At 49.2% G+C, this 57671-nt stretch carries 38 protein-coding genes and 1 pseudogene (1 of these 39 running past the window's edge); 22 read left to right on the top strand and 17 right to left on the bottom strand.

Annotated elements, in window-relative coordinates; translation table 11 throughout:
• A protein-coding gene (locus BUB94_RS09800; RefSeq protein ID WP_249269339.1) for a nucleotidyltransferase family protein crosses the window boundary here: on the bottom strand, positions 1–804 show its 5' portion. 45 nt of this gene lie to the left of the window's left edge; 804 of the gene's 849 nt are visible here — the first part of the coding sequence; it begins with the start codon at positions 802–804; its stop codon lies beyond the left edge, outside the window.
• A 72-nt stretch (positions 805–876) separates the two neighbouring features.
• Here BUB94_RS09800 and BUB94_RS09795 point away from each other — a divergent pair, with 72 nt between their 5' ends.
• From BUB94_RS09795 to BUB94_RS09785, 3 genes are all read left to right on the top strand, one after another.
• Positions 877–2394, top strand: coding sequence for a GGDEF domain-containing protein (locus BUB94_RS09795; RefSeq protein WP_073236569.1), 1518 nt, complete (start codon positions 877–879; stop codon positions 2392–2394).
• A 41-nt stretch (positions 2395–2435) separates the two neighbouring features.
• Positions 2436–4295 (top strand): DNA helicase RecQ, encoded by a 1860-nt coding sequence (gene recQ, locus BUB94_RS09790; RefSeq protein ID WP_073160415.1) that lies wholly within the window; start codon positions 2436–2438, stop codon positions 4293–4295.
• Positions 4296–4360: 65 nt separating this feature from the next.
• Entirely contained in the window at positions 4361–6745 is a 2385-nt protein-coding gene (locus BUB94_RS09785; protein WP_073236565.1) for a DUF748 domain-containing protein, read from the top strand.
• 123 nt (positions 6746–6868) lie between these two features.
• On the opposite strand, the gene BUB94_RS09780 is transcribed toward BUB94_RS09785, so the two are convergent.
• The 4 genes from BUB94_RS09780 to BUB94_RS09765 all read right to left on the bottom strand — a co-directional run bounded on the left by BUB94_RS09780 (position 6869) and on the right by BUB94_RS09765 (position 23617).
• Positions 6869–8470, bottom strand: coding sequence for an ABC-F family ATP-binding cassette domain-containing protein (locus tag BUB94_RS09780; protein WP_073160517.1), 1602 nt, complete (start codon positions 8468–8470; stop codon positions 6869–6871).
• A 135-nt stretch (positions 8471–8605) separates the two neighbouring features.
• A complete protein-coding gene (locus BUB94_RS09775; RefSeq protein ID WP_073160411.1) occupies positions 8606–13060 on the bottom strand; it encodes an acyl-CoA dehydratase activase in 4455 nt (1484 codons plus the stop codon).
• Positions 13061–13232: 172 nt separating this feature from the next.
• Entirely contained in the window at positions 13233–16043 is a 2811-nt protein-coding gene (locus BUB94_RS09770) for a T9SS type A sorting domain-containing protein (RefSeq protein ID WP_170932288.1), read from the bottom strand.
• Between the two features lie 254 nt (positions 16044–16297).
• Entirely contained in the window at positions 16298–23617 is a 7320-nt protein-coding gene (locus tag BUB94_RS09765) for a tandem-95 repeat protein (protein WP_073236559.1), read from the bottom strand.
• A 446-nt stretch (positions 23618–24063) separates the two neighbouring features.
• Between BUB94_RS09765 and BUB94_RS09760 the strand changes: the two genes are divergently transcribed.
• The 7 genes from BUB94_RS09760 (at position 24064) to BUB94_RS09730 (ending at position 30889) form a co-directional block, all read left to right on the top strand.
• On the top strand, positions 24064–24474 hold the full coding sequence (locus BUB94_RS09760; protein ID WP_073160405.1) for a hypothetical protein: 411 nt from the start codon (positions 24064–24066) through the stop codon (positions 24472–24474).
• A gap of 12 nt (positions 24475–24486) precedes the next feature.
• Positions 24487–25941, top strand: a complete 1455-nt coding sequence (locus tag BUB94_RS09755; RefSeq protein ID WP_073236556.1) for a M23 family metallopeptidase — start codon at positions 24487–24489, stop codon at positions 25939–25941.
• A 249-nt stretch (positions 25942–26190) separates the two neighbouring features.
• Positions 26191–26640, top strand: coding sequence for a hypothetical protein (locus BUB94_RS09750; protein WP_073160401.1), 450 nt, complete (start codon positions 26191–26193; stop codon positions 26638–26640).
• Positions 26641–26775: 135 nt separating this feature from the next.
• The gene (gene leuC / locus BUB94_RS09745; RefSeq protein WP_073236553.1) at positions 26776–28185 is read left to right on the top strand and encodes a 3-isopropylmalate dehydratase large subunit; all 1410 of its coding nucleotides are present in this window, start codon (positions 26776–26778) and stop codon (positions 28183–28185) included.
• Between the two features lie 21 nt (positions 28186–28206).
• Positions 28207–28809: a 3-isopropylmalate dehydratase small subunit gene (locus BUB94_RS09740; protein WP_073236550.1), complete on the top strand. Its 603-nt coding sequence runs from the start codon at positions 28207–28209 to the stop codon at positions 28807–28809.
• 322 nt (positions 28810–29131) lie between these two features.
• Positions 29132–29554, top strand: coding sequence for a helix-turn-helix domain-containing protein (locus BUB94_RS09735; protein ID WP_073236547.1), 423 nt, complete (start codon positions 29132–29134; stop codon positions 29552–29554).
• 18 nt (positions 29555–29572) lie between these two features.
• On the top strand, positions 29573–30889 hold the full coding sequence (locus BUB94_RS09730; RefSeq protein WP_073236545.1) for a type II toxin-antitoxin system HipA family toxin: 1317 nt from the start codon (positions 29573–29575) through the stop codon (positions 30887–30889).
• A 222-nt stretch (positions 30890–31111) separates the two neighbouring features.
• Here BUB94_RS09730 and BUB94_RS09725 read toward each other — a convergent pair whose 3' ends face one another.
• The 5 genes from BUB94_RS09725 to BUB94_RS09705 all read right to left on the bottom strand — a co-directional run bounded on the left by BUB94_RS09725 (position 31112) and on the right by BUB94_RS09705 (position 39412).
• Positions 31112–33529, bottom strand: coding sequence for a hypothetical protein (locus BUB94_RS09725; RefSeq protein ID WP_073236542.1), 2418 nt, complete (start codon positions 33527–33529; stop codon positions 31112–31114).
• 153 nt (positions 33530–33682) lie between these two features.
• Positions 33683–35947: a hypothetical protein gene (locus tag BUB94_RS09720; protein ID WP_073236539.1), complete on the bottom strand. Its 2265-nt coding sequence runs from the start codon at positions 35945–35947 to the stop codon at positions 33683–33685.
• 13 nt (positions 35948–35960) lie between these two features.
• Positions 35961–36782: a TIGR02147 family protein gene (locus BUB94_RS09715; protein WP_073236689.1), complete on the bottom strand. Its 822-nt coding sequence runs from the start codon at positions 36780–36782 to the stop codon at positions 35961–35963.
• Positions 36783–37077: 295 nt separating this feature from the next.
• Positions 37078–38160: a GGDEF domain-containing protein gene (locus tag BUB94_RS09710; protein WP_073236536.1), complete on the bottom strand. Its 1083-nt coding sequence runs from the start codon at positions 38158–38160 to the stop codon at positions 37078–37080.
• 154 nt (positions 38161–38314) lie between these two features.
• Entirely contained in the window at positions 38315–39412 is a 1098-nt protein-coding gene (locus BUB94_RS09705) for an exo-beta-N-acetylmuramidase NamZ family protein (protein WP_073160385.1), read from the bottom strand.
• 428 nt (positions 39413–39840) lie between these two features.
• Here BUB94_RS09705 and BUB94_RS09700 point away from each other — a divergent pair, with 428 nt between their 5' ends.
• The 10 genes from BUB94_RS09700 to BUB94_RS09655 all read left to right on the top strand — a co-directional run bounded on the left by BUB94_RS09700 (position 39841) and on the right by BUB94_RS09655 (position 48175).
• Positions 39841–40320, top strand: coding sequence for a single-stranded DNA-binding protein (locus tag BUB94_RS09700; RefSeq protein WP_073160383.1), 480 nt, complete (start codon positions 39841–39843; stop codon positions 40318–40320).
• Between the two features lie 4 nt (positions 40321–40324).
• The gene (locus tag BUB94_RS09695) at positions 40325–41287 is read left to right on the top strand and encodes a hypothetical protein (RefSeq protein ID WP_139260189.1); all 963 of its coding nucleotides are present in this window, start codon (positions 40325–40327) and stop codon (positions 41285–41287) included.
• The gene (locus BUB94_RS09690) at positions 41284–42294 is read left to right on the top strand and encodes an aspartate-semialdehyde dehydrogenase (RefSeq protein ID WP_073160381.1); all 1011 of its coding nucleotides are present in this window, start codon (positions 41284–41286) and stop codon (positions 42292–42294) included. Before BUB94_RS09695 ends, BUB94_RS09690 begins: the two co-directional genes overlap by 4 nt.
• A 159-nt stretch (positions 42295–42453) precedes the next feature.
• Positions 42454–42834 (top strand): hypothetical protein, encoded by a 381-nt coding sequence (locus BUB94_RS09685; RefSeq protein ID WP_073160379.1) that lies wholly within the window; start codon positions 42454–42456, stop codon positions 42832–42834.
• Between the two features lie 679 nt (positions 42835–43513).
• On the top strand, positions 43514–44083 hold the full coding sequence (locus tag BUB94_RS09680; RefSeq protein WP_073236533.1) for a hypothetical protein: 570 nt from the start codon (positions 43514–43516) through the stop codon (positions 44081–44083).
• Positions 44080–44355 carry a hypothetical protein gene (locus BUB94_RS16830; RefSeq protein WP_073236530.1) on the top strand — a complete coding sequence of 92 codons (276 nt, stop codon included), beginning with the start codon at positions 44080–44082 and terminating at the stop codon, positions 44353–44355. Before BUB94_RS09680 ends, BUB94_RS16830 begins: the two co-directional genes overlap by 4 nt.
• Before the next feature lie 420 nt (positions 44356–44775).
• Positions 44776–45696 carry a hypothetical protein gene (locus BUB94_RS09665; protein WP_073236524.1) on the top strand — a complete coding sequence of 307 codons (921 nt, stop codon included), beginning with the start codon at positions 44776–44778 and terminating at the stop codon, positions 45694–45696.
• Positions 45689–46252 (top strand): hypothetical protein, encoded by a 564-nt coding sequence (locus BUB94_RS16470; protein WP_139260187.1) that lies wholly within the window; start codon positions 45689–45691, stop codon positions 46250–46252. Before BUB94_RS09665 ends, BUB94_RS16470 begins: the two co-directional genes overlap by 8 nt.
• A gap of 166 nt (positions 46253–46418) precedes the next feature.
• Positions 46419–46838, top strand: a complete 420-nt coding sequence (locus tag BUB94_RS09660; RefSeq protein ID WP_073236520.1) for a hypothetical protein — start codon at positions 46419–46421, stop codon at positions 46836–46838.
• A gap of 32 nt (positions 46839–46870) precedes the next feature.
• Positions 46871–48175: a hypothetical protein gene (locus tag BUB94_RS09655; protein WP_139260186.1), complete on the top strand. Its 1305-nt coding sequence runs from the start codon at positions 46871–46873 to the stop codon at positions 48173–48175.
• Between the two features lie 93 nt (positions 48176–48268).
• On the opposite strand, the gene BUB94_RS09650 is transcribed toward BUB94_RS09655, so the two are convergent.
• Both BUB94_RS09650 and BUB94_RS09645 read right to left on the bottom strand, forming a co-directional pair.
• Complete coding sequence (locus tag BUB94_RS09650; RefSeq protein ID WP_073161586.1) at positions 48269–49384, bottom strand: aminopeptidase; 1116 nt, start codon at positions 49382–49384, stop codon at positions 48269–48271.
• 174 nt (positions 49385–49558) lie between these two features.
• Entirely contained in the window at positions 49559–50506 is a 948-nt protein-coding gene (locus tag BUB94_RS09645) for an AgmX/PglI C-terminal domain-containing protein (protein WP_073161587.1), read from the bottom strand.
• Between the two features lie 456 nt (positions 50507–50962).
• On the opposite strand from BUB94_RS09645, the gene alr reads away from it, so the two are divergent.
• Both alr and BUB94_RS09635 read left to right on the top strand, forming a co-directional pair.
• Positions 50963–52186: an alanine racemase gene (gene alr, locus BUB94_RS09640; RefSeq protein WP_073161588.1), complete on the top strand. Its 1224-nt coding sequence runs from the start codon at positions 50963–50965 to the stop codon at positions 52184–52186.
• Between the two features lie 272 nt (positions 52187–52458).
• A complete protein-coding gene (locus BUB94_RS09635; RefSeq protein ID WP_073236685.1) occupies positions 52459–53007 on the top strand; it encodes a methylated-DNA--[protein]-cysteine S-methyltransferase in 549 nt (182 codons plus the stop codon).
• Positions 53008–53095: 88 nt separating this feature from the next.
• Here BUB94_RS09635 and BUB94_RS09630 read toward each other — a convergent pair whose 3' ends face one another.
• The 5 genes and pseudogenes from BUB94_RS09630 to BUB94_RS16820 form a co-directional block, all read right to left on the bottom strand.
• Entirely contained in the window at positions 53096–54211 is a 1116-nt protein-coding gene (locus BUB94_RS09630; protein ID WP_073236514.1) for a hypothetical protein, read from the bottom strand.
• Positions 54212–54237: 26 nt separating this feature from the next.
• The gene (locus BUB94_RS09625; RefSeq protein ID WP_073236511.1) at positions 54238–55590 is read right to left on the bottom strand and encodes an MFS transporter; all 1353 of its coding nucleotides are present in this window, start codon (positions 55588–55590) and stop codon (positions 54238–54240) included.
• Positions 55591–55691: 101 nt separating this feature from the next.
• Positions 55692–55850 (bottom strand): hypothetical protein, encoded by a 159-nt coding sequence (locus BUB94_RS16825; RefSeq protein WP_158236590.1) that lies wholly within the window; start codon positions 55848–55850, stop codon positions 55692–55694.
• Between the two features lie 9 nt (positions 55851–55859).
• Complete coding sequence (locus BUB94_RS09620; protein ID WP_073236508.1) at positions 55860–56909, bottom strand: hypothetical protein; 1050 nt, start codon at positions 56907–56909, stop codon at positions 55860–55862.
• A gap of 384 nt (positions 56910–57293) precedes the next feature.
• A pseudogene (locus tag BUB94_RS16820) lies at positions 57294–57671 on the bottom strand (hypothetical protein); the annotation flags it as partial.

The following is a 57671-nucleotide window of genomic DNA, read 5'->3' as shown; positions in this document are numbered from 1 at the left end:
AGTTTCGCCCTCACCCACTGTGGCTCCTGCAAACACGATAGAATCGCGGGTCACAGCAACGCGTTCGTCAGTCCAGCTATCCACTCCAAGTTCATCAAGGCGGGCACGGCAAGCGGCCATCAGACCTTCAGGAGAACCCATGTCAATCCAGGTAGCATTCATCTGACTCATGTCCACAAAAGGTGGACGTCCTGCAGCAATTTCCTGCTTCCAGAATTCACGGATGTCAAATTCACCGTCAGCAATTCGGGCCAAAGCCTCGTCGCTGTAATAGGATACTCCGGAGAACGTTGCGGCGGCACCCTCTTCGGAACCAAAACGGCCAGCGATTCCTACCAGACGTCCATCCTTATTCACACGGAAGGTATTCACCTTGGGGAAATCCACAGCCAGCAGGGCCACACCAGGGGCAGAGCCGTCCTGAGCGGAGGCAAAAGTGCGCTTGGCATTTTCCACAAAGGCCTTCAGGTCAAAACTGCAGTAGGCATCGCCGTTCATGATCAGCAAGCCCCCACGGTATCCTTCGTTATAGATTCGCTTTAAGGGGCCTGCAGTTCCAAGAATCTCGGGCTCCACCCACACTTTTTCAAAGCCAAGGCGTTTACCCTCGGCAACCACCTGTTCGGCCAGATAGTGCGCATTGGCGTGAAGTCTTACGTTTCCAATACCGTTAGCTTTAACCGCCTGCTGCTCCAATATAGAAGCATCAACTACCGGAACCAAGGGTTTCGGCACATCGCTGGTCAACGGGCGCAAACGGGTTCCAAGACCCGCGGCAAGGATCAAAACGTTCAATTTTTTCATCAACATCAAAGATAGAAAACGTGGATATTTATCTTTTTACTAAAATTAAATGGTCTTACATTTTGAGCAATTATGATTAAGTATATCATTGATTATTTGATAAGAGCCAGCCTCACCAACTCGGATCTCTATACTATCCGAGACAAGGAAACCAATCATAACCATAGAGCGCTGCTGGTATATTCAGCCATATCGACTTTCTTTTTTTCGTTCACCTGCATAGCCGCCTTTGCAACCCGACTCCCCGCCATGTTGGAAAAGGCCCCCATCTACGCAGGGTTCGCCATGTTCTCCATTGTAAGTCTCGCCATAGCATTTGCTGTCGGAAAGAAAAATCACACCGTTGTCGGAATCTTGTGTCACATCTTCTACCCCATGCTCCTTTGCTTCGGCCTGTTTTCATCGCTTGTGATATCCTGCGACGAACCCTCCACCTCCCTATTGGCCATGTACGTGGTTTCGCCGCTGCTGTTTGTCATGCGACCAATCCACATCGTAATTATCACTATTATCGCCGATTTCATCTTCCTCTATTATTGCGGTTCCGTCAAGCCGGCCGAAATTGTTGGAACAGAAATCGTCAACTGCATCGTCTATAGCGGCATCGGCATGATTGTCGGCATATTCAACGTCCGCGACAAATGCCAACGAATGCTTTTTGAAAATCGCGTATCCCAGTTCAGCACCAAGGATCAGCTTACCCACAACCTCAGATCCATTTCGGACATTTACGTTTCCATGCACCAGATCAACCTGGACTCGGACACGTTCTTCTCAATTAGAACAAACAACTTTATTGATTCTAGCGTAGACAGTTTCAACGAAAATTTCAGCAGACAAATAACGCTGGCCATGACGGCAACCACAGCTCCCGAATACCTGGACCGCATTCTGGATTTCGTAAACACCAAAACACTACCCGACAGGCTCAGAGGCAAGCGCACCATCACCCAGGAATTCATGGGCAAGAATTTTGGTTGGTGCCGAGCCCGCTTTATCGCCATTGGTCCCGTAAACACCGAAGTTAAGCCAAGCCAGGTTATTTACGCCGTCGAAAATATCAGCGAACAGAAAAAGATCGAAACAACGTTGATTGCCAAAGCCGAAACCGACGCCATGACCGGACTGCTGAACCGCCAGGCCGGTATTGACAAGATAAAGACAGCCATCAACGAAAACCGAATCGGTATGTTGGCCCTGTTCGATGTAGATAAATTCAAGCACATCAACGACAACTACGGTCACCAAATGGGCGACGAAGTTATTATCGCTGTCGCCAACGCCATGAAGGAAACTTTCCGCGAAGAAGACATTCTATTGCGTCTCGGCGGAGATGAATACATTTTCTTCGTGAGCGGAGTTTCTAACGAGGAACAGGGAATCCAGATTATCAGCAGATTCTTTGAATCTATCAGCAGGATTACTTTCGAAAAGGTGAACAACCTAAATATTTCTGTCAGCCTGGGCGCAACATTCCTAAACGGCGAAGAAGGAATCGACTTCGAGGAATACTACCGTAGAATCGATAACTGCACTTACCGCAGCAAGAAGATCGAAGGCAAGGCCTTCACCTTCTGGCGTGACGAATAAGACTCTTGCACATTTGTACACCAAATATTATATTTACCTGCATGAGTGATCAGCAGGCAAGTCTTCTTTTTAATACAGCACAGCAGAAGCTTAAGGAATATTTCGGTTACGACAGCTTTAGACCCAAGCAGGTCGAAGTCATCAGACAGGTTCTTGAACGCAAGGACACCTTGGCCCTAATGCCAACCGGTGGAGGCAAGTCAATCTGCTACCAGATTCCGGCCCTGGTTTTCGATGGTTGCGCCGTGGTGGTTTCGCCTCTGATCGCCCTCATGAAGGATCAAGTGGACAGTCTCCGCGAAAACGGCATCCCCGCAGCGGCACTGAACAGCGGCCTTTCAACTGAAGAAGCTTCCGAGATCCGCAGCGCCTTTTGCCGCGGTGAACTTAAACTGCTGTACATCTCCCCCGAACGTCTGGTTTTTGAAGTAGAGAACCTGCTCCCCCGCGGTCGCGTTTCGCTGTTCGCAATCGACGAAGCCCATTGCATTTCTCAGTGGGGCCACGATTTCCGCCCCGAATACACCCAGCTTTTTAAGCTCCGCGAAAACTTCCCCGGCATTCCCATTCTCGCCCTGACGGCCACGGCCGACGCCATTACCCGAGAAGATATTTTACAGCAGCTTCGCATTCCCGAAGAAAATCTGATCCTGGATAGTTTTGACAGAAAGAACTTGTCCCTAGACGTTCGTCTTAACTATAAAAAATTGAGTAAGCTGGACGAAATCGCAGACTTTATAAAAGAAAGAAAGGGTGAAAGCGGAATTGTATACTGCCTTTCCCGCAAGTCTACCGAAACTGTTGCCGACGAACTCCGCAAAAGGCACATCATGGCAGACGCCTACCACGCCGGCATGACCGCCGATGAACGGGCAAGAATTCAAGAGGACTTCATCTACGACCGCACCAAGGTCATCTGCGCCACCATCGCCTTCGGCATGGGCATCGACAAATCCAACATCCGATTCGTCATCCATTACAACACGCCCAAAAACATGGAGGGATTCTATCAGGAAATCGGACGCGCCGGCCGCGACGGCCTCCCGGCCGACACCCTGCTGTTCTATTCCGACAGCGACATCGTTCAGCTGGCCAAGTTCGCCCAGGATTGCAGCGACCCACAGCAACGGCACCTGCAACTAGAAAAGTTGGAGCGAATCCAGCATTACGCCACCAGCCTGGTTTGCCGCCGGCGAATCCTACTAGGCTATTTCGGCGAAGTCATGGAACAGGACTGCGGCAACTGCGATATTTGCAACCACCCACCACGCCGTTTTAACGGAACCATCCTGGCTCAAAAAGCCCTCAGTGCCATCTTCCGCACCCGCGAACAAGAGAACGCCAACATGATTATCGACATCCTGCGGGGGTCCCATCGGGCAGAAATCATCGAAAAGGGGTACGACAAAATCAAGACCTTTGGCGTAGGAGCAGCCACCCCCGCCGACAAATGGCAATCCTACATCCAGCAGATGATTCATCTAGGTTGCCTTACCATGAGCTACACCGACAAGAAGACCTTGCGCATTACCGAATTCGGGAAGCAGGTGCTCTTCGGCGAAAAAGAAATTCAATTGGCCCTGATTACAGAAGACAAGCGAAAAAAAATCGCAAACCAGAGAAGCTCGCAACCGCAAAAAGTTTCTGTACGCCTCAGCGCCAAGGACAATCTGGAAGGAAGCGACGCCGTACTTTTCGAGGCCCTGCGAATCCATCGTCGCAATCTTGCCGACGCCGCCAACGTACCGCCCTACGTCATCTTCAGCGACAAGGTTTTGCTGGGTATGGTTCAGGAACGCCCGGCCAGCCTCACCGACATGGCCAACATCCCCGGAATCGGCGCCATGAAGTTGCAAAAATACGGTCAGGAATTTCTGCAGATAATCAACGGCGAAGACTAGCATTATAAAGCGTGTACACGATAATTAACGTGCAATTTCCGGACACTTTTTTTATTATTTGAAATATGAAGAAACGTTACATTGCCCTCATTGTCCTGGCGGTATTGATCGTTCTCGTGATCGCCGCCCTCAAAATCGCCCCCGGTATCGCAAAAGACTATGTAGTCGAGCATTCCGAAGAACTCATCGGCCGCAAAATGAAGATTGCCGACGTGGACTTCAACCCGTTCACCTTCACAGTTACCGTAGACGATTTCGCCATTTTCGAACAGGACGGCGCAACACCTTTCGTGGGATTTGAAAAGTTCCGCGTCAACGTGAATCCCACTCGCCTGCTGTCCAAAGAAATCAACGTCAGCGAAATCTATTTGAAAGGCCTTTACACCCAGGTAGTACAAGACGGCGACCGCTTCAACTTCAGCGACATCCTGGATAAGTTCGCCGCAAGTGAGCAGGACAGCGTCGCCACAGATTCCGCCGCCACCCCATCGGCAACCGCTGATGCAACTGCAGGCTCCGCCAAAACCGAAAACGTAGCTGCAGCAGACTCCGCCGCAGGCGATTCTATCAAGGCCATAAACATTGACCCCGTCGAAATGACCGGAGGATTTGATGTCGCCATCCAGAACATCGTCCTGGAAAAGGGCAACATCATCTATCAGGATCGCAAGGTCGGTTCAAAAATTCACCTCCAGGATTTCTCTGTAGATATTCCCGCCGTCTACTTCAACAACAAGGACACCGACATTGGCGTAAACCTGAAGTTTGCAGATGGCGGCGATCTGACCGTGAAAGTTCTCTTCAACATGAAAACTCAGGACTTCAATGTTGCAGTCGCCCTGAAGCAGTTTGAACTGGCCTGCGGCAAGCCCTACCTGAAGGACTTCATCAACTATAAGGACTTTAGCGGCTCCCTGGACGTCAACCTGAATGTTGCAGGCAATGTGAATGACGTTCTTTCTAGCAATGTTGCAGGTACCGTAGGCCTTAACAATATCGTCCTTACCGAAACATCCGAAAAGACCATCGGCGTGAACAGCGTACAGGTCGGCATCAAGAAGGCTAACCTGAACGAAATGGACTTTGTCGTGGATTCCGTAGTGGTCGATGGCGCATTCGCCCATCTGGACCTGCTGAAGGGCGGCAAGACCAACATCGACATACTTCTAAATCCCAAGGGTGCAGCCGAGGACACCAGCGCAGTTGACAGCGCCCTGACCGCAGCCGTCGTTACCGAAGCACCTGTAGACTCTTCCAAGTCTGATTCCGCTGTCGCAGCCGCCCCCGAAACAGCCAAGGCCGCCCCAGCAAAGCCTCTGAAATTCGTACTGAACAAGTTGCAACTCAAGAACACGTCCGTCTCCGCAAACGATCTTACCATCAAGACGCCCTTCAACTATAAGGTTAGCGGCATCAGCGTTTCCGGTTCCAACATCAACTTTGACACCCCCTGCACCGTTAACGTAAACGCCAACTTCCCCGAAGGTGGCACCGTTTCTGTAAAGTACAAGGGAGCCCTCTCCGACCTGAGCACTATGGATGCCTATGTCAGCATCAAGAATCTGGCCCTGAAGCACTTCAGCCCCTACAGCCTCCACTACACCGGCTACCCCATCATTTCTGGCACCATGGCTTTCGCCAGCGACAACAAGATCAACAAGTTCAACCTGGATAGCAAAAACACAATCGACATCTACAACATCGACGTTGGCGACAAGGTAGAAGGCAGCGACCCGGAATTCACCGTCCCCATGAAGGTGGGTCTGTACATTCTCAAGGACAAGGACGACAAGATTCAGTTTGACGTTCCCGTGCAGGGCAACATGCAGGATCCCGAATTCTCTTACCTCAAGATTGTCTGGAAGACCGTGATGAACCTGCTGATCAAGGTGGCCCTTTCACCCCTGAAGATTGTGGGTAACGTCGCCGCATCCGGTGCAAGCGCCATCGGTTTCGACCTGGGCAAGAACGACGAAATCGTTATCGACCCGCTGAACAACCACATGGAAAGCGAACAGTACGCCAAGGCAATCAAGATGGTTTCTGCCCTGGCCAAGGATCCCAAGTTGAAGATGAACTTTGTGCAGTCCTTCAATATGAAGAAGACGGTGGAAGCCTACAAGACCCGCAAACTTAAAACCGAGTTCTACAAGTCTACTCAGGGCAAGACCGCCCTGAACGAGCTGGACGAAAAGGCTATCATCGCCATCGACGACAAGGACGAAGCCTACACCGCCTACGTTGCCGCCAACGCCGCCAATCTGGACCGCAAAGCTCTCGAAAAGGAACTGCTGGACATGGCTGCCAAGCGCAACACAGAACTGCTGAAGACCCTTCAGCAGCAGTCCGGCGTTACCAAGAAGAACGTCACGGTCACAACCGCTCCCCGTTCCCAGCTGGTTAACCACAAGGGCAAGGCAAACTTCAAGGTACAGATCGACGTACAGTAATTGGAAGTCGCGCTGCACCTACAGCGAAAAACGTTTCCTATAGCGAAAAAATCCTCGGTTTAAAACCGAGGATTTTTCTTTAAAGTTTGCGGGACCGACCTGCAGTCCCCACAAAATCAGGACTTACTTCTTCTTGTTGCCCTTAGACTTCGATTCATACCATTCATCGAAGGTGATGGAACGGTCAACAACGCCATTGGGAGTCAGTTCCAGCACGCGGTTTGCCACAGTCTGCACGAATTCGTGGTCCTGAGAGCAGAAGATCACCGGGCCCTGGAAAGCGGTCAGGCCGTTGTTGAGAGCGGTAATGGCTTCCAAGTCCAAGTGAGCGGTAGGTTCGTCCAGCAGCAAGCAGTTTGCGTTGGAGAGCATCATCTTGGAAAGCATGCAGCGAACCTTTTCACCACCGGAAAGAACGTTACAGCACTTCAGGGCTTCTTCGCCGGTGAAGAGCATACGGCCCAGGAATCCGCGGATAAAGGATTCGTCCTGTTCCTTACTGTACTGGCGCAGCCAATCCACCAGAGAAAGTTCGCTGGCAAAGTAAGCGTCGTTGTTCTTGGGGAAGTAGTTGTAGCTAATGGTGCTACCCCACTTGAGCACGCCGTCGGCAGCCTTGGTTTCTTCGGCAATGAGCTGGAAGAAGGCGGTCTTCAGGGTGTCATATTCGCCAACCAGGGCAACCTTGTCGCCGTTGTTCAGCTTGAAGTTCACACCGTTGCAAACGATGCCATCACCGCCGTCGATAGAAGCGTTATTCACTTCCAGCACGATCTTGCCCGGTTCGCGGTCCATCTTGAAGTTGACCCAGGGGAACTTACGGCTAGAAGCCGGCATTTCTTCGACGGTCATCTTATCCAACAGCTTCTTACGGGAAGTAGCCTGCTTGGCCTTTGCGGCGTTGGAAGCGAAGCGGCGGATAAAGGCCTTCAATTCTTCAATCTTTTCTTCGGCGCGGCGGTTCTGGTCCTTACGCTGCTTCTGGGCCAGCTGGCTAGCTGCATACCAGAATTCGTAGTTACCACCGTAGATGTTAATCTTGCCGTAGTCAATATCGCAAGTATGAGTGCAAACCGCATTCAGGAAGTGACGGTCATGGCTCACCACGATCACGATATTTTCGAAACGTTCCAGGTAATCTTCCAACCAGGCGACGGTATCCAGATCCAAGTGGTTGGTCGGTTCGTCAAGCAGAAGAATGTCGGGGTTGCCAAAAAGAGCCTGTGCCAGGAGCACGCGGATCTTCTGACCGCCATCCAGATCTGCCATAAGGCTGTAGTGGAATTCTTCGGGAATGCCCAGACCCTTCAGGAGCACTGCAGCATTGGAGTCAGCTTCGTAACCGCCGATTTCACCGAAACGGGTTTCAATTTCCATGGCCTGCATGCCCTGTTCTTCGGTCATTTCCGGAAGAGCATACAGTTCGTCACGCTTCTTGCCCAGTTCATAAAGTTCCGGGAAACCCATCATCACTGTTTCAAGAACAGTGTTCTGTTCGTAGGCGAAGTGATCCTGCTTAAGGACGGCGATTCGTTCGCCCGGGTCCTTGGTCACGTCACCGGTATTGGGTTCCAGTTCACCGGAAAGGATCTTGAGGAAGGTGGACTTGCCGGCGCCATTTGCACCGATCACACCATAGCAGTTGCCGCGCTTGAAGGAAAGATTCACTTCCTTGAAGAGAACGCGGCTACCATATTGAAGACTTACATTAGAAACATTCAGCATGGCGCCAAATTTAGAATTTTTTTCAAAAAACAAAAGGGACGCCGGCCTCAAAACCGACGTCCTTTTTGCGGAAAGCGGAAAGCATAAAGCGTAGAGGCGAAGCCCCTTTAACCTTTAAACTTTAACCTTTATCCTCTACGCTTTATTAGCCTTTTCCAGTTCGCGAGCGTTGATGATCAGCATCTGCAAACGGTTTTCGATGTTTGCGAAGCTGGTATCCGGGTCGTAGTCCAGAGACAGGACCTGGATATGGGGGCAACGTTCCTTAACAGCCTTGGTCAGGCCGCGACCGGAAATGTGGTTAGCCAAGCAGGCAAAAGGCTGCAGCACAATGTGGCTATTAATGCCATGCTGAGAGTTGTAGATGATTTCGCCCGGAATCAACCAACCTTCACCCGTATTGTAGGTGGGGTCGATAATGTCGCGGACGTAATCCATCAACTCGTAGCAGTCTGCATGATGTTCGTAAAGGCTGAAGTGTTCCTTCATGATCTTGCGAACAGTTTCCAGGGCACGTGTGTAGGCCTTGGCGGTAATGCCGCCCACAATGCGGTCGCTAATGGGGTTTGCAGAGAAACCACGCTTCAGCTTTTCGGCACGCACGGCTTCGTCCACGCGGAAGAAGTCGGTCATACCCGGCAGGTAGACTTCCATACCGTTGTTCATCAGGTAGTTTTCTACGAAGCCATTGGCGCTGGGGTGGTAGTTCATGAGAATTTCACCCAGCACGGCAACGCGAGGCTTACGGATACCCTTCTTACGGTCTTCGGTGATTTCAATACCGTTGAAGGCATCGATACACTTGGTGAATTCAGCCAGCATCTTGGTGGGGTGCGGCAATTCAGTCTTCTTCAGGTGACCGCCAATTTCCATGATGCGAGGCATCCAGACGTCGTAAACCTTCTGGGTGTCGCCAGCGTTCACTTCGTAGGGGCGAATAGCGCGGTACATGGTTTCGATGGCATCCATGGTCACCAGGCCCCACAGCATATGGAGTCTGAAGTCCAGGCCAGTCTTGAAGCCCGGATGCATACCCTTCACGTCGTCACCGGTGGTAATGATACTTACATCTTCGAAACCAGCTTCGTCCAAAGCCTTACGGGCAAGCACGGCGTACTGCACGGCACGGCAGTTTTCGCAGTTCTTGGCCAAGCACATGGAAACGTTGGACGGCTTTACTTCGGGGTGTTCCACCAGCCACTTCAAACCTTCACCGATGTTCACCTGACAGGGGAAGCAAATATCGTTATGCACGTACTTCTTACCCAGTTCCACAGCCTTCTTGTCGGCCACAGGCAGGTATTCAGCGATAAAGCCGTTAGCCTTCATGTATTCGCTGGCAAGAACGGTAAATGCAGGAGACAGGTTCGGAGTCAAGATGCGACGGCGAGTCTTATCTTCGGCAACGAACGGAGTATGGAACAGCGGTTCGTTGGAAGCTGGCTTGTCGGGCAGATTTGCAGCACGGCGAGCCTTCACCGTTTCGATAAAGCTCTTGATACGAATGCCAACAGGACCACGGGCGTCACCTTCATCCAGCTTCAACATCAGCATTTCCTTGTTGGAATCCAGATGGAGCATACGGGACATTTCGTCGGTCAAGATGGAGTCATGACCGCAACCGAAGCTAACGATCTGAGCCAGTTCCACATTAGGATCCTTGGCAGCGATCATGGTAGCGCCAAGCATACGCAGGTGGAAGGTATTCTTGATTTCGACGCGGGTGTGGTTCGGCACATCCTGGTCATACACGCCAGGGAGAGATTCGGTTGTAAGAACCGGAATGCCCATGGCGGTAAAGTGAGAGGCAATGTTGTGGTTGATCAGCGGGTCCACATGGTACGGACGACCGGCAATCACCACGGCAAAAGTATTCTTGGCGCGAACGTCATCAAGGATCTTCTGACCTTCTTCAAGCAAAGTAGTCTTGTAGTCGTTCAGAGCCTTTTCACCTTCATCCACAGCCTTGGAAATCAGCTTCTTGTCCAGCTTCCAGTTTTCATGGAACCAGTCGATGGTCTGAGAGCGACGGAGCTTGGAATTGAACCAGTGGAAGATCGGCTGATCCATGGGAACGCCATAGTTCTTTTCAGGTTCGTCGGTGTTCTTGATGATGTTGGGGTAAGCCTGCACCACCGGGCAAACAGAAGTGGCGTCAAACTTGGTGTGGTCACTGGGAACAGCCACCATCATGGGGAAGAAGATACGGTCAACCTTCTTTTCGATGAGGCTGAGCACATGACCGTGAACAAGCTTTGCCGGGAAGCAGACCGTATCGGAAGGCACGCTGTGCAAGCCAGCTTCGAACATCTTGTAGTCAGAGCTACGGCTTACAACAACCGTGTAACCCAGGCTGGTAAAGAAAGCCTTCCAGAAAGGCAGACTTGCCCAGAATTCAAGAGCGCGAGGAATACCGATGGTCTTCTGAGTACCATCAGCCTTCAACTGCGGTTCCACCAACTTGGCCGGAGCATAGTCCTTCACCAGCAGCTGGTTGGTACGCTTGATCATATCGGGCACGGCCATCATCTTCTTGTTGATTTCGGCGATGAGAGCCTTGGTCTTCGGATCGTTAGGATCGGCAGTCACTTCACCACGTTCGCAGCGGTTGCCGGTAACGAAGTTCTGACCGTCGCTAAAGGTAACGATGGTTCTGGAGCAATGGTTGGTGCAGTACTGGCAAAGCTGACCCGGCTGGTTGTGCCAGCTGAAAGTCTTCATGGCTTCGAGGCCGATGAAGCTGGACTTCAGTTCCGGATTTTCCTTGCGTTTTTCTTCCATGAACTTCTTGGTGAGAAGAGCAATACCGATTGCACCCATTTCACCCGGGCGTTCCGGACGGATGGGCTTGAGGCCCGTGTACTGTTCAAAGGCACGGAGCACAGCGTTGTTCTTGAAGGTACCGCCCTGCACCACCACCTTCTTACCCAGGGTATTCAGGTTACGGATACGGATCACCTTGGTGAAAACGTTGTTAATAATGGAGCGGCAGATACCGGCGATAATGTCTTCAGGCTGCTTACCATCACGCTGTTCGGTGATGATAGAGCTGTTCATGAACACGGTGCAGCGAGAACCCAGCTGAGACGGGCTCTTGGCATTGAAAGCCAGTTCTGCAATCTTTTCCATGGGAATGCCCAGGGAACGTGCATAAGTTTCGATGAAGGAACCGCAACCCGAGGAGCAAGCTTCGTTCAGGATAATACCGGTAACCACACCGTCCTGAACAGAGATTGCCTTCATGTCCTGACCACCGATATCCAGAATGAAGGACACGTCGGGGCAGATACGCTGGGCAGCGTTTGCATGAGCCACGGTTTCCACAGTGTGGTAGTCGGCATGAACGGCCTTAGCGAAGAGCTGTTCACCATAACCGGTAGTACCCACGCCCAGGATGTTCAACTTACAACCGTATTCTTCGTAACGGTCGGTCAGTTCGTTCATGGCATCCTTGAGCACCTGGAGCGGTTCGCCGTTGTTGCTGGCGTAGAAGCCATCGATAACGTTGTCCTGTTCATCGATAAGAACGAACTTGGTGGTGGTGGAACCGGCGTCGATACCCAGGTAGCAATTGATGGTAGAACCGGAAGCGGGCTGCGGGTACACGTTGCTTGCCATCTTGTGATCTTCCAGGAACTGCTGGTATTCCAGGTCGTTCTTGAAGAAGAGGTCGGCGGCAGCCTTGGCCTTATGTTCGGCCTGACGGGCTTCGTTAAAGTGGACCAGGGAGTCCAGAGAGCCTTCTTCGCGGTAAAAGCATTCCTGGTCAGCAAACATGGAGCCCAGGGAGAGAGCGGCGCCCATAGCTACGAGTACTTCGGAATGTTCAGGCACGATAGCCTGTTCATCCGTGATTCCCAGACGTTCCTTGAAGGCGCGGACAAGGGTCGGGTTAAAGGTAAGGGGGCCACCTTCGAAAATGACGGGCGGCTTGATTTCCATACCCTGGGCAAGACCACCGATGGTCTGCTTGGCAATGGCATGGAAGCTGGAAAGGGCGATATCTTCCTTGGCGATACCGTTGTTCAGCATGGGCTGAATGTCGGTCTTGGCGAACACACCGCAACGGCCGGAGATTTCATAAACCTTCTGACCGCGCTTGGCGTAACCTTCAAAGGCCTCGGTCTTCACACGGAGGAGTTCTGCCACCTGGTCGATGAACGCACCGGTACCGCCGGCGCAGACACCGTTCATACGCATGTCGCTGGCAATCAGCTTGCCAGTAGTGGGATCCTTTTCAAAGAACACCACCTTGGCGTCCTGGCCACCCAATTCAATAGCGACACGGGTATCGGGGTAAGTAGCACGAACGGCGAGAGCGTTGGCCACCACTTCCTGTACGAAAAATGCGTGAGTTGCCTCGGCAAAGGGCTGACCGCCACTGCCGCAGAAAGCGACTCTAAAGTTCTTGCCCGGGAACAGACCGTGGGCTTCGCGCAGCACCTCATGGACCTTCTGGGCCTGCATGGCGTTATGGCGCTGGTATGTGTAGTGTAAAAGCTTGTTGGTTTCAGGTTCAACGACGGCAATCTTAACGGTTGTAGAACCGACGTCGACACCGACCCATAAATCATTCTTAGTTGTACTCATAGTGCGCCAAATTTAGAAAAATAAGTTTAAAAACATAAACCTACAAAGCCCATTTTTTCTGTAATATGAGCAGAAATTCCCCATAAAAAAACAAAAAAGGTGGCACTAGGCCACCCAGGTATATTTTTTACAGATAAGCTATCAGAACTGCAAACCTATAAAAAGGTTTGCCCTATCGGGCAATAATAACCTTATTGCTGAACAAGACCTGCTTACCGCTCTCGACACGCACATAGAAACTGCCCTTGGCACCCACCAGTTCCTTCAGGGGGACGCTTACGGAACTGCCATAGAATCGGCTAAACAGTTTCTGTCCCTGCATATTGAACACGCTGACAGAAGCCCCGGAATTTTTCAGAGTCAATTCCAGATTACCACGGGCATAAACCGCACGGCTAGCAGAAACCGCCGGAGTCCTCGGGCCAACCTTGATTGTACCATCAGATTCAGAGGAACCCATCTTCCAGGTGTCAGGAACACGCACCGCAATGCCACGGCCTGCAGTACTCATGTATACGACGCCATAGGTATTCATGTCGCCCATAACGAATTCGCCATTGGCAAGACCGCCAAATTCATGACCGTCATCATTTACGCGGGTCCAGGAAGCGCCCTTGTCATCAGAGCCGAACACACCGGTAACGCCGTCAATTGTGGCAAACACATAAATTGCAGGATATCCGCCCTTCGTCTTGGGAGCGCCAAAACCAACGGCCTCGCAATAGCCAACGCCCTTCACCGCAGACCAAGTCTTGCCCCCGTCAGTGGAGTGCTGCAGACTGCCGCCAACGCCCACACCAGTAGACGGATCCTGTTCAGCAATGGGCAGCCACAAGTCGCCCTCATAACCAGGAATCGCACGGAACTTCTTAAAGACGCTCACACCGGGTTTTCCAACAGCGCTAAAACTAACACCCTTGTCGGAACTCTTGTAGAACAGGCCTTCCGTCTTGTTGTAAGCATAGAACACATCCGCATTTTCAGGATCGCCCACCACAAAGGAACCGTTATCGATACCCGTCACTTCCGTGTAGGCCGCATTGCTGTAGCGGTAAACGCTGGTACTACCTTCCATGGGAACAAACAAGGCCACTTCGCCGTCAGTTGAAATAGCGGCGGTGCCGTTGGCAATCTTTTCGTCAAGCTTGCAGTAAGTACCCACAGTCCAAGTCTTTCCGGAATCGCTAGAGAACTGCAGAGGTTCAATAGGAACATCGCTATACTTGCCCTCATACTTACGGGCATTGGCCACCTTCACCAAAGTACCGGACTTCGCCGCATAGGCAAGACCCTGGGTAGTTCCCAGAGGAACTGCCGTTCCGCTCACGTCCGTCATATGACGGAACTGCGGGAACTTGGTAATATCATCATGACGGAATCCGTCGTAGTCGCCAATAATGGAAATCATGGGGCCGCCAGGAATGCTCACCACCTCGAAAGGCACGGTTTCTTCAACGCCATGGGCACTAAAATGCCAAACCTGATTCATGGCAATCTGATCTTCTTCCCAGGAGTTTTCCGCCTTCGTCACCGTATAATCAGTTAGATTGTCCGTCCTGAAAATTCCATTTCCAGAAGTCACGAAAACGCGATTATGGTCAAAGGGATCCATGGCCACGCTACCCGCCCAGTGAATGGAACCGTCGTGCATCCAGCCGATCCCGTTAGCATCCATCTGCTGCGTTGTCGGATAAACTCCACCTTCCATCCAATAGTAACGGAAAGAGGCAATCCATGTTTCGCCACCATCTGTGGTATGGAAAATATTGGAACCCCAGCGGTCGCTCCACACATCCTTTCCGTCTTCGCCCTTCTTGTACCAGAACTGCGGTCCATTGTAACCTTCCGTGGTCACCACCATTTCCTTATCATCGTTAGGGTTAATGGTGATGCCGCCATAAGGAGCAATATATTCGTACTCATCCGTCTTGGAGTAGTCGGTCATATCATACTTGGCCTCCCCTTCCCCATCCAGATAATCTGCAGGAGAAACGTCAGTCCAGGCGCCCGTCTTCAAATTGCACTTCAGTACGGCTCCGCGACCAAAGCCATCCCAGATCGGGCCCCAGCCTTCGTCCCAACCCATGGAATGAGGGCCGGCTCCATCGGCAAAAGTCACCACCATGGAACTTCCATCCTTGGTAATCACGGCACGCTGAGGCATCAGACGGACAACGCCGCCACCCTTCGTAGTACGCAAGCTATCAGGAATCGGCAAAGCCTTCCACGAAGCACCGCCATCCGTCGAAGCAAACACATTTTCAAAAGTCTTGTTCTTGGTAGAACCCTCACGCAAAAAACCGGCATAAAGATTCTTGGAACTGCCAGGCGCATACTGAACAAAGCTAAAACCGGAACCATTCCACGTCGTATCAGACCCGGCCGCAGTTGTCCAGGCATCCACATGACTCCAGCTGGAGCCGTTATCAGCCGACTTCCACAAGCCCTTATTCTTCGAACCGTAGAACATAATCTTCGAATCGTTGGGATCCACAGCCAAGGCTTCCCCATTTCCGCGGCCCATGCCGTTTCCGTGGGCACCAAAGCTGGTAACCTTAGCTCCCTTGGTACCATCTTCGTCCCAAGTGTAGAGCAATTCCCAGGAATTACCGCGATCCTTACTGCGCAAGAACGCACTACGGCCATTATTCCAGTAGCTGGTACCGGTCATCATATAGACCACGCCCTCTTCCTGAGGGTCAACGGCAATGGCTTCCACCCCCAGAAGGCCTCGTTCAGTCACATCGACCCAGTCCATGAGCGAAACCCAGCGGGCACCGGATTCATCCCAGCGATAGGCACCGCCCACGTCCGTACGAGCGTAAAAAAGGCCCTTTTCCAGCGGAGAAGCGACAATGGCACTAACGAATCCGCCACCGCCCATGCTGACAGCACTCCAATTAAATCCATCTGCAGCTTTTGCGCCGGCAAAAACAGACAGACCCAACACGAGGCCAGTGGCCCCAAACAACCCTTTAACCATAAACATCCCTTGGGCAGAGCCCTAAATCAGAAAATTCCAAACACCGGAATTTTCAAAACCAGCCATAATATAAACCCCACAAACAAGGAAAGTATCCTAAAAGACTTGCGAACCCCAATAACCCTTGAGGTCATTACAACGGAGCATAAGAGTACAACTATTGATTTATTATGGGAAATGCAAAAAAGCCCTGCGACTTGCGTCACAGGGCTCTAAAAGTCAAACTTTTATTGGAATAGAAGATCGTTCAAGAATTACTTCTTCTTGCCCTTCTTCTTACCCTTGGCAGGCTTGTCTTCCTTGGGTTCTTCCTTCTTTGCTTCGGCCTTCTTGCCGCCGCGGAGGTCCTGCATCTTGAAACTTACGTTAATTTCAGCAGTTGCGACCTTGGAGTAGAGTCCACCCGGATCCTTCACCTTGAAGGTGAATTCATCGAGACCGGAGAAGCCCTTGTTCGGCATATAGGTGAAGGAACCATCCTTTTCATTCAGGTTGATCTTACCATTGCGCGGCTTCTGGACAATCTGAACAGACACCGGCTTTTCGCCATCGGGGTCATTCACACCGGACATCAGACCTTCAGAAGCGGAAACCTTAAGTTCATCGCCTTCCTGGGTCATGTAAGTCTGGTTGCTTGCTTCCGGAGCGTTGTTCACGGGGATCACGGTGAACAGAGCGGACTTGCTAGCCTTTGCGCCTTCAGGGTCAGTGACGGTGAAGGTAATGCGTTCCGGCTTGCCCTTCCAGTGTTCGTGCGGCATAGCAACAATAGCGGTCTTAGCGTTCTTGTCATACTTGACAGTCAGGAACTTGTTGCCAGTGAAGGTCCACTTCAGTTCGTCGAAGCGATGGTCCTTATCGCGGGCATACTGGTCAAGCTTGATCTTACCCACAACGCCCTTGTTGTCATTTTCCTTGATGGTGAAGTCAGGAATGTCGCGCATGATCGGAGCAGCATTCACATGCTTAACAACGAACTTGGCAACAGTCTTGTCCATGCCACCAGCCGGATCCTGAGCGGTAAAGACGAGGGTTTCTTCGCCGAACCAATCCTGCTTCTTCGGGCGGATCACAGCTTCGCGACCACCAGAAATTTCAACAGCCAAGTTCTTGGCACCGGTAACCTTCCACTTGATTTCATGAACCTTGTGGTCGGGGTCGGTAACGTAGTTATCCAGCTTGATAGCCTTGAAGGACTTACCTTCCAGAGTTTCCTGGCCAGGAATTTCCTTCACGACAGGAGGATCGTTTACGGGCTTCACGGTGAACTTCACAGGAATGGTAGCCTTTTCGCCAGCCGGGTCAAAGACGTTCACATTCACAGTTTCGGTACCGTTCCAGTACTTGTCCGGGATTTCAACAGTCAGCACACCCTTGTCGTCAATGTTGAAGATCAGGTCATGCTTAACAGCTTCAACAGCAGCACCCTTGGCCTTCTTGCCCTTCTTTGCCGGAGCATTCTTGGCAGCCTTGGAAGCCGGAGTTTCGTTATCCAGAGTCCAAACCAGTTCTTCCAGCTTGTTATCCGGATCGCTTACAACCTTGCTGAAGTCGAAGGGAGCAAACTGCTTCTTTTCTTCGATGACGAAGGGCTGAACAGGCTTCAGAACAGGAGGATCGTTCACCGGGGTCACTTCGAAGGTAGCCTTAGTAGAAGCAGAGGCACCTGCGATATCCTTAACGGTGAAGGTCAGGGTTTCCTTACCGAACCAGTTGGGGTTCGGGGTAATGACGTTAGCACGGTTACCCTTGATATCAACCTTCAGTTCCTTGTTGCCAGAAACAGACCAGTGGAGTTCATTGGGCTTGTTATCCGGGTCAGTTGCAGACTTGGACAGGTCAACAACCTGGAACTTTTCCTTTTCCTTGATCTTCTGACCAGCAACCTTGCTGATTACCGGAGGATCGTTAACCGGGGTCACTTCGAAGGTCAGCTGCTGGGTAGCCTTTGCACCTTCCGGGTCAAAGACGTCGAGCTTGATCTTTTCGGTACCGTTCCAGTACTTATCCGGAGTAGAAACAATCAGCTGCTTCTTGGCATTGATAGAAGCCTTGAGAGCGCGGGTCGGAGCCAGTTCGAACTTCAGCTGTTCAATCTTATGGTCAGGATCAGAAACGAACTTGGTCAGGTCGATGGGCTGGAAGGATTCCTTTTCCTTGATGGTCTGGGTCGGGATCGGAGCGATAGCCGGAGCATCGTTCACAGATTCAACCAGGAAGTTAACGGTCTTGGAGTCCTTAGCACCTTCAGGGTCAGTAACAGTGAAGGTCACGTTACGTTCACCATTCCAGTACTTATCAGCAATCTTGATACGAGCAATGTTCTTGTTGTCGATTTCCACCTGGAATTCGTCAACCGGTTCCGGTGCCGGTGCTTCCGGTTCTTCTTCAACCTTAGCACCCTTCTTGCCCTTCTTTGCAGGCTTCTTAGCCGGCTTCTTGGCAGGAGCAGGAGCAGCAGCGCCAACCTTGGCAACCTTAACGGTCCAAGTCAGGTCTTCCAGCTTGTGGTCCGGATCCTTAACGAACTTGTTAAGATCGATTTCCTTGAACTGGCCCTTTTCCTTGATCTTCTGAGCCGGGATGTCCTTCATGACAGGAGCATCGTTCACAGAAGTGATTTCGAAGGTAGCGGTAGTAGAGGTAGTTGCACCATCCGGGTCAGTGACCTGGATAACCAGCATTTCAGGCTTGCACCAGAAATACGGATCCGGAGCGCTAACTGTAAGAATGCGGCTACCATTGATTTCAGCCTTCAGCTTCTTGTTGCCAGAAACGGTCCACTTCAGTTCGCTGGGCTTGTTGTCCGGATCCTTAACGTATTCGTCAAGCTTGATCTGGGCGAACTGCTGCTTTTCCTTGATCTTCTGGTCGGCAATCTTCTTGACGAAGACCGGAGCGTCGTTCACGCGGGTCACTTCGAAGATCATCTTATGAGTTGCAGATGCACCTTCAGGGTCGGTAACGGTGAATGCGATAGTTTCCTTGCCGTTCCACTGGTCATTGGGAACAGAAACAATAGCGGTATTGTCCTTACGGAGGTCAACCTTCAGGCCCTTGTTGCCAGACACGCTCCACTTCAGCTGAGTGGTCTTGTGATCCGGGTCAGAAGCGAGAGTAGAAAGGTCGATGGTCTTGAATACACCATTTTCCTTAATGGTTTCACCCTTCGGGGCCTTTTCAGAAATCTTCGGAGGATCGTTAATAGAACGAACTTCGTAGCGTGCGGTCTTTACAGCCTTTGCGCCTTCAGGGTCAGTAACGGTGAAGGTAATGTCTGCAGCACCATTCCAGTACTTATTGGGGATAACGACGGTAGCAACGCGAGCGCCACCTTCGCCCTTGTCCACCTTAACGGACAGGGTTTCACCTGCAGGAGCTTCTTCAGCCTTTGCAGCCTTCTTGCCCTTGGCAGCAGGAGCACCAGCCTTAACCGGCTTCACGTCGAAGGACCACTTCAGATCAGCCTTCTTGTGGTCAGGATCGTTAACCAGGTCGTCCAGCTTGATGGTCTGGAACTGCTTCTTTTCGTCAATGGACTGATCCTTCAGTTCCTTAACAAAGACAGGAGCGTCGTTTACAGATTCAACGGTGAAGGTCACTTCACGGCTATCTGCAGCACCTTCAGGGTCAACGACAGAGAACTTGATCTTTTCAGAACCGTGCCAGAACGGGTTGGGCTGGGTGATAGAAACGTTGTGGCTTGCATCCATAGCAACCTTCAGTTCCTTAGCACCTTCGATCTTCCACTTCAGCTTGTTCTTCGGGTGGTCAAGATCTTCAACATAGTTATCCAGGTTGAAGGACTTGAAGGAGCCCTTTTCCTTGATAGTCTGGTCAGCAATATCCTTCATGACCGGAGCATCGTTAATGGACTTCACGGTAAATGCAGCCGTAGCCTTGGCAGATGCACCTTCCGGGTCAGTAACGGTGAAGGTCAGCTTTTCGGAACCGTTCCACAGAACGTTCGGAGTCTTCACAGAAACCTTGCCGTCCTTGCCAACAGTAACCTTGAGGTCCTTAGCACCGGCAACATCAATCTTGAGCTTGTCGAATGCGTGGTCCGGATCCTTAACGATTGCAGCCAGGTCGAAGTCAGCAAACTGCTGCTTTTCGTCGATGGTCTGATCCTTGATCTGACCGATAGTCGGAGCGTCGTTCACAGACTGAACGGTGAACAGAGCGGTGCAGGTAGCCTTGCCGCCATCCGGGTCTTCCACCTTGAAGGTGATTTCTTCGGCACCATTCCAGTACTTGTCCGGAATAACGATCTTAGCCATACGCTGGCCATCAACAGACACCTTCAGAGCCGGGGTAGCACCCTTGGCCTTGGGCTTGACATCGAAGGACCAGGTGAGCTGATCGGCCTTGTGGTCCGGATCGTTTACGATATCGTTCAGGTTAATGATTGCGAATTCACGCTTTTCAGGAATGGTCTGATCCTTAATGGGCTTGGTGAATACGGGCAGGTCATTTACAGATTCAACAGTGAAGTTGACGGTACGCTTGTCAGCGGCACCTTCAGGGTCAGTAACGGTGAAGGTGATAGCTTCGGAACCATTCCAGTACTTGTTGGGAGTGGTAATGGTAGCCACATGCTTTGCGTCAATAGCAACCTTCAGGTCCTTGTTGCCGGAAACAGTCCACTTCAGCTTAGACTTATCGTGGTCAAGGTCTTCAACGAACTTATCCAGTTCGATGGTCTTGAATTCACCCTTTTCCTTGATGGTCTGGCCAGCAATATCCTTCATGACAGGAGGATCGTTGATGGACTTCACGGTGAACACAGCGTCGCTCTTGGCAGAAGCACCTTCCGGGTCAGTAACGGTGAAGGTCAGCTTTTCGGAACCGTTCCACAGCGGAGACGGAGCCTTAACAGTAGCGATACCGGACTTGTCGATATTAACCTTAAGTGCCTTGGCACCGGCAACATCCCACTTCAACTGGCCAAAGGCATGGTCAGCGTCAGAAGCGAGTTCAGCCAGGTTGATAGAAGCGAATTCCATCTTTTCGTCGATCATCTGGTCCGGAATCTTCTTGAGAACCGGCACATCGTTTACAGACTGAACGGTAAAGACGGCCTTAGAGGTAGCCTTTGCGCCTTCCGGGTCAGTGGCGGTGAAGGAGATTTCATCGGCACCGTTCCAGAGCTTGTTGGGGATAACGATCTTGGCAACCTGCTGAGCGTCGATTTCAACAGTGAGGCCAGGTTCCTTGCCCTTGATAGTAGACTTGACATCAACAGAGAAGGTCAGGTCGCTAAGCTTGTGGTCCAAGTCACGAACCATTTCACCCAGCTTGACCGGAGTGAACTGGCCCTTTTCCTTGATGGTCTGCGGAGCAATCTGCTTTACGAATTCGGGAACGTCGTTCACGGATTCAACAGTGTAAGCCACAGAGCGTTCATCGGTAGCGCCTTCCGGGTCAGTCACCTTGATGGTGAGAGTTTCGGAACCGTTCCACTGCGGAGACGGAGGAGTTACCTTCATAACGCGGTTACCGTCAACAGCAACCTTAAGTTCGCGGTTACCGGTGATGGTCCACTTCAGCTTATCCTTGGAGTGGTCCAGATCATCAACATACTTATCCAGTTCAACAACCTTGAACTGTTCCTTTTCCTTGATGGTCTGTTCCGGGATATCCTTCATGACAGGAGGATCGTTGATGGACTTCACGGTGAGCTTCATCTGAGTCTTAGCAACGCCGCCTTCGGGGTCGGTTGCAGAGAAGGTCAGAGTTTCAGAACCGTTCCAGAGTTCGCTGGGGGTCTTGAAAGAAACTTCGCGAGTCTTGTTATTCAGGTTGACCTTGATATCCTTGTTGCCGGTAATTTCAACCTTGAGCTTGGAAATATCGTGGTCAGCGTCAGACAGATATTCGTCCAGAACGATAGAAGAGAATTCGTTCTTTTCTTCGATAGTCTGGTCAGGAATCTTCTTGAATACAGGCAGGTCGTTGATGGACTTCACAGACAAAGTCACATCCTGCTTGACAGAAGCGCCATCCGGGTCGGTGCAGGTGAAGGTCACCACTGCAGTACCGTTCCAGTAGGTATCCGGGATTTCGATGGAAGCCACGCGAGAATCATCGATGTTCACGCTGAGGGTACCAGATTCCGGTTCCTTGCCCTGATGCTTAACATCAGCTTCCCAGGACAGTTCGGAATTCTTGTGGTCGGCATCCTTCACGAATTCGTCAAGCTTGATCTTGGCGAACAGCTTCTTTTCGTCGATGGTCTGGTTGGGGATAGCCTTGACCAGAACAGGAACGTCGTTCACAGAGTTAACGGTGAAGGTATTTTCGGATTCAGCGCATGCGCCTTCGGGGTCGCAAGCCTTGAACTTGATGGATTCGCTACCGTTCCAGAGTTTGTTCGGAATCTTGATAGTAGCGGTCTTGCCATTCAGAACAACCTTCAGGTCCTTAGTACCAGAAATGGTCCACTTAAGTTGTTCGAAAGAGTGGTCCGGATCCTTGATCAGCTTGTCCAGTTCGATGGGCTTGAATTCCTGCTTTTCATCGATGGTCTGTTCAGGAACATCTTGAACAAATTCAGGAGCATCGTTAATGGACTTAACGGTGAAGGTTACCTTAGCGCTAGCGGAAGCACCGGCAGCGTCGGTTGCCTTGAAGATAAAGGTTTCAGAGCCGTTCCAGAATTCATTCGGGATCTTGACGTTGGCGGTACCGTACTTGTCGATTTCGACCTTCAGGTCCTTACCACCTTCGACAGTCCACTTCAGCTTGGCGACATCGTCATCAACGTCGCTCACGAAATCAGTGAGGCTGATGGATTCGAATTCATTCTTTTCATCGATGGTCTGGTCAGGAATCTTCTGCATGACCGGAGCATCGTTAATGGGCTTCACAGTGAACACAGCGGTCTTGGAATCGCTGGCGTATTCACCATCAGTTGCAGTGAACTTGATCTTTGCGGAACCATACCAGTTGGGGTCCGGGATCACCACAGTGGCAACGCGGTTCGGGTCGATTTCCACGTTCAGGTCGCCATCGGCCTGATCCTTGCCATTGGGCTGGATATCGAATTCCCAAAGCATCTGATTCTTCGGATGGTCGGGGTCAGTAACGAAGTCATCAAGCTTGATCTTGGTGAACTGCTTACCTTCGTCGATGGTCTGGTCAGGAATCTGAGCCACCACCGGAGGATTGTTCACGGATTCAACATTGAAGTTTACAGTTTCAGAACCGATTGCGCCCTTAGTATCGGTAGCGGCGAAGGTAATGTCTTCGTTGCCGTTCCAGTACTGATCGGGTGTTTCGATGGTTGCCACGCGTTCCGGAGAAATGGACACCTTCAGCTTCTTGTTGCCGGAGACGGACCACTTCAGCTGGTTCGGCTTATCCATATCGTCGGATACGTAGCTATCCAACTTAATCGGTGCAAATTTGCCACCTTCGTTAATGGATTCACCAGGAATACCCATCACGGAAGGAGCGTTATTTTCGACAGCGGCTGCATTACCAGAACCAGCTTCTTGAGCAATTACGCCGACCGAGGCCAGTAGTCCGGTTGAAGCAAGCAGAGCTGCTACAGACCAGTTTTTTCGTTTCATTTATGATCTCCCATAAATTCCATCCACTATGCATTCGTTCACTTTTGTTTTCACAAAAACCATAAACACGCTAGCGGTAAAGCGAGTTATACCGCCCAAATATAGTGTTTTCAAACACATTTTTACAAAAAACTGACGTTTTTAAGCCCAAAATGGAACTTTTAACACTTGACAAAAAAGACAATCTTTCGTAAGTCGTTGATAATCAACAAGATACCAAAGTAATTAAAAAAAAAGTTTTTTTCATAAAATAAGAGAGACAGGATAGTCTTTCCTGTAATGGGTTCACCCAGTCAGAACATCTAATTGTAAATTTTTCGTAAAATTGAAACTTTTTTACGTCCGAGTTGCCCAGGACCCCCTTTTTGAGGCCCTTTTTCTATGACAAGTTTCCAACAAAAAATTATCTTGCATACAGAATTAACAATAATAAAAAGGTGTATATAATGAAATTCGTATTCCTCTGCGACGCAAATTACCTCAAGGGTGACATGGTCAACTTCGTGAACAACTTCCCCACCAATCACGAACTGGTCACCATGACTTCCGACGAACTGCTCCAGACCAAGTCCATCTTTGACGGCACTTTCGCAGTTCTCGCCGAACGTACCACCTGGCAGAAGAATTTCAGCCTGTTCCGCTACTTCGGCCTGCTGCCCCTGCTGGAAGTCCTTCCCCTGGGCGTCGTTAGCCGTTCTCGCCGTAGCGAGCCCCTCAAGGGCCGTACCCAGAACCGCAACCAGGAAATCTACTTCAACCCCTCCTCCACCGCCGAAGAACTCTTCCTCCAGGTGGACAAGTTCGTTGCAGCTCCTCCTGCAGGTTTCACCTACCCCCGCGGCACCGCAAAGGCTTAATTAAAAGCTTTTATGCAGCGTAAGGTTCTAGACAACCTGTACCGTCAAGGCGGTCTGACCCTTTTCGCCTTCCCTTGTGAACAAGCCGACACCCAAAAGTCGGCTATTCCTCTGGAAAGCCTACAAAATCTGGCTCTGGCGCTCAACGCCGGGGCTTCTTTTGTGCTTATGGATTTTTCGGGCAAACATCCTTTTAACGACACCGTACTCAAAAGGAGCCTTCCCGAAAACGACGACCAGTTCCGCGAACTTTACCACCTGCTGCAAGAAATCAAGAAAACAACGCCCCAGGTCATCGGCATCCTTCCGAAAGAAGTTACCGAGGTACAGGCCCGCTACCTGGCGCTTATCGCCCGCGGTCTCATCATCGCCGACAACGACGAACCCAACAGCGACACGGCGGCAATTTATCTGGAAGACGCCCCTAGCCTGCAGAAAATACCTCTGCTCTGGTTACACAAGTTTGTTCCAAGCCGCCGTCGTTTCCCCGGTGCAGCAAAGGCAGTAAAGCGCAGCGTATCCCTGTTCGGCGAAGTCCGTAAAAGCAACTGGCAGACAAATCCAGCCGGCTTCGTCAAGATCATCGAGAACCTGCACAAGCTGGAGATTCTCAGAAAGAATCCCCTAGACGGTATTTCCAAAGTCTTCAAGCGATTCTTCCCGCTGTTCCTGCTACTGGCAATTACAATTCCGTTCTTCTTCTTCAGCCACCTGGAACCCGGAGTTTCGAACATCCGCAACAGAACCCAGGAGCGAGACCACCTGTCTGTGGCACCGTCCTTCGAATACGTTTTCGACGGCAAGGAAACCATGCAACGAATCGCCCGTTACGCCATCGGACGATTCAACGCCACCATTACAAACGAACGCATGATCCGTCAATACGTCAACGTCACCCTAGACGAAAACGGTTACGACGGCAAATCCTGGGAAAAGAACGGGTTCCACATCCCTCCCGCCGGAACAACAATCAAGTATTCCCGCCCCGACTACCTGGGCCAAACAGCCACAGACTCCATCGGTGCCGCCTGGAAGTACTGGACCTCCATCGTCTCTGACAGCATCAGCTACCTTACTGAATTTTACCACGCAAAGCCGAGCGCCAACCAGCGCCAGCACAACGGCATTGACCTGGCCAGCCGCCAGGGCGCCCGAATCCTGGCACCGTTCGCAGCAAAGGCCTGGACCAGCAAAGACGAAAGAGGCGGCGTCATTATCGGCCTCGTACGCGAAAAGGACGTCATCCTGTTCATGCACTGCGACAAGCTCCTTTACCTAGACGGCCAGGAAGTTATGGCAGGCGATCCCATCGCAACCGTAGGTATCACGGGACACACTACAGGCCCTCACGCCCACGTTGTCACAGGCCTTATCGACAGGAACGGAGACAAGCGCATCGGCAACGTCCGCTACAAGGTAATCGACCCTATCAAGTGGTTCTATCTCTTTAAGCCAAACAGTCCCTAGCCCTTTATTTTAGCGGAATCCAGCCCACCAGCCGTTGTAAAAAACACAACACTCTACATCGTTTTTTTCTGTGTGATTTTTAACACAAGCGAAACGAAAATATGTTCAAAAAAACTTTTTCTTATGCTTTTTTGGCATTGTGTAATCTAAAAATTACATTCGCCATCTCGCCAAGATATCCACAAATAAATAACTTTGCACGCGGAATTAGGGATTGGTAAAAAACAACGGGTAAAAAAGGAAATAAAAATGAAGTTTAGTGTTTTGGCTTTCTTGACCATTACCGCCGCCCTACTCACCGCATGCTCCGGCATCGTCACCCCCAAGGCAGAACTGGCTTCCCACGACTCTGACCACAGCATTCCCGCTATTGACAACATGATCGTATCCCTGAAGCAGGAATACATCAACAAGTGCTACATGCCCGTCGCCAAGCGCAATCCTCCAGAAAACGCCTGCCAGTCTGAACTGTTCCAGACTCTGGAACGCCGCTACAATTTGAACTTCAACCAGAACCACGTGGCCATGGCCGCAAACGTCCTGTTCTTCAAGGATGTGGACGCAAAGATCGTAGAAATGTCCCGTAACGATCCCGAAGTCCGTAACGCCATCCGCGCAGGCGCATTCACCAGCACCAGCGAAATGCTGGCCTACTACAAGGGCAAGTATCAGTTCGAAACTCAGCTGGAACAGTACTAATCGCCCCTTGGCCAATCAATAAATAAGGTTTGATTCAAACGCCCTGGTTTAAAAACCGGGGCATTTTTTCTAGATTTACACTGCAAATTTTATTGAGTCCGTTATGTACGGACCCGCAAACAAACGAGACACACTATGGGAAAATCATTATACCAGAAAATCTTCGAAAGCCACACTGTTGCTAAGCTTCCCAGCGGCCAGTGCCAGCTTTTCATCGGTCTCCACCTCTGCCACGAAGTGACCAGCCCCCAGGCATTCGCTTCCCTTCGTGAAGAAGGCACCAAGGTGTTGTTCCCGGAACGCACCTTCGCTACCGTTGACCACATTATTCCCACCACTTTCCCGGAACGTAACCGCCCCCTCCAGGACGGCATTTCCGAAGAAATGTTCTCCCATATCGAAAAGAACACCGAAAGTAACGGCATCAAGTTCTTTGGCCCCAAGACCTGCGAACAGGGCGTGATCCACATTGTCGGCCCGGAAGAAGGCGTGACCCAGCCGGGTATGACCGTCGCTTGCGGTGACTCCCATACCGCTACCCACGGCGCCTTCGGCGCAATCGCCTTCGGTATCGGTACCAGCCAGGTGGCAGACGTTCTCGCTACCCAGACTTTGGCCATGAGCCCCCTCAAGACCCGCCGCATCAACTTCACTGGTAAGCTGAAGCCGGGCGTTACCGCTAAGGACGTAGCACTTGCCTACATCGCAAAGCTTGGCGTGAACGGTGGCGTTGGCTACGCATACGAATTTGCAGGCCCGGTTATCGAAGCCATGAGCATGGAAGGCCGTATGACCATCTGTAACATGGCTATCGAAGGTGGCGCACGCGTTGGCTACTGCAACCCCGACGAAAAGACCTTCGAATTCCTGAAGGGCAAGCCCTACGCTCCCAAGGCAGACAAGTGGGACGAAGCTGTCGCCTACTGGAAGTCCGTGGCTACCGACGCCGACGCTCAGTTCGACGACGAAATCGAAATCAACTGCAACAACCTGGAACCCATGGTGACCTGGGGTATCACTCCGGCACAGGCAATCCAGCTCAACGACAACATGCCGAAGATCGCAGAATTCGAAGGCTCCGAAAAGAAGGTCATCTCCGAAGCTTATGAATACATGGGCTGGGAAGAAGGTGGCAAGATGATCGGCACCCCCATCGATATCGCCTTCGTAGGCTCCTGCACCAACGGCCGTCTCTCCGACCTCCAGGCTGCTGCTGAAATCATCAAGGGCCACAAGGTTGCCGACACCGTCAAGATGTGGGTTGTTCCGGGCTCCATGAAGATCAAGGTTGAAGCAGAAGCTCTCGGTCTCGACAAGATCTTTAAGGAAGCAGGTGCAGAATGGCGTGAAGCAGGCTGCTCTCTCTGCCTCGCCATGAATCCGGATAAGCTGAAGGGTCGCCAGGTTAGCGCTTCTTCCAGCAACCGTAACTTCAAGGGCCGCCAGGGTTCTCCCACCGGCCGTACCATTTTGATGAGCCCCGCCATGGTTGCCGCTGCCGCTATCGAAGGCAAGGTTACCGACGTCCGCAAGTACATCAAGTAATAGGAACAAGGAGATTTAAAAATGAATTCTATTGACATCGTTAAAGGTTCCGGCGTTCCTGTTCGCGGTAACGACATCGATACCGACCGTATCATTCCGGCTCGCTTCCTCAAGTGCGTGACTTTCGAAGGCCTCGGCGCAAACGCTTTCGCCGACGACATCGCAGGCCTCGAAGCACAGGGCAAGGTTCACCCCTTCCGTGACCCGGCCTACAAGAACGGCACCATCCTGGTTTCCAACCAGAACTTCGGTTGCGGTTCCAGCCGTGAACACGCTCCTCAGGCTCTGAAGCGCTGGGGCATCAAGGCCATCATCGCAGAAAGCTATTCCGAAATCTTCTTCGGCAACTGCGTCGCCCTTGGCGTTCCCTGCTTCAAGGTTGACCACGCTACAGCAGACAAGATTCTCGCTTGGATCGAAGCTAATCCTTCCAAGGAACTGGAAACCAGCACCGACGCTCGCACCCTGAAGCTGGGTGACGAAACCATCGCCCTCACGCTGGCTGATGGTCCTCGCGGTCAGTTCCTGGACGGTTCCTGGAACGCTCGCTCTGCCCTTCAGGCAAACGCCGACAAGGTGCAGGAACTGGCAGCAAAGTTGCCGTACATGCAGTTCCTTAAGTAGTAGGGCGCACCTGCTCCACAAGGTGGATAACTCTACTACGGAACTAAAGTTCCAAGTATCGTATAGGTGCTTTGAGGCAAGAGGTCGCTTCGCTTAGAGGTCGGCACTCCGTGCCTTAAAGGCAAAAGAGCAAATTAAAAATGCTCGAGTCACTAGACTCGGGCGTTTTTTAGTTACACAAAAATCGTAATTTAGCATCACAAAATTTAATTCTTTACTTTTACTGATTTATAATAAATATTTAGTATTTATTCGTAAATTTTAAATAAAAATACATCGTTTCGAAATAAAATTTGTATATTACCCCATGGAGGAATAAACCATGGTCAAGTACACACCCTTTTCTGACGAAGCAGTCCTTGTTGAATTCGGCAAACGCATTGCAGGCTACAGGCTCAACAACAACTGGACACAGGCGGAGCTCGCTAACAGGGCGGGCGTCAGCAAAAGCACCGTGGAGCACATCGAAAAAGGGCAATCCACCCAACTTCTGAACATGGTAAAAATTCTGCGCGCACTGGGGCTTTTGAACCAGTTTATCAGCATTGTTCCTGAGCTTGGCCCGAGCCCCATGGAACTTCTGATGCAGTCCAAGAACCAGCAAAAGAACAAGCGCAAGCGTGCCTCCAAACCAAGAAACAATACGCAGAGGCAGGCAAGTTCTTTCGACAGTCCAAATGATTTTTCTGAAACAAGTATCGCCGCCGAATCTAAGTCCAAATGGGTTTGGGACGAAGACAAGTAAGTCCATTTGGGAGGATTCATGATCGCCGTCGAAGTCAAGCTTTGGGGAACAACCATCGGGGCGCTTTCCATGCAGGAAGGCGAATCTGTGGCGCATTTTGAATACGCACCCGCATTTGTCGGGGCCGGCGTCGAGCCCTCGCCCATTACCATGCCCGTAAGCCGTCAAATTTACACATTTCCGCTTTTATCTAACACGTTTAAAGGTCTGCCAGGACTTTTCGCCGACTCCATTCCCGACAAGTTCGGCAACAGGCTCATCGATTCCTGGCTTATAAAGCAAGGGAGGAATCCCGAGTCTTTTACGGCACTGGAGCGCCTCTGCTACACAGGCAGCCGCGGTATGGGTGCCCTGGAATTCTACCCAGTGGAAGGTCCCGCCGCAAGCGAGAACGACATTCTGGATGTAGAAAACCTCCGAAACTTCGCCGCAAGCATTTTAGACAGCCGAAAGAATTTCAGGGCTAGCATCGGCAAAGGAGCCGCGCTCCCTCTAAAGACAAAAAAGCAGCAGCAGACCTTCGAGCAGATTCTTCGCGTAGGCACATCCGCAGGCGGCGCAAGGGCAAAGGTGCTTATCGCCCTGGACGAAACCACCAGCGAAATCCGATCCGGGCAAGTCGCCAATGGCGAAAACTTTTCCTATTGGCTTCTGAAGCTGGACGATGTGCAGAACAACAGCGACAAGGAAAAGGCTGATTTCCAAGGCTACGGCCCTATCGAATACACCTACTACCAGATGGCACATGCAGCAGGCATCCAGATGTCGGAATGTCGTCTGTTGGAAAAGGCTGGACACAGGCACTTTATGACAAGACGCTTTGACCGCCTCGCCGGTGGCAAGAAGTTGCATTACCAGTCCCTCTGCGCACTCGCCCACTACGACTTCAATGCTGCAGGTGCCTACAGCTACGAGCAGGCAATTACCATAATCAAACAGCTAGGCCTCGGTTACGACACCCTCGAAGAATTTTTCCGCAGGGCCGTTTTCAATATCTGTGCCCGCAACCAGGATGATCACGCCAAGAACATCGGATTTCTGATGAACAAGCGGGGCGAATGGAGCCTGGCCCCCGCATTCGACATGACTTACGCCTACAATCCGGGCGGTCTCTGGACCGGCACCCACCAGCTCACCTTCAACGGCAAGCGGGACTATTTCACCACTGACGATTTCAAGGCCGTGGCAAAGTTTGCTGGCCTTAAGCAAGGCCGCTACAAAAAAATATTGGTCGACGTGCAAAGCGCAGTCAGCCAATGGAGTAAGTTTGCAAAAACAAACGAAGTTAGAGCGGAATACATCAAGCAGATCAAGGCTGCACATAGAGCATTTTAGGCTTTACGCCTTCATCTTCCACAACGCCACCATCTACACAGCTTTCTCTAAAATTAACATTTTCATTCACCAGTGCAATTTTAAAAGCAAAACCGGCAAAATCAAATAGAACAATACAAACAAAACGAATTCTACAATACAAAAAGGGGCATGGTCAAAGACAGCCCCCTTTGCTATATCATAGAGAATTATGCGTTTTCGATTTCAGTAATGTTTGACATATTACTGGCAGTTGCCGTAGGCACCAAGCTGCATGATGTTAAAATCAGCAGTTTGGCCAGCTTCGCCGTCGAAGAACACCTGAATCGACTGAGACTGTTTCACGACATAGTCAATAGATTTTTCCTTACCAAAAAAGAGATTGCCTTCACCATCCTTAGCTTGTTTGAATTCGCTCCACGGAACATTCAAGGTAATAGGAGTCTCTGCCTGCGGTAAAGCTTTACGATGATAGTTATAACCAGTGGTGTTCTTTTCATCAATCGGGTCAATTCGCAGATATACATAGTCAACATCACCCTTAAGCGTATAGGTCAAGCAAAGACCCTTAATGCCACTCAAATCAGAGCCTTTGTCCGTATCCGCCTTAATGTCTGTATAGAGACTAGCATAACGATTCTGAGTCGCACCCGTTGTGGATGTCTTCAAGTAAAGTGTTCCGCAGATGCCATCACAGGCTTCCACATGACTCTTAACAAAATTATGATCTGCCTCATAGCTGACAGGGAAAATAAAATCAGATTTATTAGCAGCAGCTATTTCTGGATCGTCTTCATTTTTATCCGTGTAGAAGAACATCCAGCCTTCACCATTAGGGAACTTACTTTGACCATCAACACCTCTCCAGGTCTTGAATTCAGAACTCTTGTCATCACTAGAAGCAGTGAACGGTTTAATGATGTTGGTTCCTGCTACGAATTCATACTGAGGAATGCCTTCGTACGGGTTAACAACATCACCGCAGCGACCGTACATACCAATCTTCTGGATGTTGAAGTAGCCGGCTTCACCAGCATTGCCAGCAAATTCAAGAAGAACAACTGCTGCCTGATCCAGAATTTCGGCAAAGCCTCCTGCGGGTGTCTTACCCCAGCCAGCATCTTGAGCAAAAGCGCTCCAAGGAATGTTGACAATGGCAGAATTATTGACCGGAAGATTAACGCGATAGCTGTTGTATTCCGTAACCGTTTTTTCAAACGGATGCTGAACTTTAACGTTCAAGCTTAATCCCTGGGTGCCACCAGCAGAATAGGCCAAGCAAAGGCCGTTCCAGTTAGAAACATCGCCACCCTTGTTATAGGAGGATTCATACTTTTTACCATTTACGGTACTAAAACCTACACCTGCAAAAGGAGAACCAGCACCTTCATCCAAATTGACGGAGCCGCAGAACCCCTGGCAAGCATCAACTACCGCATCCATGGACTTATTTTCACCAACTTGAGCAGGGAGCACAACCATAGAAGATCCGTTATCGTTCAACCGATCATCGAAAGTGAACCACCATCCGGATTCTCCCTTTCCGTCATCCAAACCGGTTGTCATGTTGTAAACACCCTTTGCAGAAACATCTGCACCAATCCAGGTTTTAAAACTGCCAACGCCTTTATCCGCATCAGCAACACTACCCGGAGTCAAATTTCCGCTAGCATCAACAACATATTCGCGCAAAGTACCACCGCCATTCATCATAGCCATGGTGTAGATGGTCTTGGCATTTTCACCCTTCTCACCCTTATCACCCTTTGCACCATTCAAGATAGTGAAGGGGGCTTCATCACCACAAGTAATGGTGTAGCCAGTACCATCAGCACCAGAGTAATCGGTAGCCTCGCAGGTAACGCTCTTACCGTTGGTCAGCTTGACACCTTCGCCTTCACCACAGGTAATCATCACACCGGAACCATCTTTTAGAGCCTCGGCAACGCAGTCATCACCATTTGTTCCATGTAAAATCGTACCAACATTTTCGTCGTTGCAAGAAAGAGTATAACCCGTCTTTGTTACATTTTCTACTGCAGAACAAGAAGTACCGTCGTCACCATCTTTTCCATTCAGTATGGTACCGACTTCCACACCTCCGCAAGTAAGAACATAACCAGTAGCATCAGCATTGGGCGCTGCAGAACAGCTGGTACCCGCGGTACCATTCTTGATTACGCCAATTTCGTCTTCACCACATGTCAAGGTAAAGCCCGTTTCATCATCAAGAGGCGTAGCGGAGCAAGATGCACCATCCTTGCCATCAACGCCATTCTTGATCAAGCCAACTTCCTTACCATCGCAGCTGATTACATAGCCCGTGGTATCGGCGTTTGGTGCAGCAGAGCAGCTTGCGCCAGCCTTTCCTTCGATACCATCGTTACCATTTAAAATCTTACCAATTTCCTTGTCACCGCAGGTAAGGGTATAGCCAGAAGCGTCTTCCAGAGCCTTGGCAGAACAACTTACGCCATCCTTGCCATCAATACCGTCCTTACCATCGGTACCATCGGTACCATTGGTACCATCCTTGCCGTCAATACCAGCAACCCCATCCTTGCCATCAACGCCGTTTTCTGCAGAGCACGCTGTCAGACTCATTGCCGCAACGAGAGCAGTTACCGCCAGACCACCGACAGCCAATTTTTTTTTATTCATATTATCTCCTTAACAATATTTTCAATTGATAAGAAGAATTTACACACGGCATCATTAAATTCAAACACAACAATACAGCAAATCAATAAAGTACAATACAAAAAAGCTCACCAGTCCGGTGAGCACATAAGCAATGAAGAGCTTTTATCTCAGCTAGCTTTGATTGTAAGCTATACCACAAGTCCCGTAAGCCCCTAGTTTCGTGATGTTGAAATAGGCTTCATCAAAGGGTTTTCCATATTGAAAAATGAACAAGGCTTTCAATGTTCTAATGTATTCCTCCACTGAGATTTTCTTCTTGGCATAGTCCATTTGTTTAAAGCCACTCCAAAGCATGTCAATCACAGTTTTTTCCTTGCTTTTAGGAGCAATAAATTTTACCCATCCTTCACCTCCGTCCTTTACATCAGAAACCACGGTCATTTGAATATCCACATCGGAAACGTACTCCATGCAAAGGCCAAGCCAATCAAGAGCACTCTCCCCATGAACATCATCTTGCACCAAAGACACCTTTTCCACAGCCCATGGAGCCGCATCATAACCTTTACCGTCGCTGATACGCAAAGAATCCCCAAAATGGATGGTCCCGCAGAGTCCTTCACACTTCTTTATAACTTCATCCTGAACCCTATCATCCTTAATAGTCGGAATGGGATTATCATCGTCGGGTCCCAGATTCAAGATTGTCGAAGATCCGTCATTTCCATCGGTCCAGGCATACCATTTACCGGCCCAGCTCACCGCCACCGTATCCGTAATCAAGTCCGTCATTACGCGAACGCCCTTTTCGGCAGTCCAGGGTTCAAATGTTTTTTCCACATCAAAATGAGATTCCACGTCTCCGCTACACTTACCATAAGGACCAACTTCCAGAATATTAAACTTTATAGCCGTATTCGGCTCCGCTTTAAACATAAAATTCACATGAACTAGGTTTTTCACTAACTCATGCACGTCTAAAGGGATGCCCCACCCTTCCTGAGAGAAATCATCCCAGGAAATATTCACGGTAGTAGGCTGGCCGGCAGGCATAAAGGCATATTGAAGCTTATCAGAATCATCTTCGTGATCTGTATCTAGGTAGAGATACATAACCCCATCCGTTGACTTTTGATAGGTCACACAAAGCCCACTCCATTCAGAAGCATCAACGCCCACGTTATCCGTGTCCAGCCAAAATCCAGTAATGCCCCAGTTCAAATAAGAATGTTCATCATCCTTCCATCCAGAAAAAATCACGGTACCGCAATGGCCGCCACAAGCCGCTATTTTTTCACTGGAAATAACGCTATCCGCACCGCTTCCCATGCCAAAGATGAACTCGGTACTCCCTGCAGGATACTGCAAGTCCGTTACAGAATACCAGTTGGAAAATCGTTCGCCATTTACATAAATATTCTTCGATCCATTTTTTCCGTTCCATGTATTCAAAATAGTCTTGCTAGATACATCATATTGCAGATTCCAATCGTTTCCATCACAAACAAATTTCTTTTCATAAAGACGACTCAACTTATTGGCATTAAATGCAGAATCATTCTTATTGTTTGAACCGCAATTTCCAAGTCCGTAGTTATTCCACCAGAATCTCTTCACGAACTTTTCGAAATCAGGAACCTTATCAGAGAATTTCCAATCAACAACATTCCCACGAATCTTCGCAAGGGGCGCATCAACAGCCCAATCGGCCATTACAGTCTTCAAGGAATCGCCATTCCATTTTGCATCCGTCAAACCCTCAGACACTTCTGTCAAACGTTCAGTCAAATCACCTTCTACCAAATCACCCTGCGTTAGGATAGAGATAGCAAGCAAGGCCGCATCACCCTCTCCGGAATTGAAAATATCCAGATCCTCGAAGTTTTCCACGTCATTTCCAACAGTATTTTCATCGAATCCCAGAAATTTGAAAATTTCAGTTTCCGCCTGTTTCTTTGCCTGAGACATGGCTAAGCCGGAATCCAAAAGCGTCAGGACACGCCTATATTCCAGATGAGTCAGCAAATTGACGTTAACATAACTGCGTGCACTTAGGTCCGTAATAGCATTTAGCTGAATTGTGCCGGAGGAGGTCTTACCAGTTACTTCATTCTTATAGTATCCGTTTGCCACCAAAGTCGCGTATTGAGACACCAGGGAAACATTGCGCAGGGAGAAATCCCCCTTATTACTGGAAATATTACCCGGAAAACTCTTGCCAGTCTGGGCATAATTTCCGTCCATTTCAAAGAGCAGAATGGAAGACCCATTTACGAACGGTCCCTTCTGGGATACTCCCGCAACGGTCTTATCGACAATGGCCACAACCCCCTGATCTTCCACAACACCGCCAGCAGTTTTATCCTTATCGGAACAAGCAATATGCATCAACGACAAAGCAACAACAACAATCAAGCCAAAGACATTTTTTCTCATAAAACGGCCTTTTTCATTTTTTCAATTTTTTTGACAACGGGAAAAATTGCAAATTCAATCTATAGACCTGTTCGGTCTTTTCGTCTTCAACAACAATCGACGTTATCCTTTTTCTAAAATCTGCAATTTCCTTTACAATGCGTTCATAATTTTTTGAGGAAATGCCAATCGTAAGTCCGCTCATGCTTCTCTCTGCAAAGGGCAATTCACTAAGTGCATCCAGGGCAAGGTTCCCCATTTCACGTTGCAGGTTCGTGGAAGCAACGGGCTTCGCCTCATCCATCATGGAAAGAACCTTCGACGTCTGGTGATAATTACCTGTTCCGTCCAGAACCAGCACCCCCAACTTACACATCAGCTTCAATGCAGCGCTGACTTCACCCGTGGGGATTTCAGGGTAGCACATTTTGGAAATTTCTACCGGTGTCGGGCAGTCCATCGACACAGCCAATTCACGAATCACCGAGTATTTCCAAGACTTAAATAACTTGAACACATCGTCGATTAAGGCGGTGCTCTTGCGTTTCTTGGCAATTGCCTGCATCTGGACGAAAGCGGCCTGACGCAGGCGGTCGTTCTTGGCATTGGAAAAAGAAACGAGCAACTTGAAATAAGTCGATTCAATGCCAACCAAATCCACGGCCTTGGCCACACGTTCTGCCGCCTCCGTGCTCAGATTGTACTTACCATCAGCAACCTGTTTCAGATACACGGGATTGGAAAATCCGGCAATGCGGGCGAATTCACGCCATGTAAAACCGTACATGGCCTTGCGTTCCGAATAAAAATCCGAAATAAACTTTCTGTAATCCAAATATTCAACAACGCTTTTCACAATAGACAATATAGAACATTATAATTTTCTTATCAAATCTACAATACAAAATTGTAGTATTTATAAGGATATAGAGATACTTTCTAGATTTTCTGTAATCAGTTCTACAATACATCCATATACAAAAAAAACGTCAAGTTTTTGTTTAATTTAGGCGAAAGTCAACAAAAAAGGGTGGCGAAGCCACCCACACATGTTGATGAAGAGCCTATTTTTCTCGCAAAAAAGAACAATACAAAAAGTCCGGGTCAGTTCACTCTAGACTCGGACTTTTTTCATATTTAAAGCAAGACTTTTATTCCTTGCAGATCTGATTTTTTCCGTTAGCTTTAGCCTTGTACAACAAGGCGTCTACCCCACTCAAAATCTTATTCTGACTTTCAAAGGCTTCATCGCCGCAACAGACCAAACCGCCGCTGATGGATATTACCATCTCGGGCTTGTCGGCATAGGCAATTCCACGGACCTGGGTGCGGATATATTCCGCCTTGGCAAAGGCCATTTCCATGGAACTGGCGCGGATCAGCTGGATAAACTCCTCGCCACCATAACGAACAGCGCATTCCCCCTTGCAGGCATCCTCGACGCTGCGCCCAATAGTCGCAACACCGCGCAACACCATATCACCAAAAGGATGGCCGTAAGTATCGTTAATCTCCTTGAAGTTATCGATGTCGTACATGAACACGTAATAGCCATCCTTGCGATCATGCCATACCGTTTTCGACAGGTAGTCAATAAAATGGCGACGGTTGTACAAATCGGTCAGCGGATCCTTTTCGGCCAGATACCGCAGTTTCTCCAGAAGTTCGTCCTTGTCTTTCTGGTTCAAGGCATAAAGTTTCAGCAAATACGAAGTCGTCGCACCAAGGCAAATGGACAGCACCAGATAAGTGGCGCAATAATCGATAAACGTGGTTTCGGCATCGATGTTGGTCACCCACTCCGGATGCAGCCAGGACACCACAAAAGAAGCTTCGCCCGACACAATGGCAAAGGCGATCAACATATAACGGGTCGCCCTCTTTTCGTGAAGCGCACAGAGGAACACCGAGCCAAAGAAATAGATGATGATACTGCTGTTCAGAGCGCCATACATGAAAAACTGAAGAGGCAGGATAATGCCGCACATCAAAAGGCACAGCGCCACATAGCAAAACGAGATTTTCTGAGTTATCTTGGCGAGAACCCCCAGGAGGACAACACACAAGAAGCAGAAAAAGCAAAAAGTAACTGTCGATCCCGGCAGCTTTTCAACAACAGAGGAAACTGCAGACATGAACGATGCCAGGCCTACAAGGCCCAAAGTCACCCAAAAGAAGACATTTTCCAATGTATCCTGCTTACGCAGGAATTCGTCCAGACGTTCCTGAAACATGACACCTCTCCTTCAATACCATACCCAACGAAGTTCATAATATAAAATTGTATTATAAGAATTTCAACAAGAATCACCATTTTTTATGGGTAATAAGCATAAAGCAAAAGCGCCCGCCACAGCGGACGCTTTCGCACAAGTCTAACTTTAATAATTAGATAGAAGACTCGATAAATTCCTTACGGAAGGTACCATTGCCCAGCAAGATGTCGATGGGCAGCTTGTGGAATTCGTATTCGTAAGGCGGCTGCTTCCAGGCGAAATCCTTGGGATATTCGTTAAAGATGTACTGCAAAAGCTTAATAGCCATATCGAAACTGCGGAACTTGTCGCGATCCAGAACGTGAATCTGGGCACCACCGCAAATCTGGCCAGCGCCCTTGTGGAAGGTAGGCTGGAAGTAGTTTTCGCGGAAGTACACACCCGGCAGCTTCAGACCGTTCATGTACTTGCAAAGTTTAACCGCATCGATGAAGGGCGCGCCAAAGATTTCGAAGGGGCGAGTAGTTCCGCGGCCTTCGCTGACGTTGGTGGCTTCAAAGAGGCACATACCCGGATAGACGATTGCGGTATCCAGGGTCGGCATGTTGGGGCTGGGAAGAATCCACGGGAGACCAGTCTGGTCGTACCACATCTTCTTATCGTAACCTTCCATGTGCATCACGTAAAGTTCGCACTTGGGGAAACATTCAGCCTTGAACTGTTCAGCCAATTCGCCGATAGTCTTGGCGTGGCGGGTACGGATGCTGTGGAGGCCCACAAAACTTGTGTAATTCAAATCCAGAACCGGACCTTCTTCGTCCACACAGTTAATGGGGTTCGGGCGATCCACGACCACAACGGGAATGCCCAACTTTTCGCAAGCCTTCATGCACAGGTAAAGAGTCCAGATGAAGGTGTAATAGCGGGCACCCACATCCTGCAAGTCTACCAGGAGGGCGTCCACGTGAGAAAGCATTTCGGCGGTAGGTTCGCGGTGTTCGCCATAAAGGCTGTAAACAGGAATTCCAAGTTCCGGGTCGGTGTAGCCTTCCCATTCAATCATGTTGTCCTGGGTGTGGCCCTTGATACCATGCTGGGGGCCGAACAATGCAGACAACTTAAACAGCTTGCCATCATAGGACTTCAGAAGATCAAGAGTATAGCTCAGGTCAGCGCAAACAGATGCGGGATGGAGAACGGCGCCAAGGCGCTTGCCACGGAGGGCGGCAGGGAAAGACTTTTCGAAATTGGAAAGAGCGAGAGTAACCATGGTTAGTTAGTAGTTAATAGTGAAGAGTGAAGAGTGAAGAGTGAAGAGTTATGAGTTATGAGTTATGAGTTATGAGTTATGAGTTATGAGTTATGAGTTATGAGTTATGAGTTATGAGTTAAAATATGGCGCCTTCGGCGCGATTATTTAGCTGAAAGGAGCCACAGGCTCCGCCCTCATACCTGATACCTCATACCTAACTTTGGTGCCTTCGGCGCGATTATAAGATTTCGTATCTGACAACTCATATCTAATATCCAGCCTCGTACCTTTAGCCTTTAAACTTGCTGCTTTAAGATAGTTATTTGAGCAAAAAATGTCGCATATTGTTTGCAAAATGCTCTGGTTTTTCAAATTGACAGTTTAATGACATTCGTTTTTTTTATCTTTGCTCCCGTAGAAACAAAAAAATAAAAATAGGATTAATTATGGCTTATCTCAATAAAGTGATGCTCATTGGTAACATCGGCAAGGATCCCGTCATTAGCGCAGGTCCCACTGGCCGTAAGCGCGTGTCTTTCTCCCTGGCAACTTCCCGCCGCTACCGCGACAACAACGGCGAACAGAAGGAACAGACCGACTGGCACAACATCGTCGGCTGGGGCAAGGTTGCCGAAACCATGGAACAGCTGGGCGTCCACAAGGGCATGACCCTCTATGTCGAAGGTTCTCTCACCAACCGCAGCTGGACCGACCAGACTTCCGGCCAGAAGCGCTACGCCACCGAAGTCAGCCTGGATACCTTCCAGCTTCTGACTCCCCGCAACCAGAACGGCGGCAATTTCGGCGGCGGCTCCTTCAACCAGGGCAGTAGTTTCAATCAGGGTAACAGTTTCAACCAGCAGAGTTCCGCTCCCGCCTACGACGCTCCCATGGCCGAAGGCGCAGACGAAGACCTGCCGTTCTAACTAGATGAACCATCAAGTCGCAGACATTGCATTAATGCTCGTGCTTCCGCTGGGAATCACCTTTACGGCGATTCTCCAGTCAGCAGCAGCCTATACCCGCAGTCAGAAGATTCTGGGAGTCCTTCTGTCTATTTTGATTGTAGCCATGGACTGCGTGTTCTACTTCGCCAAGAACACCTACATCACCTACAACTGCGACGGCGGCCTGCTGTTGACTTTCGCCAGCATGGCAATCCTGTCTATCATCTACGCCATCCGTAGCGAAGACCGAGCCACCATGAGCGGAAACATCTTCCTTGCCGTATTTATGCTGGCAGGCTTCCTGGGAATCGCCTATTGGGACCGCCCCACGTTCATTCCCACTTCGGAATACAACCCGAGGGAACTGGCCGAACAGAACGCCCGCTACCAGGACTACATAGCCTCCTTCGAAAATGGCGACGGAGGCAAGGCTGTTCAGTACAAGGCAAAGCAGTACGCCGCATCTAAAATCGGCGCCCCCGCTTCTTCTGACAGGGAATTCGCCAACAGCCGTCTCGAGAGCTATGTAGACGAGGCAGAATCCGTCATTCGACGCATGCTGGACATCTCGAACTCCATCGACGTCTTTGAACCTCTCCCTGCCAACATCAGCGAAAGCGAACGCGAGATTCGTAGCCAACAGGCATTGGCCATCAACAACAATGCCGTTGCCCTGAACAAGAAGGTTCTGGGACTGTTCCACCCCCACGAGTCCAGCGAAGCTCACTCCGAACTGATTCAGGCAAGTGAAAGCGCCCGTCTGGCCGCTTATTCCCTTTACAACTATACGCTCCAGGATAACCCCGAGGAACAGCTTGTGCAATACAGGCAGACTCGAAGCCAGATTGCCCAGATGAACGTCTATCTGGACCGCTTCCGGAACGATATCGAAAATTTGAAATCAAACAATAAACCACAACCAATAGAACAACAGGATCAACAATGATTCGTAACGTAGCTATTATGGGCGCCACCGGTGCCGTTGGCCAGGAACTGCTTTCCATCTTGGAACAGCGCAACTTCCCTCTCCAGAACCTCAAGCTTCTCGCTTCCGAACGTAGCGTCGGTAAGGAATTCACCTTCAAGGGTGAAAAGCTGAAGGTCGAACTGACCTGCGCCGATGCATTCAAGGGTGTCGACCTGGTTCTCTCTTCCGCAGGCGCTGCAGTTTCTAAGGAATTTGCACCCATTGCTGTAGAAAATGGCGCAGTCGTCGTCGACAACACCAGCTACTTCCGTATGATGGACAACGTTCCTCTGGTCGTTCCCGAAGTGAACGCTTGCGACATTCCGCTGCACAAGGCCGAAAACGGTGGCTGCGGCATTATCGCAAACCCCAACTGCACCACCATCATGATGGTTGTGGTTCTGAACCCCATCGAAAAGATTTCCCACATCAAGAAGATCCGCGTTTCCTCTTACCAGAGCGCAAGCGGTGCAGGTGCAGTTGCTATGGAAGAACTCCAGCAGCAGTACAAGGACATCATTGAAACCGGTTCTACCACCCACATCAAGAAGTTCCCCTTCCAGCTGGCTTACAACGTCATTCCGCAGATCGACAAGATGACCGAAAATGACTACACCAAGGAAGAAATGAAGATGTTCAACGAAACCCGTAAGATCATGCACTCCGATGTTCGCACCAGTGCAACTTGCGTACGCGTTAGCTCTCTCCGTTCTCATTCCGAATCCGTGTGGTTCGAAACCGAAAAGCCGGTTTCCGTCGAAGAAATCCGCGCAGCCCTCAAGAACGCTCCGGGCGTATTCCTGAAGGACGATCCGCAGAACTACGTCTACCCCATGCCGCTGGAAAGCGCTGGTCACGACGACGTTTATGTCGGCCGTATCCGTAAGGATCTCGCTGACGATTGCGGCAACACTCTGTGGCTCACCGGCGACCAGATCCGTAAGGGTGCTGCACTGAACGCTGTCCAGATTGCAGAACTCCTGTAAAGGCGAGTGCGCGGACAGGTTCCGCGACAAAATGCAATTGAAAAACGACCCGGTTCAAGCCGGGCCGTTTTTTTTTACCGCCAAAAAGAATTACTTTATCTAAACAACCCTGCCCGATAAAATTCCTGATTGGTTATATTAGGTAAAAGAGGTTTAAATATGGCAAGTAAACTTGCAAAAATAATTTTGGCATTTGCCGTGGCGACCACAACGATGGCCGGATGTACGGAGAATGGAGAAAAATCGCAGAAGCAACAACAGGAAAAACGTCTGATTGAAAAAGCAAAAGTTGATGAAGCGAAACTATTAACGGAAGAATTCCTTATTGAAACGGACGAAAAAAAATTGGATTCTCTGGTCGAATTAAAAGTGAAAAAAAAGATGGAAAAAGATTCCTTTAGATTGTACGTCACAGAAGTAAAAAAATACAATGATTCTCTTGACCAAATAAAAGGAAACCAGTCACCACATAAACCCGACCCAGAAATATTGTTTAGAAAGATGATGAAAGAGTGTTTAAAGAAGGGAATGTGCAATTAAATGAATAAAATTTTACTTTATCTAACTATTTTTTGTCGATTTCTTCTGCCGTAGAATATTGTGAAAAATTGTCACCTTATATAGAAGAAGGTGGACTTAGCAAGGAAAATGCGATATCGCTTATTGAAACGCTAATGCACGACCACTACGCAAACGAATGTTTTTCTGAGGGAGGCGAAGGTTCTCGTTTCACATACACAGGAACGTGGGTTTCAGAATGTGGAGGGAGTTCATCAAAGAATGGTTTTTGGAATTCTAATGCAACTTGCGATTTTTGCGATGGATTTGCCGTGACGGCGGCTATGATGATCGGATGTTCGGAGGATGGGGCAAAATCGCAAAATCCGGAACCTCGTACGCACGGGCGCTTGCAAGGTTGTAAAGGTCTGCCATGTGATGAAGCTGCTCGCTGTGTTCAGCGTAATTGCTCTCACGTCAAAATCAATTGCGAATTGTGACGCTTATGATTCTTACATCACGTTGTCTTTCAAAAACAGCCTTACTTCCCGGGTGAGCGAAATCCAGCCTCTCAGATGAAGATTTGTCTTCTAATGAGACAAATATTTCAATTAGCATAAAGTTATGCTATTCAAAAAAAACTTCACCTAAATAAAAGTTATAGACAAATACACACTCACTATTTATTTTATCTACACAACCATGGAGTAGAAAATTGAATATGGCTAGCAAGTTCGCAAAAATGATTTTAGCCTTCGCAGTGGTGGCGGCTATGATGTTCGGATGTTCGGAAAAGAAAGACGTGAATGAAACTCAGTCAGCGGAAATACAATTGACCACCCCTCCAGCAATTACACCTCACAAGAAAAAGCGAATAATTCCGTTGGACAGCTCCAGAATAGTCACTTATAAGGATTATGATCCAAATGATTCCATCATGGTTGGAGTTAGAGCCTTTATTAGAGCGGAAAAAGAATTTATAAAAAAATGGAAATATACCAAGGATACGGAACTGTTCATAGATGTGGTCAGCAAAATTTGTAGTGATTTCCGGTCATGCGCATCTAGATTAGACACAACGGCATACAAAAATGACGTAACGTTCATTCTAGACAGCCTTATGAGCAACGCCCTTTTGGACAAAGCTATTGAAGCAAGAAAACAGGAGATGAATGGACCTTGTTTCGGCAACAATTACGAAAAAAACTTCAATTTTTGCAATGAAAAAACAAATGAAGAAATACGAATAAAAGTCAGAGAGGAAATGAAAAAGAAGGGCTATATCAAATGATGAAATCCTGGCTATTTATCCTACTTTCTTTTTCAACTGTTTTCGCTCGTATTGAATGTGTAGATTTAGACAAATACACACTCACTATTTATTTTATCTACACAACCATGGAGCAGGAAATTGAATATGGCAAGCAAACTTGCAAAAATGATTTTGGCATTTGCCGTGATGATGGCAGCAACGACGGCCGGGTGTTCGGAGGATGGGGCAAAATCGCAAAAGCAGCAACAGGAACAACAACTGGAACAACGTCAAGAGCAACAGCAGGTTGAAAAAAATTCGGTGGGTTTGGAAAATGAAAGCAAAGATTCTGTTTTGGGAAACAATGTCAAAAAAAATAAAGTCCTTTTGGGTGGTCCGGAACCTCGTACGCACGGGTGCTTGCAAGGTTGTAGAGGTTTGCCATGTGATGAAGCTGCTCGCTGTGTTCAGCGTAATTGCTCTCACGTCAAAATCAATTGCGAATTGTGACGCTTATGATTCTTACATCACGTTGTCTTTCAAAAACAGCCTTACTTCCCGGGTGAGCGAAATCCAGCCTCTCAGATGAAGATTTGTCTTCTAATGGGACAAATATTTCAATTAGCATAAAGTTATGCTATTCAAAAAAAACTTCACCTAAATAAAAGTTATAGACAAATACACACTCATTATTTATTCTATCTACACAACCATGGAGTAGAAAATTGAATATGGCAAGCAAGTTTTCGAAAATGATTTTGGCTTTTGCCGTGGTGACGGTCGCCATGATGATCGGATGTTCGGAGAAGAAGGACGTAAACGAAACTCAATCGGCGGAAATACAGTTGACCACCCCTCCCGCAGCAACACCTCACAAGAAAAAGCGAATAATTCCGTTGGACAGCTCCCGGATTGTCACTTATAAGGATTATGACCCGAACGATTCCATCATGGTTGGAGTTAGGGCCTTTATTAGAGCTGAAAAAGAATTTATAAAAAAATGGGAATACGCCAAGGATACGGAACTGTTCATAGATGTGGTCAGCGAAATTTGCAGAAATTTCCGGTCGTGCGCATCTAGATTAGACACAACTGCATACAAAAATGACGTTACATTCATTCTGGATAGCCTTATGCAAAATGGCCTTTTGGACAGTGCGATTGAAGCAAGAAAACAGGAGATGAACGGACCTTGTTTTGGCAACAATTACGAAAAAAACTTCAGTTTTTGCAATGAAAAAACAAATGAAGAAATACGAATAAAAGTCAGAGAGGAAATGAAAAAAAAGAAAGTCCTTTTGGGTGGTCCGGAACCTCGTACGCACGGATGTTTGGATGGCTGTAGGGGCTTGCCATGTGAAGAAAAAGCTCGCTGTGCTCAGCGTAATTGCCCTAACGGCAAATTTAAGTGCGAATTGAAAAATTTGGGCACAACAGACAAGGACAAAAAAATGGATTCTTTAATTGAGGAGAGAGTCAGAGACGCCATGGCAAAAGAACCATTTAAAGCAATGGTTGAAGAACAAAAAAAATTTAACGATTCCCTAGATTTAAGAAAAGACAGAAATACACCTCATAAACCAGGTCCAGAAGGAGTTCTAAGAAAGTTAATTCGAGACTGTATCGAAAAGGGAACATGCACAGATGAATAAAATCATCATTTTCATAATTTTGACATTTTCGTCAGTCCCTTTTGCTATAGAATTTTGCGATAATTTGGATCCGTTCATGAATAATGGATATAGCAAAGATGCTGTCATATCATCTTTAAATCAGGATCGACAAAGCCACTATGCAAACGAATGTTTTTCTGAGGGAGGCGAAGGTTCTCATTTTACATATACGGGAACATGGGTTTCAGAATGTGGAGGGAGTTCATCAAAGAATGGTTTTTGGAAATCTAATGCGACTTGCGATTTTTGCGATGGATTTGCCGTGACATTAGAATTGAAAATAACCAAAAACGCTTGCCATGAAGATTGTCGAGAAAGCAATCTCACCTGTCAGCATCCCTCATTCCCAAATTTATGGGGTGGCGACATTGTGAAGGTTAACCCGAATGGAGGAACTTGCGGTGCTACGATTCCGGGATGCGCAGAATCTAGTTCCTCCTCCGCGTTCAGCAGTTCCTCGTTTGTGGAATCCAGCTCCTCCGATGAAGAATCGCCTTCTAATGATGTGAATACTTTAATTTTTGTATTGATGTAGAATTATGTTATTTATAAAAAAAACTTTACTCGAATGAAATTTACAGACAAGTTCGCCTTGTGTTTTTATTTTATCTACTTAACCATGGAGTAGAAAATTGAGCATGAAGAAAAATTGTTGGAAATAAACAGTTCATTGGATATATTAACAGAAAAGAGGTTTAAATATGATGGATAAATTTTCGAAAATGATTTGGGCTTTTGCCGTGGTGATGGTAGCCATAATGATCGGGTGTTCGGAGGATGGGGCAAAATCGCAAAAGCAACAACAGACACAGCAACAAGAACAACAACTGGAACAACGTCGGGGACAACAGCAGGTTGAAAAAATAAAAGTTGACGAAACTAAACTATTAATGGAAGAATTTTCTATTGAAACGGACGAAAAAAAATTGGATTCTTTGGTCGAATTAAAGGTGAAAAAAAAGATGGAAAAAGATTCCTTTAGATTGTACGTCTCAGAAGTAAAAAAATACAATGATTCTCTTGATCAAATAAAAGGAAACCGGTTGCCTCATAAACCCGACCCAGAAGTATTGTTTAGAAAAATGATGAAAGAGTGTTTAAAGAAGGGAATGTGCAATTAAATGAATAAAATTTTACTTTATCTAACTATTTTTTGTCGATTTCTTCTGCCGTAGAATATTGTGAAAAATTGTCTCCTTATATAGAAGAGGGGGGACTTAGCAAGGAAAATGCGGTATTGCTTGTTGATTCGCTTATGCGCGAGCACTATGCAAACGAATGTTTTTCTGAGGGAGGCGAAGGTTCTCGCTACGTCAGCACAACAAGACCCGAAATGAATGGCATTCCTACCCTAGACTTAGACGGCGGAGCCGTAGAAATTTATTGTCGGCACGAAAACAACGAAACATCCTTGGGCATAAGGGCTAAATTCGCAGCAGTACAGTATTACGAGAACTACGACCATCTTTTTTACCGATGCTACAACGATAAAGAAAGTTGTGGCCAGAACGGAGCCTACCTTGAGCAGCCATACTACACATGCTTCAACGGAGCTTTGGACGAAAACGGCTGTACAGGATTCACTTCTGACGTAATTTATTTCGACAAGGATTTGGAATTTACAGAGAAAACATTACGTCGAATCCCTGCTAATTTCACACGAAAAATGGCTATTGAACTCGGGGATGAATCGATTAAGACATTCCCGACAATGTATGTATACTACGACTACGATTACATCGGCAGAGGCCATCTTTCAACTTTAAGTCCGAGGACACTTTCAAACGCATACGATTTCTGCGAATATATCATCGAAGAACATCAGAGGAAAATCACTCCTAGCATAAATCCAACAAGTTCATCGGCAGCGGTTTCAAGTTCTTCTTCATCCTTGGCGACAAACGTTTTTGACGGTATCGTCAACAACCCCGATCAAATTTTCAATTCGGGTCTACAAAACATGGAAGAGGGCTCTTGCTATTCCCTGAATCCCGCCCGAGCCAACGAGTTCAATGGCTGGGTAAATGACAATGCATCGGATTCATGGTGGTGGCGAGAGGTTGATTGCAATACAGGGAACCGAATCGATAAAAATAAAATCGGAGCATGTCCCGGTTTCCCGTTGGACGAAATTCCAAGCAATCCAACATCAGCCTGTTTCGCATACAACGGCACATGCTATAAATGCAACCCATCCCGCGGTGGCGATTGCGGAAACTCCTGGCTGTGGAGCGGCTCCTTCAGCTACGGCAACATTGGCTGGTGGTATGTAGAAATCGACTGCCACACATCATTGCAAAAACAAGCTCCCTACGGCCAGAGCCAAGACATCACCACCGAAGAAACCTTTGATATAGATTTCACCATATCTCAAAAAAATTTTGACATTCTTGGTCGAAGGAAAAATAGTCGTCCAACAGCAAAACAAATAATATACAGAACACAAAAGCCGTTCTAAGACAACAAAAAGTCCCCGCCCATCAAACAGATGCGGGGACTTTTTCGTCGTAAGGGGGCGAGCAACGCAGTAATGCGCAGGTTATGGACAAAATTAAGCCAGTTCTTCGGGATTCAGGCATTTCAGTTCGTCGATGACGAACTTGCCGTCCTTGCGGATCAGAACGTCGTCGAACCAGATTTCGCCACCGCCGTATTCCGGGCGCATGATAAGGACCAGGTCCCAGTGGATGGCAGAAACGTTACCGTTGGGAGCGTCTTCGTAGCAACGGCCCGGGGTAAAGTGAATGGAGCCTGCAATCTTTTCGTCAAAGAGAATATCGCACATGGCGCTGTTCACGTAGGGGTTAAAGCCGATGGCAAATTCACCCACATAGCGGGCGCCTTCATCGGTATTGAACAGGGCCACCAGAGCATTGTTATCGCCAGTTTCGCAAGAAGCTGCCACAATGGCACCGTCCTTGAATTCCAGGCGCACATTGCCGAACTGCTTGCCGTCATAGAGGGACGGAGTATTGTACTGGATTACGCCATTGACGCTGTTGCGGACCGGGGCGGTATAGACTTCGCCATCGGGGATGTTCATGTTGCCGCAGCAAGGAACGGCAGGAATTCCCTTGATGCTGAAGGTCAAATCCGTTCCCTTGGAAACCAGGCGCACCTTGTCGGTACGGTTCATCAGGTCCACCAGATTCTGGGCGGCCTTGGCCATGCGGGGGTAATCGGCCAGGCAAGCTTCAAAGTAGAAGTCCTCGAAAGCTTCGGTGCTCATCTTGGCGGCCTGTGCCATAGAGGGGTTGGGCCAACGAAGTACGCACCAGCGGGTCTTGTTCACACGATAGTCCAGAACAGCCTGGTTGATGATTCGATAGTTCCTCATCTGCGGGCCAGGAATGTCGCAGTTTTCCATGGCGTTTTCTGCAGCACGGATAGAAATGTAGCACTGCATCTTCTGCATTTCTTCCATGGCCAGATCCGCAGCCAGCTTCATCTGCTCCACAGAAGCGGACTTGATCATTTCGCGACGGACACGGCCATTGTAGTTATGCACAAAGGCATTGCCACCAGCCTTGGAAACAGCCTTGATCAACTCCGTCGTCAGTTCATCGGGAGTGTCGGTGGTTTCGATGAGAATGTTTTCGCCAGCCTTAAGAGCAATGGCGTTATTAATCAAATTTTCAGCAAGCTTGGTAATGCGAGGATCTTTCATAATGAGCAGTGAGTGATGAGCGGTGAGTAGTGAATGATGAGCCGTGAGATACGAGTCTTTATAATCGCGCCGAAGGCGCCTAACTTATTAACTCATAGCTCATGACTCAAAACTCATACCTAAATATAAAAATGTCCGACAGCCTTGGGGGCTATCGGGGTTTAGGGTGTTATACTATTCAGAGAACGTGAAGGGGATTGTCACGGTGGTATTGCCCGCCTTAATCTTACTGAAGGTCCAACGGCTCACGGCATTCCTGATTTCACTATCGAATTCCGCGTAGCCGGTTGTCGACCCGACAATGGCGTTGCTAATGACTTCACCGCCCGGAGCAATGGTAAACCGCAAAGTCACCTTGCCCTGGAATCCCGGTTTTTTCTTGAGGTACTTGTTGTAGATATGGCGAAGCCCAGGCGTTCGAGTCCTAATCACCTTCATCACATCAGAAGACGAACGGACCGAATGATCGGAACCCCACTCAATATCCGTAGGCGACGGAATTTTCATAGGCCCCCTAGCCCTTGTGGAAAGCGCTCCGGCAGAGCCTCCAATAAGACTGCTGAGAGCATCTCCCACGCCACCGCTACCGCCAGCAGCATAGCCCTGATTAAAGCCCCCGTCCACCTTACCGGCACGTTCACCGATTCGATGTTTTCCGGAGAGCTGAAGGCCGCTGCTGTGCTTAAGCACCTTGTCGATATCCTTGGCGAACTTCTGCGTCATCAGATCGTAGGCCCCGGCGCTTGCGCTATGGGTCTGCGCCGTTAGCATTTTTAGAACACTACGTTCCTGGACCGCATTAGGTCTACCCGTACCACGACGGGGGCCGCCGCCACCCGCTCTCCTGCGATTGACCTGTTCCATCTTTCTTTTGGGACGTTCCTCCTTCTTTTCTTCTTTTCGGTCTAGGATCTGCATGGTAGCCCTGATGTTCTCGTTCACCGAATCCACAAAGGCCACTTCGGGAACAAGCTGTTCGAATGCCGCCGCCCAAAAGCAAAGGGCAAGCGCCACCAGAAGAGAACCACTTGCAATGGCACCCATCTTCTTGTCGGAATCCGGCATCAGCGCAGCTACCAGCGGATCCAATTTTACTTTCTTCTTTTCGTTTACGTTTTTCATGATTTTATCCTCCTTTCCTTTCGGAAAGAGTTTGGTGATTTATGGGAGAAATACCTTAGAAACGGCTCTTTTGGGGAGAGTCTTTTTTATGAGGGGGTAAAGCAGAGAACGACATTGCAGGGCAATGTCCAACACTCAAACTTTATATGAAACGGGAATACGAAAACGTTAAGTTAGCTTGTTCTCAACTCCGTTCTACCACCGCTCCTTACTTCGGGGAATGAACGAAATTCATCTCGAACATCTTGAATGTACAAAGAAAAAATCAGGCGGGAACGTCGGCATCGGTAAACAAATCTTTATGGGATTTTCTGTAAAAAATCAGTCGAACCGCCAATGCCATATGGCATAAGGGCTAGAGGCAGATTCACCCCATCATTTTAGCGGTCCATTTTTACAAAAAATACGGCAACCTGTTCTATTCCAAATTAGAGTTTTCTTATATTTTTTTGCATCATGAAGCTTTTACAGAATCCTCCCGATCTTAATAGAATCGCGCGCCCCAATTGGATTGAAATCAACCTCGACGCCCTTTGTAACAATATTCAGTTTATCCGTAGCCAGATTCCTGCCAACACCAAGATTCTCCTGCCCGTCAAGGCAGACTCCTACGGTCACGGCAGCCTGGCCTGTTCCTTTGCCGCCAAGTTCGGCGGAGCAGACTACCTCGGCGTAGCCCACATCAGCGAAGGTATGGTCCTGCGCCAGTACGGCATGGACTTGCCCATCCTGGTTCTTGGCCCCTGCACCCCCGCAGACTTCGCCTACTTCGTAGAATTCCAGCTGACCGCCGTCATTACGGACATCCGTACCGCCATGGCTTTCGACCAGTTCCTCCGTGAAAACGATTGCACCTGCAAGGCCCACCTGAAAATTGACACCGGCATGAACCGCTACGGTTTCGACGCCGAAGACTTCAACAACGTACGTGCCGCCCTCAGCCTCAAGAACCTCAAGTTCGAAGGCATGTTCACTCATCTGGCCACCGCCGACATGCCGGGCAACCCCAAGACCGAAATCCAGATCCAGAGATTTGCCCGCTTGGTAGATGTGCTGGAAGCCGAAGGCCTCCGTCCCGAAATTTGCCACTGCTCCAGTTCTGCAGGCACACTGACCCATCCCGAAAGTCATTTCGACATGGTCCGTCCCGGCCTCGCCCTGTACGGTTACAATCCCATGGGAGCCGCCCCTTCCCCCTGGCCAATCAAGCCTGTCATGAAGATCAAGTCTACTATCCGTCACATTCACGATGTGAAGCCCGGCGAAACCGTAAGCTACGGCGGATACTGGATGGCACAGCAGCCCACCCGCATCGCCACCATCGCCATCGGTTACGGCGACGGCTACCTTCGCGGTGAATACAACAAGGGATTCGTCTTTATCCGCGGACAGCTCTGCCCCATCCTGGGTCGAGTCTGCATGGATGCCACCATGGTGGACGTGAGCCACATTCCCGACGTGCAAGTCGGTGAAACCGTAGACGTGGTGAACGGCGAACTGGATTTCCGCATTTCCATGGAAAGCGTGGCCGACGACCATCACACCATTCCCTACGAACTCACAAGCCGCGTGGCTCGCCGTCTGTACCGCAAGTACTACTGGAAGAACCGCCTGGTCCGCTGGGACTACCTGCGTCAGGAATTCGGCGTAAAGGAATTCAAGGAATACCCGTTGAGATAGTGGTTCGCTGAGTTCGCAGCAAAAAAGGCGGTGGAAATACCTTTTTTAGGGTCAATCCACCGCCTTTCTTTTAGTTTATCCATAAAAAAGGCATAAAAAAGAGGATTTTCGCTTCTATTTTTTCAAAAAGAAGGAGATTTTCTTCAACATCAAGTGCGTTTTGCAGGAAAATTCACATACAACATAACAAAAAGGCGGTCAAAAATCCTTTTTAAAGGAAAAAGCACTGCCTTTTTTCATCCACATAAAAAATAATCTTGTATATTCAGGATATGGACTTTTCAGACGAAAAATACACAACCATACGCCACCGAAACTTATGGGGCGAATGGACTTTTGTATTCGAGAAGTCTAAACTTTGCAGCCTGCGCTACAATTCTGACAACGCAAAGCCAAGCCAGGTTCAGGCCTGCACTTACGCCGTTGCCGATATTGAATCCGAAATGTCGCCGGCAGTGAGCCGCGCCTACCGCAAAGTCGTTCTTCAGTTGAACGAATTCTTGGCGGGTAAGCGGAAAGAGTTCAGCATACCATATAAATTATACGGCACGGAATTTCAGACAAAAGTCTGGAACGCCCTCAAGGAAATCCCCTACGGTGAATCCCGCACCTACAAGGAAATCGCAGAAATCGTGGGGAGTCCAAAGGCCATGCGAGCCGTCGGGCAGGCGCTGCACCAGAATCCGATTCCGCTGATCCTCCCCTGCCATCGCGTTATCGGGAAAGGCGGAGCCTTGGTAGGTTTCGGGCTGGGCCTAGATATGAAAAGACGCCTCCTGGTAATAGAAGGCGCCATTCCACAGGAAATGCTTTTAGAGTAAAGGAGATCCCGGGACAAGCCCGGGATGACATTTCGGCTTCGCTCAATGACTAGCGGAATCAAACCTCGGTAGGTGAACGGAGTCGAACCTAGTCCTTGTCGTCGAAGGCTTCGGCTTCTTCGGGCTCTTCTACGATCCAGTCACGGATGTGCTTGGCCAGATCCTTTTCGCCATCCTTTTCGGCGGCATCGGCAATTTCGTTCAGCTCTTCGGCATCCATGCCAGCCAAGTCTTCTTCAAACTTGTCTACATAACCGGCCAACTGCTTATAACGCTTCATGCCAGCCAGAAGCTGCATGAATTCCATATTGGCAGAAGAACCGCAACGGAACTTTTCGTGTTCGGTAAACAGCTGATCCGCTTCGGAATCCGAAAGCAATGCGGCCAGGCGGCCCAGGTTCATGATTCTCGGATAGGTTTCGTAAAGCTGGCGGGCAATCTTCAGGCAATCCGACTTGCGGCCTTCCTTGTCGGCGATGGCTGCCTGCAAATCAAGGTAAGCTTCTTCGTCTTCGTTGCCGGGATTCTTCACATCGTTCATCCACTGCTTGGCAAGCACCAGGTCGCCAGCCATGAAGTAGGCGTTTGCAATGTCGATGATGGTAGCGTTGCTCTTGTCCGGATCCTTCAGCAGGGCGGCCTTGGCATAGTTTGCAGAATCGTTGATAGCGTCTGCCATATCGCAAATGGCGTCCAGAACGTCTTCGCGGTTTTCGTCGGCGAACTGAGCTTCTTCCGCCACAAGTTCATTCAAAAGCTTGCTTGCCCTTTCCAGCGGCATCACCTCTTCAAGGCTCAGGAACACCACGGAACGGCCTTCACCGCCCACATGGCGCACGGCCAGGTCGTGAATCAGGTCGGCCACGTAATCCTTGTCTTCGTACTGCTTGGCAATTTCCACAAAGAACGTACCAGCGTCGTAGAACAGGCTGTCCCAATATTCCTTTTCTTCGTCATCTACCTTGAAGGAGACGAAATCGGTACGCAAGGTCCAAGCCAAAAGTTCCAGCTGAACCTTGGGATCCTTGCAATCCTCGATATCGTCAATACCCTTGCCGATGGTTTCGTACAAGTCATCGGGGCGGTTCAACAGGCGGCTTTCACCGCTAACGATCTGAGTCAAGGTATCGCGAAGGCGATCTTCTTTGCTGCGGTTGGCCTGAGCCAGCGCCGGGGACTTAAAAAACTTTTTCTTCTTTGCCATAGACGAAAATGTAGAAATTTTCCAAGTTATTTCTTTCGAGCCTTCTGCAGCTGGGCCTGCTTTGCTTTTCGGCGGGCACGGCGGCGTTCCTTGCGAAGGCGGTTGCGGGCGGCATTCATTTCAGATACTTGATGGAGAACGTCCATAATGCGTTCCTTGGCAAAAGCATTATTCAGTTTTTTGCGGGTCACGTAATCCAAGAGACAGACGCAAACCAAAAGGCACGCCACAAATATCGCCAACGCAACGGGCCACAGCATCACAGAAAAATGAGCGGCAACGAAGCCGAAGGCGGGCGGCATCAACACGGAACCCACATAGGAGCCTGCCATCTGAATGCCGATGGCGCGCCCAGAAAGTTCTTCTCCAAAACGAGCCGGCGTCGCATGAATCAAGGACGGATAAACGGGAGCGCAGCCAAGACCAAGCAGGCAAATGCAAAGGGGAGTAAACCACAACGGCAAAGGCAAAATCAAGACGAAGCACCCCACGACAACAATGGCGATTCCCGCATGAACCAGGCGCATATCCGTAAACTTGATGGCAAAGAATCCGCTGGCGACACGCCCAACCATGACGCTAGCAAACATCAGAGAAACCGCCAAAGCACCAATCTCCGGAGCAAAGCCGCGGGCAACCAAATAAGTTCCACACCAAAGGCTAGTGGAAATTTCCAGGGCAGAATAAAAGAAGAACGTTAAGAAGGAAAGCTTCATGCCAGGTACGCGAAGGGCCGCCCGCAAGGATATGTCATTTTCCACCGGAGCGGAGGTCTTGCCACCACGATTTTCGGAACCGTTGCCTCGCCCACTCTCGCTACTTGGCCTCGTTTTTTCGACACGTTTCCACAACGGGAGAGCCCCCAGCATCATCACCACGATGGCTCCGAGCAAGACTGCATTCAGTTCATAGGCACCTCGCCACCCCGCCCCCACAAAAACGGAAGCCGACAGGATTGCAGGCCCCAGGCAGGCCCCGACGCCCCAGCTGGCGTGCAGCCAGTTGGTGTGCTTTGATTCCAAATAGATTGCCGCAAAGTTATTGAGGGCAACGTCGATGGCTCCGGCACCAAGGCCCATGGGTATGGCACAGACGCACATCATCCAGAAAGCGGTCGCAAGGCCGTATCCAGCCGTAGCCACTGCAGTACAGCAAATGCTAATCGCCACCAGCTTGCCCGTACCAAGCCTGCGCATCAACGTAGGCGTAATCAGGCTGGAAATTATCGTCCCGACACTCACGATAATCGAAAGGATTCCCGCCGCAGAAAGAGGGGCCGCCAGATCAGTCTGCATCAAGGGCCATGCCGCCCCCAGAATCGTATCCGGGAGACCCAAGCCGATAAAGGCGACATATATGACCACAAGCAGGAATGTCATACCCTTGAAGATAAATAAAAATTTCGGAAAAAAGAAACCACTTTACAGAACGAAAAATGCCCGGCCACCTGGCCGAGCATTTCTACTGCAAATTTTAACAATTAGGCTTTCTTGTTCATTTCGGGATTGTAGTCAAAACCGAATTCGCCATCGTATTCGGTAGCGTCGGGGCCGCCTTCGGTACCGGAGCCTTGCAGCAGTGCGGCATTTACGCAAACTTCCAGAACATCCATCTTCGGGGCTACATATTCTTTCTTCATGGTTCTCCCCTACTTGATGACGACCTTCTGGCCTTTGTTGTAGTAAGTTCCCTTGGCGGTAGGCTTCTTGTTCAGCTTGCGGCCCTTCATGTCGAACCAGAGATTATCATCCGTCGAGATTTCTCCAGTGCGGGTATTCATCACGCCAATGGGGGTCAAGTCGCCATCGCTTCCGCGAATGACAATTTCAATCTTTTCGGGAAGTCCCTCATCCAGGGAGGCTGTTTCCTCCGGCTTTGCAGCAGCCTTCATACCGACGAACTTGCCAGTTGCGCAGTTGTTGCAGAAGTAAGCTCGCATGGGGCGGATAAATGCGCCGGCAGAGCCCTTCACAAAGTCGCCAACAGAAACTTCTTTCTTGCCATCCGTGGCTTCACGCTTTTCGGCGGCATAGCCATACACGCGGCCGAGATCCTTATCGCCAGCCACCCATTTTTTGTAGCTGTAAGTGCCAACGAATTTCCAGCCCTTGGAATCTTCGTCTTCGGACACGACGACCCCGTTATTTCCACCCTTGGTGCTCAACGGATAGCTTGGTACCTTCAGGAAATTTTCATAGGTCTGTCGAAATTCAATTTGACTAGCCCCCTCAACACCACCAACCTTTACAATGTAGGGGGTATTGGCTTCCAAGGTATCAGCTCTTTTTACTTCATCGACAATAGCCTGCACAACGCATTGTGGACAATAACGTTTCAGCATTACAAACTTGTAAACGTTCGCGCCAAAAAGCTGAAGTCCATCACCACCAAAAAGAGTGGATTCAAAGGGGAACATTACCGTTCCATATGTATTGCCACTGAAATCACGATGATAGATAATATGTTCCACATATTCCGTATCAGGAACACTAATCGTAGAATCACGATTCGGGCTCTTATCGTCAAAATAGGCAACACACCGAACATACTTGCCAACGTCATTACCAAAATCAACGGTCATGGTGTCTATGGTAAGAGAGCCGTACACCTTCGGAGTCCCCGGCGTGCAAGTATTCACGGCAGTGGCGCCTACAGCGCAGAGTAAAATAGCAGCTACAGCTATTGCAAACTTCTTCATATTGAACCCCAGTCTTAGGAAGTCCCTATACAACCGCAGCCAAAAATAGAAGTCAAAAAATTACGATTAAAGCCTATTACATATTATAAAAAATTTACTAAAGACCCTTAATAATGTTATCGCAAGGCTACAAAATCAGCGAAATCGGAGCATCGTGAATGGTTCGTGAGCGCAGCAAGGAGTTCGAGGGCTGAGCCAATCTTTTGGGAAGGCTTTGCAGGACTTTTGAGTGTGCGAAAAAGCCTTTGTAAGCCGCAGTAGCTTCGTTTGGAGAAAAAGGAGATCCCCGAACAAGTCGGGGATGACACCGGAGGGGCGCGGGGGAGACGCAAACAAAAAAGGACCCGCGAGGGGTCCTAACGTTATGCGAAATGATCGCAGCAGCTATTTGCTTTTTTCGGCCAGCTTCGCCTGAAGAGCAGCAATCAGTGCATCCTTCTCGGCAAGAGCATTGGCCTGGTCGGCCAGTTTAGCTTCACTCGCAGCCAGTTTCGCATCTTTTGCCTTGCTTGCCGACTCCATTCTACGAACCTTGCGTTCAAGGGCGCGGTATTCGTCTCCGGCGCTCACAAAGCCAAGCCTTTGTCCAATACTCTGGAATGCCATTTTCAGAACCTCCAATGCCTCTGGGCTAATGTACTCCCTCAAATATAACTCAATCTTGCCGACAAGGCAAGCACTTTCGCTGCTGGGCAATACACGCAATTTTTTCTCGATTTCCGGCAGCAAGGACTCGTACTTTGCCATGTCGAAAGCATACTT

It is taken from the genome of Fibrobacter sp. UWH9, from assembly GCF_900129715.1.
Classification (GTDB): Bacteria; Fibrobacterota; Fibrobacteria; order Fibrobacterales; family Fibrobacteraceae; genus Fibrobacter.
Note: the sequence above shows the minus strand (reverse complement) of the source record. Positions and strands in the feature narration are given on the sequence as shown.

Excerpts from the sequence above, each read along its gene's own strand:
- BUB94_RS09795 (WP_073236569.1), top strand. The coding sequence starts at position 877 with ATGATTAAGTATATCATTGATTATTTGATAAGAGCCAGCCTCACCAAC.
- recQ (WP_073160415.1), top strand. The coding sequence starts at position 2,436 with ATGAGTGATCAGCAGGCAAGTCTTCTTTTTAATACAGCACAGCAGAAG.
- BUB94_RS09785 (WP_073236565.1), top strand. The coding sequence starts at position 4,361 with ATGAAGAAACGTTACATTGCCCTCATTGTCCTGGCGGTATTGATCGTT.
- BUB94_RS09780 (WP_073160517.1), bottom strand. The coding sequence starts at position 8,470 with ATGCTGAATGTTTCTAATGTAAGTCTTCAATATGGTAGCCGCGTTCTC.
- BUB94_RS09775 (WP_073160411.1), bottom strand. The coding sequence starts at position 13,060 with ATGAGTACAACTAAGAATGATTTATGGGTCGGTGTCGACGTCGGTTCT.
- BUB94_RS09770 (WP_170932288.1), bottom strand. The coding sequence starts at position 16,043 with ATGGTTAAAGGGTTGTTTGGGGCCACTGGCCTCGTGTTGGGTCTGTCT.
- BUB94_RS09765 (WP_073236559.1), bottom strand. The coding sequence starts at position 23,617 with ATGAAACGAAAAAACTGGTCTGTAGCAGCTCTGCTTGCTTCAACCGGA.
- BUB94_RS09760 (WP_073160405.1), top strand. The coding sequence starts at position 24,064 with ATGAAATTCGTATTCCTCTGCGACGCAAATTACCTCAAGGGTGACATG.
- BUB94_RS09755 (WP_073236556.1), top strand. The coding sequence starts at position 24,487 with ATGCAGCGTAAGGTTCTAGACAACCTGTACCGTCAAGGCGGTCTGACC.
- BUB94_RS09750 (WP_073160401.1), top strand. The coding sequence starts at position 26,191 with ATGAAGTTTAGTGTTTTGGCTTTCTTGACCATTACCGCCGCCCTACTC.
- leuC (WP_073236553.1), top strand. The coding sequence starts at position 26,776 with ATGGGAAAATCATTATACCAGAAAATCTTCGAAAGCCACACTGTTGCT.
- BUB94_RS09740 (WP_073236550.1), top strand. The coding sequence starts at position 28,207 with ATGAATTCTATTGACATCGTTAAAGGTTCCGGCGTTCCTGTTCGCGGT.
- BUB94_RS09735 (WP_073236547.1), top strand. The coding sequence starts at position 29,132 with ATGGTCAAGTACACACCCTTTTCTGACGAAGCAGTCCTTGTTGAATTC.
- BUB94_RS09730 (WP_073236545.1), top strand. The coding sequence starts at position 29,573 with ATGATCGCCGTCGAAGTCAAGCTTTGGGGAACAACCATCGGGGCGCTT.
- BUB94_RS09725 (WP_073236542.1), bottom strand. The coding sequence starts at position 33,529 with ATGAATAAAAAAAAATTGGCTGTCGGTGGTCTGGCGGTAACTGCTCTC.
- BUB94_RS09720 (WP_073236539.1), bottom strand. The coding sequence starts at position 35,947 with ATGAGAAAAAATGTCTTTGGCTTGATTGTTGTTGTTGCTTTGTCGTTG.
- BUB94_RS09710 (WP_073236536.1), bottom strand. The coding sequence starts at position 38,160 with ATGTTTCAGGAACGTCTGGACGAATTCCTGCGTAAGCAGGATACATTG.
- BUB94_RS09705 (WP_073160385.1), bottom strand. The coding sequence starts at position 39,412 with ATGGTTACTCTCGCTCTTTCCAATTTCGAAAAGTCTTTCCCTGCCGCC.
- BUB94_RS09700 (WP_073160383.1), top strand. The coding sequence starts at position 39,841 with ATGGCTTATCTCAATAAAGTGATGCTCATTGGTAACATCGGCAAGGAT.
- BUB94_RS09695 (WP_139260189.1), top strand. The coding sequence starts at position 40,325 with ATGAACCATCAAGTCGCAGACATTGCATTAATGCTCGTGCTTCCGCTG.
- BUB94_RS09690 (WP_073160381.1), top strand. The coding sequence starts at position 41,284 with ATGATTCGTAACGTAGCTATTATGGGCGCCACCGGTGCCGTTGGCCAG.
- BUB94_RS09685 (WP_073160379.1), top strand. The coding sequence starts at position 42,454 with ATGGCAAGTAAACTTGCAAAAATAATTTTGGCATTTGCCGTGGCGACC.
- BUB94_RS09680 (WP_073236533.1), top strand. The coding sequence starts at position 43,514 with ATGGCTAGCAAGTTCGCAAAAATGATTTTAGCCTTCGCAGTGGTGGCG.
- BUB94_RS16830 (WP_073236530.1), top strand. The coding sequence starts at position 44,080 with ATGATGAAATCCTGGCTATTTATCCTACTTTCTTTTTCAACTGTTTTC.
- BUB94_RS09665 (WP_073236524.1), top strand. The coding sequence starts at position 44,776 with ATGGCAAGCAAGTTTTCGAAAATGATTTTGGCTTTTGCCGTGGTGACG.
- BUB94_RS16470 (WP_139260187.1), top strand. The coding sequence starts at position 45,689 with ATGAATAAAATCATCATTTTCATAATTTTGACATTTTCGTCAGTCCCT.
- BUB94_RS09660 (WP_073236520.1), top strand. The coding sequence starts at position 46,419 with ATGATGGATAAATTTTCGAAAATGATTTGGGCTTTTGCCGTGGTGATG.
- BUB94_RS09650 (WP_073161586.1), bottom strand. The coding sequence starts at position 49,384 with ATGAAAGATCCTCGCATTACCAAGCTTGCTGAAAATTTGATTAATAAC.
- BUB94_RS09645 (WP_073161587.1), bottom strand. The coding sequence starts at position 50,506 with ATGAAAAACGTAAACGAAAAGAAGAAAGTAAAATTGGATCCGCTGGTA.
- alr (WP_073161588.1), top strand. The coding sequence starts at position 50,963 with ATGAAGCTTTTACAGAATCCTCCCGATCTTAATAGAATCGCGCGCCCC.
- BUB94_RS09635 (WP_073236685.1), top strand. The coding sequence starts at position 52,459 with ATGGACTTTTCAGACGAAAAATACACAACCATACGCCACCGAAACTTA.
- BUB94_RS09630 (WP_073236514.1), bottom strand. The coding sequence starts at position 54,211 with ATGGCAAAGAAGAAAAAGTTTTTTAAGTCCCCGGCGCTGGCTCAGGCC.
- BUB94_RS09625 (WP_073236511.1), bottom strand. The coding sequence starts at position 55,590 with ATGACATTCCTGCTTGTGGTCATATATGTCGCCTTTATCGGCTTGGGT.
- BUB94_RS16825 (WP_158236590.1), bottom strand. The coding sequence starts at position 55,850 with ATGAAGAAAGAATATGTAGCCCCGAAGATGGATGTTCTGGAAGTTTGC.
- BUB94_RS09620 (WP_073236508.1), bottom strand. The coding sequence starts at position 56,909 with ATGAAGAAGTTTGCAATAGCTGTAGCTGCTATTTTACTCTGCGCTGTA.